Origin of the sequence: Hyphomonas sp. UBA4494 (assembly GCF_002388935.1) — a bacterium.
In the GTDB taxonomy this organism is placed as follows: Bacteria; Pseudomonadota; Alphaproteobacteria; order Caulobacterales; family Hyphomonadaceae; genus Hyphomonas.
This window is the reverse complement of the sequence record NZ_DGNK01000037.1, coordinates 1-56,630: the sequence shown is the minus strand read 5'-3', so window position 1 is coordinate 56,630 and position 56,630 is coordinate 1. Positions and strand designations below refer to the sequence as shown.

Annotated in this window: 55 protein-coding genes and 1 other RNA gene (1 of these 56 running past the window's edge); 17 read left to right on the top strand and 39 right to left on the bottom strand. The window is 58.4% G+C overall.

All coding sequences use genetic code 11. The annotated features are described in order from the left end of the window. The 4 genes from B2P82_RS14605 to B2P82_RS14590 form a co-directional block, all read left to right on the top strand. Positions 1–55, top strand: partial view of a hypothetical protein gene (locus tag B2P82_RS14605; protein WP_290497703.1) — the final stretch only. Its footprint begins 314 nt before the window's first position; the window shows 55 of its 369 coding nt (coding positions 315–369); its start codon lies off the left edge, out of view; the stop codon is at positions 53–55. A gap of 92 nt (positions 56–147) precedes the next feature. Continuing rightward, positions 148–2,058, top strand: coding sequence for a DUF3604 domain-containing protein (locus B2P82_RS14600; protein ID WP_290497701.1), 1,911 nt, complete (start codon positions 148–150; stop codon positions 2,056–2,058). A 12-nt stretch (positions 2,059–2,070) separates the two neighbouring features. Further along, on the top strand, positions 2,071–2,904 hold the full coding sequence (locus B2P82_RS14595; protein WP_290497699.1) for a peptidylprolyl isomerase: 834 nt from the start codon (positions 2,071–2,073) through the stop codon (positions 2,902–2,904). Next, positions 2,904–3,872: a HupE/UreJ family protein gene (locus B2P82_RS14590; RefSeq protein ID WP_290497697.1), complete on the top strand. Its 969-nt coding sequence runs from the start codon at positions 2,904–2,906 to the stop codon at positions 3,870–3,872. Before B2P82_RS14595 ends, B2P82_RS14590 begins: the two co-directional genes overlap by 1 nt. Here the strand turns inward: B2P82_RS14590 and B2P82_RS14585 are convergent. Further along, the gene (locus B2P82_RS14585) at positions 3,869–4,690 is read right to left on the bottom strand and encodes a sulfite exporter TauE/SafE family protein (protein ID WP_290497695.1); all 822 of its coding nucleotides are present in this window, start codon (positions 4,688–4,690) and stop codon (positions 3,869–3,871) included. The genes B2P82_RS14590 and B2P82_RS14585 overlap by 4 nt on opposite strands. Beyond that, positions 4,690–5,931, bottom strand: coding sequence for a kynureninase/PvdN C-terminal domain-containing protein (locus B2P82_RS14580; RefSeq protein WP_290497694.1), 1,242 nt, complete (start codon positions 5,929–5,931; stop codon positions 4,690–4,692). The genes B2P82_RS14585 and B2P82_RS14580 overlap by 1 nt, the downstream gene beginning before the upstream one ends. Before the next feature lie 34 nt (positions 5,932–5,965). Between B2P82_RS14580 and B2P82_RS14575 the strand changes: the two genes are divergently transcribed. Continuing rightward, complete coding sequence (locus B2P82_RS14575) at positions 5,966–6,904, top strand: alpha/beta hydrolase (protein ID WP_290497693.1); 939 nt, start codon at positions 5,966–5,968, stop codon at positions 6,902–6,904. Positions 6,905–6,907: 3 nt separating this feature from the next. Here B2P82_RS14575 and B2P82_RS14570 read toward each other — a convergent pair whose 3' ends face one another. The 14 genes from B2P82_RS14570 to B2P82_RS14505 all read right to left on the bottom strand — a co-directional run bounded on the left by B2P82_RS14570 (position 6,908) and on the right by B2P82_RS14505 (position 20,045). Continuing rightward, positions 6,908–7,321 (bottom strand): DUF1489 family protein, encoded by a 414-nt coding sequence (locus B2P82_RS14570; RefSeq protein ID WP_206992373.1) that lies wholly within the window; start codon positions 7,319–7,321, stop codon positions 6,908–6,910. 18 nt (positions 7,322–7,339) lie between these two features. Continuing rightward, a complete protein-coding gene (locus tag B2P82_RS14565) occupies positions 7,340–8,065 on the bottom strand; it encodes a hypothetical protein (RefSeq protein ID WP_290497692.1) in 726 nt (241 codons plus the stop codon). A gap of 162 nt (positions 8,066–8,227) precedes the next feature. Further along, the gene (locus B2P82_RS14560) at positions 8,228–8,650 is read right to left on the bottom strand and encodes a Fur family transcriptional regulator (protein ID WP_206993166.1); all 423 of its coding nucleotides are present in this window, start codon (positions 8,648–8,650) and stop codon (positions 8,228–8,230) included. A gap of 85 nt (positions 8,651–8,735) precedes the next feature. Then, positions 8,736–9,623 (bottom strand): dienelactone hydrolase family protein, encoded by an 888-nt coding sequence (locus B2P82_RS14555; RefSeq protein ID WP_290497691.1) that lies wholly within the window; start codon positions 9,621–9,623, stop codon positions 8,736–8,738. 77 nt (positions 9,624–9,700) lie between these two features. Continuing rightward, positions 9,701–10,159 carry a ribosomal protein S18-alanine N-acetyltransferase gene (gene rimI, locus B2P82_RS14550; RefSeq protein WP_290497690.1) on the bottom strand — a complete coding sequence of 153 codons (459 nt, stop codon included), beginning with the start codon at positions 10,157–10,159 and terminating at the stop codon, positions 9,701–9,703. Further along, the gene (gene tsaB, locus B2P82_RS14545; RefSeq protein WP_290497689.1) at positions 10,159–10,803 is read right to left on the bottom strand and encodes a tRNA (adenosine(37)-N6)-threonylcarbamoyltransferase complex dimerization subunit type 1 TsaB; all 645 of its coding nucleotides are present in this window, start codon (positions 10,801–10,803) and stop codon (positions 10,159–10,161) included. The genes rimI and tsaB overlap by 1 nt, the downstream gene beginning before the upstream one ends. Positions 10,804–10,809: 6 nt before the next feature. Next, positions 10,810–11,409, bottom strand: coding sequence for a malonic semialdehyde reductase (locus tag B2P82_RS14540; protein WP_290481168.1), 600 nt, complete (start codon positions 11,407–11,409; stop codon positions 10,810–10,812). Positions 11,410–11,506: 97 nt separating this feature from the next. Continuing rightward, positions 11,507–12,085: a NifU family protein gene (locus B2P82_RS14535; RefSeq protein ID WP_290497688.1), complete on the bottom strand. Its 579-nt coding sequence runs from the start codon at positions 12,083–12,085 to the stop codon at positions 11,507–11,509. 82 nt (positions 12,086–12,167) lie between these two features. Further along, complete coding sequence (locus tag B2P82_RS14530) at positions 12,168–13,169, bottom strand: hypothetical protein (protein ID WP_206992366.1); 1,002 nt, start codon at positions 13,167–13,169, stop codon at positions 12,168–12,170. A gap of 251 nt (positions 13,170–13,420) precedes the next feature. Beyond that, a complete protein-coding gene (locus tag B2P82_RS14525) occupies positions 13,421–13,876 on the bottom strand; it encodes a copper chaperone PCu(A)C (RefSeq protein ID WP_206992365.1) in 456 nt (151 codons plus the stop codon). Between the two features lie 98 nt (positions 13,877–13,974). Further along, positions 13,975–15,012 (bottom strand): tryptophan--tRNA ligase, encoded by a 1,038-nt coding sequence (gene trpS, locus B2P82_RS14520; RefSeq protein ID WP_290497687.1) that lies wholly within the window; start codon positions 15,010–15,012, stop codon positions 13,975–13,977. A 24-nt stretch (positions 15,013–15,036) separates the two neighbouring features. Continuing rightward, complete coding sequence (gene murJ / locus B2P82_RS14515; RefSeq protein ID WP_290497686.1) at positions 15,037–16,593, bottom strand: murein biosynthesis integral membrane protein MurJ; 1,557 nt, start codon at positions 16,591–16,593, stop codon at positions 15,037–15,039. A 22-nt stretch (positions 16,594–16,615) separates the two neighbouring features. Continuing rightward, complete coding sequence (locus tag B2P82_RS14510) at positions 16,616–19,468, bottom strand: [protein-PII] uridylyltransferase (protein WP_290497685.1); 2,853 nt, start codon at positions 19,466–19,468, stop codon at positions 16,616–16,618. A gap of 112 nt (positions 19,469–19,580) precedes the next feature. After that, a complete protein-coding gene (locus B2P82_RS14505) occupies positions 19,581–20,045 on the bottom strand; it encodes an Lrp/AsnC family transcriptional regulator (protein ID WP_206992361.1) in 465 nt (154 codons plus the stop codon). Between the two features lie 112 nt (positions 20,046–20,157). On the opposite strand from B2P82_RS14505, the gene B2P82_RS14500 reads away from it, so the two are divergent. Further along, on the top strand, positions 20,158–21,360 hold the full coding sequence (locus tag B2P82_RS14500; protein WP_206992360.1) for a methionine gamma-lyase: 1,203 nt from the start codon (positions 20,158–20,160) through the stop codon (positions 21,358–21,360). Positions 21,361–21,388: 28 nt separating this feature from the next. Here the strand turns inward: B2P82_RS14500 and B2P82_RS14495 are convergent, their stop codons facing one another. The 8 genes from B2P82_RS14495 to B2P82_RS14460 all read right to left on the bottom strand — a co-directional run bounded on the left by B2P82_RS14495 (position 21,389) and on the right by B2P82_RS14460 (position 28,904). Next, the gene (locus B2P82_RS14495; protein WP_290497683.1) at positions 21,389–22,687 is read right to left on the bottom strand and encodes a mechanosensitive ion channel domain-containing protein; all 1,299 of its coding nucleotides are present in this window, start codon (positions 22,685–22,687) and stop codon (positions 21,389–21,391) included. Between the two features lie 242 nt (positions 22,688–22,929). Beyond that, a complete protein-coding gene (locus B2P82_RS14490) occupies positions 22,930–23,295 on the bottom strand; it encodes an EthD domain-containing protein (RefSeq protein ID WP_290497682.1) in 366 nt (121 codons plus the stop codon). Continuing rightward, a complete protein-coding gene (locus tag B2P82_RS14485; protein WP_290497680.1) occupies positions 23,292–24,527 on the bottom strand; it encodes an acyl-CoA dehydrogenase family protein in 1,236 nt (411 codons plus the stop codon). Before B2P82_RS14485 ends, B2P82_RS14490 begins: the two co-directional genes overlap by 4 nt. A 79-nt stretch (positions 24,528–24,606) precedes the next feature. Continuing rightward, the gene (truA, locus tag B2P82_RS14480) at positions 24,607–25,344 is read right to left on the bottom strand and encodes a tRNA pseudouridine(38-40) synthase TruA (RefSeq protein WP_290497679.1); all 738 of its coding nucleotides are present in this window, start codon (positions 25,342–25,344) and stop codon (positions 24,607–24,609) included. Positions 25,345–25,353: 9 nt separating this feature from the next. Further along, positions 25,354–25,839: a GNAT family N-acetyltransferase gene (locus B2P82_RS14475; protein WP_034816053.1), complete on the bottom strand. Its 486-nt coding sequence runs from the start codon at positions 25,837–25,839 to the stop codon at positions 25,354–25,356. Beyond that, positions 25,839–26,792, bottom strand: coding sequence for a methionyl-tRNA formyltransferase (fmt, locus tag B2P82_RS14470; RefSeq protein ID WP_349679753.1), 954 nt, complete (start codon positions 26,790–26,792; stop codon positions 25,839–25,841). Before fmt ends, B2P82_RS14475 begins: the two co-directional genes overlap by 1 nt. 195 nt (positions 26,793–26,987) lie before the next feature. Then, positions 26,988–27,515: a peptide deformylase gene (gene def / locus B2P82_RS14465; protein ID WP_290497677.1), complete on the bottom strand. Its 528-nt coding sequence runs from the start codon at positions 27,513–27,515 to the stop codon at positions 26,988–26,990. 45 nt (positions 27,516–27,560) lie between these two features. After that, entirely contained in the window at positions 27,561–28,904 is a 1,344-nt protein-coding gene (locus tag B2P82_RS14460; RefSeq protein WP_290497675.1) for a DNA recombination protein RmuC, read from the bottom strand. A gap of 154 nt (positions 28,905–29,058) precedes the next feature. Here B2P82_RS14460 and B2P82_RS14455 point away from each other — a divergent pair, with 154 nt between their 5' ends. Beyond that, positions 29,059–29,649 carry a hypothetical protein gene (locus tag B2P82_RS14455; RefSeq protein ID WP_290497673.1) on the top strand — a complete coding sequence of 197 codons (591 nt, stop codon included), beginning with the start codon at positions 29,059–29,061 and terminating at the stop codon, positions 29,647–29,649. Between the two features lie 27 nt (positions 29,650–29,676). Next, positions 29,677–30,642, top strand: a complete 966-nt coding sequence (locus tag B2P82_RS14450) for a glycosyltransferase family 2 protein (protein WP_290497672.1) — start codon at positions 29,677–29,679, stop codon at positions 30,640–30,642. Positions 30,643–30,649: 7 nt separating this feature from the next. Here the strand turns inward: B2P82_RS14450 and B2P82_RS14445 are convergent, their stop codons facing one another. The 5 genes from B2P82_RS14445 to B2P82_RS14425 all read right to left on the bottom strand — a co-directional run bounded on the left by B2P82_RS14445 (position 30,650) and on the right by B2P82_RS14425 (position 35,079). After that, a complete protein-coding gene (locus B2P82_RS14445; protein ID WP_290497670.1) occupies positions 30,650–30,976 on the bottom strand; it encodes a YbaB/EbfC family nucleoid-associated protein in 327 nt (108 codons plus the stop codon). Positions 30,977–30,992: 16 nt separating this feature from the next. Continuing rightward, entirely contained in the window at positions 30,993–32,672 is a 1,680-nt protein-coding gene (locus tag B2P82_RS14440; RefSeq protein WP_290497668.1) for a DNA polymerase III subunit gamma/tau, read from the bottom strand. 174 nt (positions 32,673–32,846) lie between these two features. Beyond that, positions 32,847–33,230 carry a hypothetical protein gene (locus B2P82_RS14435; RefSeq protein ID WP_290497667.1) on the bottom strand — a complete coding sequence of 128 codons (384 nt, stop codon included), beginning with the start codon at positions 33,228–33,230 and terminating at the stop codon, positions 32,847–32,849. 165 nt (positions 33,231–33,395) lie between these two features. After that, complete coding sequence (locus B2P82_RS14430; protein ID WP_290497666.1) at positions 33,396–34,172, bottom strand: tyrosine-protein phosphatase; 777 nt, start codon at positions 34,170–34,172, stop codon at positions 33,396–33,398. 76 nt (positions 34,173–34,248) lie between these two features. Beyond that, complete coding sequence (locus tag B2P82_RS14425) at positions 34,249–35,079, bottom strand: mechanosensitive ion channel family protein (protein WP_206992348.1); 831 nt, start codon at positions 35,077–35,079, stop codon at positions 34,249–34,251. A gap of 200 nt (positions 35,080–35,279) precedes the next feature. Here B2P82_RS14425 and B2P82_RS14420 point away from each other — a divergent pair, with 200 nt between their 5' ends. After that, positions 35,280–36,185 (top strand): SDR family oxidoreductase, encoded by a 906-nt coding sequence (locus tag B2P82_RS14420; protein ID WP_290497665.1) that lies wholly within the window; start codon positions 35,280–35,282, stop codon positions 36,183–36,185. Between the two features lie 103 nt (positions 36,186–36,288). After that, positions 36,289–36,849, top strand: coding sequence for a lipid-binding SYLF domain-containing protein (locus B2P82_RS14415; protein WP_206992347.1), 561 nt, complete (start codon positions 36,289–36,291; stop codon positions 36,847–36,849). A 90-nt stretch (positions 36,850–36,939) separates the two neighbouring features. On the opposite strand, the gene B2P82_RS14410 is transcribed toward B2P82_RS14415, so the two are convergent. Continuing rightward, on the bottom strand, positions 36,940–38,391 hold the full coding sequence (locus tag B2P82_RS14410) for an AMP nucleosidase (RefSeq protein WP_206992346.1): 1,452 nt from the start codon (positions 38,389–38,391) through the stop codon (positions 36,940–36,942). A gap of 323 nt (positions 38,392–38,714) precedes the next feature. Between B2P82_RS14410 and B2P82_RS14405 the strand changes: the two genes are divergently transcribed. Beyond that, positions 38,715–39,065 (top strand): UrcA family protein, encoded by a 351-nt coding sequence (locus B2P82_RS14405; RefSeq protein WP_206992345.1) that lies wholly within the window; start codon positions 38,715–38,717, stop codon positions 39,063–39,065. A gap of 171 nt (positions 39,066–39,236) precedes the next feature. Here the strand turns inward: B2P82_RS14405 and B2P82_RS14400 are convergent, their stop codons facing one another. After that, positions 39,237–40,265, bottom strand: coding sequence for a ribonucleotide-diphosphate reductase subunit beta (locus tag B2P82_RS14400; RefSeq protein ID WP_206992344.1), 1,029 nt, complete (start codon positions 40,263–40,265; stop codon positions 39,237–39,239). A gap of 469 nt (positions 40,266–40,734) precedes the next feature. On the opposite strand from B2P82_RS14400, the gene B2P82_RS14395 reads away from it, so the two are divergent. Beyond that, the gene (locus B2P82_RS14395; RefSeq protein WP_290497664.1) at positions 40,735–41,364 is read left to right on the top strand and encodes an alpha/beta hydrolase; all 630 of its coding nucleotides are present in this window, start codon (positions 40,735–40,737) and stop codon (positions 41,362–41,364) included. Between the two features lie 6 nt (positions 41,365–41,370). Here the strand turns inward: B2P82_RS14395 and B2P82_RS14390 are convergent, their stop codons facing one another. The 4 genes from B2P82_RS14390 to B2P82_RS14375 all read right to left on the bottom strand — a co-directional run bounded on the left by B2P82_RS14390 (position 41,371) and on the right by B2P82_RS14375 (position 47,581). Next, positions 41,371–43,356: an alkyl/aryl-sulfatase gene (locus B2P82_RS14390; protein ID WP_290497663.1), complete on the bottom strand. Its 1,986-nt coding sequence runs from the start codon at positions 43,354–43,356 to the stop codon at positions 41,371–41,373. Between the two features lie 95 nt (positions 43,357–43,451). Then, positions 43,452–44,483 (bottom strand): lipid A deacylase LpxR family protein, encoded by a 1,032-nt coding sequence (locus B2P82_RS14385; protein ID WP_290497662.1) that lies wholly within the window; start codon positions 44,481–44,483, stop codon positions 43,452–43,454. A 16-nt stretch (positions 44,484–44,499) separates the two neighbouring features. After that, the gene (locus B2P82_RS14380) at positions 44,500–45,360 is read right to left on the bottom strand and encodes a lipid A-modifier LpxR family protein (protein ID WP_290480830.1); all 861 of its coding nucleotides are present in this window, start codon (positions 45,358–45,360) and stop codon (positions 44,500–44,502) included. Positions 45,361–45,712: 352 nt separating this feature from the next. Next, positions 45,713–47,581 carry a ribonucleoside-diphosphate reductase subunit alpha gene (locus B2P82_RS14375; protein WP_051607928.1) on the bottom strand — a complete coding sequence of 623 codons (1,869 nt, stop codon included), beginning with the start codon at positions 47,579–47,581 and terminating at the stop codon, positions 45,713–45,715. A gap of 410 nt (positions 47,582–47,991) precedes the next feature. Between B2P82_RS14375 and B2P82_RS14370 the strand changes: the two genes are divergently transcribed. Then, positions 47,992–48,507, top strand: a complete 516-nt coding sequence (locus B2P82_RS14370) for a hypothetical protein (RefSeq protein WP_290497661.1) — start codon at positions 47,992–47,994, stop codon at positions 48,505–48,507. 16 nt (positions 48,508–48,523) lie between these two features. On the opposite strand, the gene ffs is transcribed toward B2P82_RS14370, so the two are convergent. Continuing rightward, an RNA gene (ffs, locus tag B2P82_RS14365) (signal recognition particle sRNA small type) lies at positions 48,524–48,624 on the bottom strand. 119 nt (positions 48,625–48,743) lie between these two features. Here ffs and B2P82_RS14360 point away from each other — a divergent pair. Further along, entirely contained in the window at positions 48,744–50,831 is a 2,088-nt protein-coding gene (locus B2P82_RS14360; protein WP_290497660.1) for an alpha/beta hydrolase family protein, read from the top strand. A gap of 179 nt (positions 50,832–51,010) precedes the next feature. Next, entirely contained in the window at positions 51,011–52,087 is a 1,077-nt protein-coding gene (locus tag B2P82_RS14355) for an acyltransferase family protein (protein WP_290497658.1), read from the top strand. A 9-nt stretch (positions 52,088–52,096) separates the two neighbouring features. Here the strand turns inward: B2P82_RS14355 and B2P82_RS14350 are convergent, their stop codons facing one another. Beyond that, a complete protein-coding gene (locus tag B2P82_RS14350) occupies positions 52,097–52,282 on the bottom strand; it encodes a hypothetical protein (protein WP_034816291.1) in 186 nt (61 codons plus the stop codon). A gap of 84 nt (positions 52,283–52,366) precedes the next feature. After that, positions 52,367–54,178 (bottom strand): translational GTPase TypA, encoded by a 1,812-nt coding sequence (typA, locus tag B2P82_RS14345; RefSeq protein ID WP_290497657.1) that lies wholly within the window; start codon positions 54,176–54,178, stop codon positions 52,367–52,369. A 241-nt stretch (positions 54,179–54,419) separates the two neighbouring features. Here typA and B2P82_RS14340 point away from each other — a divergent pair, with 241 nt between their 5' ends. Next, positions 54,420–54,671: a hypothetical protein gene (locus B2P82_RS14340; RefSeq protein ID WP_290497656.1), complete on the top strand. Its 252-nt coding sequence runs from the start codon at positions 54,420–54,422 to the stop codon at positions 54,669–54,671. A gap of 153 nt (positions 54,672–54,824) precedes the next feature. On the opposite strand, the gene B2P82_RS14335 is transcribed toward B2P82_RS14340, so the two are convergent. Beyond that, positions 54,825–55,910 carry a site-2 protease family protein gene (locus B2P82_RS14335; protein ID WP_290497655.1) on the bottom strand — a complete coding sequence of 362 codons (1,086 nt, stop codon included), beginning with the start codon at positions 55,908–55,910 and terminating at the stop codon, positions 54,825–54,827. Between the two features lie 185 nt (positions 55,911–56,095). Between B2P82_RS14335 and B2P82_RS14330 the strand changes: the two genes are divergently transcribed. Next, positions 56,096–56,630 (top strand): VOC family protein (locus B2P82_RS14330; protein ID WP_290497654.1); only part of this gene is annotated, 535 nt, incomplete at its 3' end.

The following is a 56,630-nucleotide window of genomic DNA, read 5'->3' as shown; positions in this document are numbered from 1 at the left end:
CGGCCATGGTGAAACGCCCCTGACGTACAAGATCACCGATATCAGCCCGGTCTGATCCTTCCCGGGCGTCAAGCTGGACAGCACGTTCTGTTCGTCGCAGAATTCCAACCAATGAGGGCAGGCTAAAATGCCCCTTGGGAGGAAGACATGAAAAGACTATTGGGCCTCGCCGTTTCGGCGATCGCTTTGGCTGCCTGCGACAGCACTGCGCCAGGCACTGCCATGCAGGAGACCGACACCGCCCACATGGAGCCCGCCTCTTCCGCGACGGAGCGGACGGCAGGATACAGTGAAGACCGCAATGCCTATTTCGGCGATCTTCATATCCACACGCGATCAAGCTTCGATGCCTATATCTTCAATGTTCGTCGCACAGCCGACGACGCGTATCGCTTTGCGCGTGGTGAAACGATCACCCACCCTTCCGGATTCGACATGACGATTGCGGGCGGCCCTCTCGATTTCTACACAGTTACCGACCATGCCGAATATCTTGGCATCCTTCCTGTCATGAATACACCCGGCACAGAGCTCTCAAAATTACCTCGTGCCCAAGACATGTTTTCGACCGATCCGGAAAAAATCACCGCAGCATTTCAGAGCGTCGGCGCATCTGTTCGCTCTGGCGAAGTGATCGAGGAAATGTACGATGAATCTATTATTGGGTCTGTTTGGGAACAGAATATTGATGCCGCCAATCGTCACTATGTGCCTGGAGAGTTCACGACCTTCGCCGCCTATGAATTCACCTCAGTCACCGTCAATGAAGAGGAAGACTCCTTTGCAGGAGGCAACCTTCACCGAAACGTTTTCTTCAAGGGGGACGCGCCTGATCGCGCCTTCTCGACGCTGGATTCGCCCAACCCTGAACACCTCTGGGACTGGATGGATGAACAGCGCTCAGAAGGTTATGAGGCCATTGCCATTCCACATAACTCGAATGTCTCTGATGGGCAAATGTTCCGTCTAGAGACATATAATGGAGATCCGCTCGATGTGGCCTATGCTGAACAGCGCATGAGGAATGAGCCCCTGGTCGAGGTAACTCAAGTCAAAGGCACCAGCGAAACCCACCCCTCCCTTTCGCCCAATGACGAGTGGGCAAATTTCGAAATCTATGACAGGCTATTGGCATCTTATCAGGTCTCGAAAACCGAAGGCGGCTATGTTCGTGAGGCCTATCGCAATGGCTTGAAACTACAGGAAGAGGAAGGTTTCGACCCATTCCGCTTCGGGCTCGTCGCAGCCTCAGACAGCCACGTCGTCGGAGGAGCCTATGACGAGAGCGACTATTGGTCAAAGGTCGGAGTCGTTGACGGCACACCGATGGCGCGAGGTTCCGTCCCTTTCTTCGGAAAAAAGAATTGGGATGAGCAACCAGACAATCAGATGGTCAACAATGCCCGGGAATGGTTTTCCAGGTGGGCAGCATCTGGCCTGACTGGCGTGTGGGCGGAAGAGAACACACGTGAGTCTATCTTTGATGCGTTCCGGCGCAAGGAGACGTTTGCCACAACAGGGCCACGCATGAAGGTTCGCTTCTTCGCGGGTTATCGGTATTCTGACGATATGTTGGACGATGCCGACCTTACCCGGCAGGCCTATGATGGCGGCGTTCCGATGGGCGGTGATCTGGTCGGGACTGGCGAAGCGCCAACCTTCCTTGCCTGGGCCCAGCGCGATCCCAACATGGGTGCGCTGCAGCGTGTGCAAGTCGTCAAGGTCACCTCTGTCGGAGAAGCTGTCTATGACGTCGCTTGCCATACAGGCACGCCGGATCCGGCGACACATCGCTGTTCAGACAATGGCGCTGCCGTTGACATGGAGACCTGCGCCCCCACGGGAGCTGGCGCAAACGAGTTGAAAGCTGTTTGGCAAGACCCGGACTTCGATGTTGCCCAGCGCGCGACATACTATGTCCGCGTTTTGGAAAATCCGAGCTGCCGCTGGTCGACTTGGGAAGCAACGCGTGGAAATGTGCCACCTCGCCCCGACGTGCCCCAGACGATTCAGGAGCGCGCCTACACGTCGCCCATCTGGTACATACCAGCCGATTAAGGGACGCTCCCATTGAAGTTCCTGAGAGACCCGCTCGTCCATTTCATCACTGCGGCCGCCTTGGTCTTTGCCGCGTTTGCCATCTGGCAAACGCGGTCGAACCAGGCAGACTCCACCATTCTGATATCCGCAAGCGAGATTGAGCGCATGGCCGCACTGTACACGTCCGAGGCGGGCACTCTGCCCGGCGAGGCGGACATGGCGGCCATGCTGTCCGACCATATACGCGACGTGGCTCTTGCACGGGAGGCGCGACGATTGGGCCTCGACCAGAATGACACAATCATCACGCGGCGACTGGCGCAGAAGATGAGTTTCGTCGTGTCGGATTTGCACGAAGATACCATGCCGACCGAGCAACAGCTAGAAGACTGGCATGCCGCGCATGCAGATCGCTTCACGCGGCCTGCTACCTTGACCTTCAGCCATGTCTATTTCAGCCCTGATGTTCGCGGCGCAGAGACAGCTGCTGCCGCAGAAGAGACGCTCAAGCGCTTAAACGCCTCCAATCCTCCAGCAGCGGCGTCGCTGGGTGACCCCTTCATGCTGCAGCGCCAGTATGGCGACATGCCACTTCGGGAGTTGGCGCGGCAGTTTGGTGGCGCATTTGCCGAGACCCTTTCAACAATGCCTGTCTCTGAAGACTGGCAAGGTCCCGTCTCCTCTGCTTACGGGCTCCATCTCGTTCAGGTTACACACTCGACAGCAGCTGTGCTTTCGCCGCTTGATGAGGTTAGAGCAGAAGTTCGCAAGGACTGGCTCGAGCAAACACGTCGCGAAAAGAATGAGCAAGCCATTCAGGAGATCATTGCGCGGTACAAGGTCGAGATAGAGGGCGGAAACTGATGCGTGGCGCACTGTGCGTGTTGGCATCGATCCTGATGGCGCTCTGCGCTGCTGCACATGAGGTGCGACCAGCCTACCTGGAAATTACCGAGACCGCTCACGGCGAATATGATGTGATCTGGAAACAGCCAGTTCTGGATGGCCGGCGACTGAAGCTCGACCCGGTCTTTCCTGGAAACTGCGCCCGAAAAAATGAGCGGATGTCTGCCCCTGCAGCCACGCTCGTCACCCGGTGGTCAATGGCGTGCAACCTCAATGATGGCGAACTCTCAATATCGGGCCTCGACCGGACCCTTACCGATGTGTTCGTGCGCGTCGAGCGGCTGGAAGAGGACGATGTTTCGGCGCTTCTGCGACCTGGTGCGAATACCATCCAGCTGAGCGGCCCACAGGGCGCGCCGACACTTGCCTATTTCAAGATCGGCGTAGAGCACATCATTCTTGGTTTCGACCATTTGCTGTTTGTGCTGGGTCTTGTCCTGTTGGTCAGACCTCGCCAGTTGCTTGGCACGGTGACGGCCTTCACCGTGGCGCATTCGATCACCCTTGCCGCCTCGGCGTTGGGCGGCGTGACACTGCCCGGTCCTCCCGTGGAGATTGTCATTGCCATGAGCATCGCGCTATTGGGAGCTGAAGCAATATACAGAATGCGCGGGCAAGACACGCTCGCACAGAGCCAACCCTGGATCATCGCCTTTGGATTTGGTCTGATCCACGGGTTTGGATTTGCGGGCGCTCTGTCTGATATTGGCTTGCCCAAAGGCGCGGAAATCTTCGCGCTGCTCCTGTTCAATTTGGGTGTCGAAGTGGGGCAAGTTGCGTTTGTGATATTCGTATTGGCCCTCGCCTGGGTCGGGCAGCGCCTCTATCGCCAGGGTGCACCATTCGTACGCACGGCCGCAGCGTACATGATCGGCATCACTGGCAGCTTCTGGGCCATAGAACGGATCGCCGCGACGTTTTTCTAAATGCCGAGGGCCTTCCACAACATGCGAGCCGCCACGATTGCGAGCAGAATGGCAAACCAGCGTTTCAACTTCGCCGCATCCAGCTTGTGCGCCAGTTTTGCGCCGATCGGCGCCATGGTCACAGTGAAGGCGGAAATCAGCGCGAACGCCGCAAGGTTCACATTTCCAAGCGAGAATGGCGGCCGCCCGTCTGTGCCCCACCCCACATAGATTGCAGCCAACGCGCCAGGCAAGCCAATCGCTACGCCCCAGCCCGCCGCCGTCGCAACAGCCCGATGGATCGGCCGACCACACAGAGTCATCAGGCTGACGCCAAACGTCCCGCCCCCAATTCCCATCAGGGCAGAAAGTGCTCCGACAGATGCGCCGAGCCCCGCGCGCAATATGCCGCCGGGCATTTCATCTGCCAATCGCCACGTCGGACGCCCGAAATAGAGCTGTGCCGCAAGCAGGAAGGCCAATGAACCAAAAATCGCCAGCAAGCCACGATTGGACAAGTATCCGCTCAGCGCCATGCCAACCTGCGCCCCGATGACAATCCAGGGCGCCCAGCTCCGGATGATCTGCCAGTCGACGGCACCGTGAGCATTGTGGGCCATCACGCTACGGATCGAGGTGAGGATGATTGTCGCCAGAGACGTCGATACGGCGACGTGCATGGCTGTCTCGCCAAAGCCCATCCCTTCGAACAGGAAGTAGAGCACCGGCACAATGATCGCGCCGCCTCCGATGCCGAACAGGCCCGCGGCAAGGCCGGCCGCGATACCTGCTGCGGCGAGCGCCAGCAACAGGGGTGCATACTGGACAAGCAACTCCATCAGGTCACGATGGCCTTTTCCCGGTAGGCCTCAGTATCCCAACTGCGCGTTTCAATGATCTCGGCCAATTCCGACATCGCGTCCCAGATTTCAGAATAGCCTAGGAATAGCGGGGACAGACCAAAGCGGATCGTGTGCGGCGTGCGGAAATCGGCCTCAATGCCCCAATCGGCCAAGGCGCGGACAAGCGGGTAGCCATCTGGATGACACACGCTGACATGCCCACCGCGCGAGGCCGGATCGAGCGGGGACGCAATGTCGAGCCCCATACCTTCGGCCATCATCAGACACATCTGGCCCAGGGCTCGCGCCTTTGACTGAACCTCGACCATCGAAACACCGTCAAAGACATCCAGCGCGCCATTCAGCGCGGCAAGTGAAAGAATGGGTGGCGTGCCAGAGGCGAAGCGCGCTGTCCCCGTTTTGGGCGCGTAGGCCGAAGTGAATTCAAACGGTGCAGAATGTCCCATCCAGCCCGGCAATGGCGTTTCCAATTGGTCAGCGACATCTGCCCTAGCATAGACAAAGGCAGGCGCGCCGGGACCTCCATTCAGATATTTGTAGGTGCACCCCGTTGCAAACCGTGCGCTGGCAGCGCTCAATTGAACATCAAGCACGCCAGTCGCGTGGCTGAGGTCCCAGATGATCACACCACCACCAGACTGAGCTGAAGCCTCGTCCGCGGCCATATCGGCGAGCTGAGAAGAGCGGTAATTCACGAGGCTCTTCACCAACACACCACCCTCAAGCTGGGAGATCCCCTTCCCCGGCGCAGCGCGGACTAGGTCCACGCCAGTCAAACCAGACAGGCCATCAAGAATGTATTGATCGGTCGGAAACTCATCCTCTTCGACAACAAGGCGACGCGTGCGCGCCAAAGGCAACGCCGAGGCAGCAAGCTTGAACAGATTTATGGATACGCTGTCGCAAACAACTACTTCGCCAGCCTTGGCGCCCACCAGCCGTGCGAGACGATTGCCGACATGTTCGGATAAATGAATCCACTCTGCCGAGTTCCATGCGCCGACGCGGTCGTTCACCCATGCACCCTCTGATGCTGCACGCAGATTTCGCAGGGCACCGATGGTGGCTGGCCCAAGCGAGTGTCCGACCAGATAGGTCACACCTTCCGGCAGGGCAAAGGCATCCCGGCAAAGGGCGAGCGGGTCGGTCGCATCCAGCGCCTCCGCTTCGGCGCGTGATTCCGGGAGTGATATCAAGGTCATTGCCTGTTTGTGCATGACAGAATGCGCCGACGCTAGTAGCAATCCCCGTATGCGCACACCTTCCCTCGCTACCCTCGCCTTACTCTGTCTCGTCGGCTGCGACGCGCCAAATCCGGAATTGTCGCAAACTCCTCCGCATGCTCGAAACGAGACAATACTGCTCCTGCAGTGGCCAGACCTGCTCTCGCGGGAACGACCAACCACGCCGCACACGATTCGCACTGGCCCATCAGAAACCGACATTGTTGATCTCTGGCTGCCTGATGGCGCCGGGCCGCACCCTGTCGTGATCATGGTGCATGGTGGATGCTGGCAAAAATCGATTGCGGACCGGAGATTGATGGATTTCGCAGCGGAGGACCTCCGCCAAAGAGGGCTCGCGGTCTGGAACATCGAGTATCGTGGCGTAGATGAAGCCGGTGGCGGCTATCCGGGGACGTTTGAAGATGTCTCCCGCGCGGCAGACGCGCTTCGCGATCATGCGAGCCAGTACAACCTTGAGCTCGACCGGGTCGGTGCGATTGGTCACTCCGCTGGCGGCCATCTGGCGCTGTGGTTGGCAGCCCGGCCCAAGCTGCCGAAGTCGAGTACGCTCTGGCGCTCAAACCCACTCCACATAGATTTCGTGGTCAATTCCGGTGGTCTTGCGGATCTCGATGCTTCCGCGCCCGTGACACAAGCTGCCTGCCTAAGCTCAATCATGGAAGCGCTGACAGGCACACCGTCAGGCGCACGACAGGATGTGCTTTCCGATACATCTCCCGTGGAATTGCTGCCATTTGCGGCGCATCAGGTCAGCGTGAATGGCGAGCAAGACCAGATCGCACCGCCGATACTCGGCGAGAGCTATACCGACAAAGCTATAGCAACTGGCAGCGATGCGCGGTTCGTGCTTGTCCCAAATACAGGCCATGTTGAGCTTGTCGCCCCTGGCAGCGAGGCGTTTGAACTACAGGCTGCCATCCTTCTTGAAGCGCTTGCCGACTAGGGTTTACCAGACGCCTGCCTGTTTCAACGCAGCATCCAATGAGGGAGGAATATCGACCGCGGCTTCCTTGCTGCCCAGATCACGGGGTGCATCAGCAGGCTTGAGGTATCGCCAGCCCTGAAACGGGCGCTTCTGTTTGGCGTAGGTTCGGACAAGATTGGGATCGAACACCAACTCGCACATTGTATGACCGTCGCCCATCACTTCGCGTACCTCCACAATACGCTGACGTACTCGGATGGCCCCCTTGATGACCCAATAGATCGAACCACCCTCGAGCAGCTGGTCTTTCTGTTTAGGCATCATGCGGGTCTGATGAAACGGCTCACGCCCCTGTTTCATCAAGCGCTTTTGCCAGTTCACCAAATCGTCAATGTCTTCCGCGCCAACGCAGAGCTTCACCATGTGAATCGTCATGCGCCCAATCTAGCCGCCTTAGCGCGGCAATCCAGACATGAGCTGCGGCCGTTTTCGTCTCACCTCGAAATCTGCCTCTGCTTCTGCGCTCGCAAAGAAGAATTCTGTTTTGACGATATTGGCGGAATAGCGCCGTGAAATGGTTCGGAATGCTGCGCGGGCTTCCAGATCGATCGAGAAGCTGGAAACATAGCTCATCCCCCAGCGCGGCTCGGTTCGGATGAAATAGCTCTGTTCGTAGCGGGTCAGCTTGCCACCTTCTGGCCCGGCGACCGGATGCGGGAGTCGGTAGTCAATGCGCAAAAATCGCTCTCCCACCGGATCGAGCCACGCCGAAGCTTGCAAGCGCTCGGCGGCCCAGACATCGAACTCGCCATCATTGGTCGAGGGATGATGCCTGAACGCGACCCGCCAAGCATGCCCCATATCCTGAACCTGCACCTGCTGCCCCATGCTCGCTCGGAGGTCATCGGGGAACAGTCGCCCATCTGGCGCAGCTTCGTTGGCCCAGTTTGCGGCGACCTCTTCCAGTTCATCGTCTTCGCCTTGCCATGACACGATTTGCCAACGGGCATCCCTCTCTTTGCGGGGATCATACGAATAAACGCGGCTGGCATGCTGGCTTTGCAGTTCGACGGTGAAGGCGGCGCGAAGCGTGCGCGGTGCCTCAGTTGCGCTCAGCGCCGCACTCAGCGGCGGCGCCTGCGTCATCATGATGAAGCTCGCGAGGAAAGCCAGAAACATGTCGAATTACCGTCCCGTAATCTGATTAGGTCCGGAATGCGGCTGATCTTGGGCAGCCAGCAAGGATTCACGCACCGGTCCAGACCAGTCAAAACTGAACAGCCAGTGTGGACGCTGAATACTTTACGGGACTTGAACGGGCTGCGTCGGGCAACCAAACTTCTATGAAGCCTGGTCGTCGTCCTGCAGTGGAATGCCATAGAGTTCGAGACGGTGATCAACCAGTTTAAAGCCAAGCTTCTTGGCAATCTCTACCTGAAGACGTTCGATTTCCTCGGAATGGAACTCGACCACTTCGCCACTCTTCACATTGATAAGATGGTCGTGATGTTCGTCAGGCACCTCTTCATAGCGTGCGCGACCATCGCGGAAATCATGTGCCTGAATAATGCCAGCATCTTCGAACAGCTTCACGGTCCGGTAGACGGTGGCCAGAGAGATCGACGCATCCATGGAGTTCGCACGCCGGTGCAGCTCCTCGGCGTCCGGGTGGTCCTCAGACGAGGATAGCACCCGCGCAATAATGCGCCGGGGCTCAGTCATCCGGAGACCTTTGTCTGCACAGAGTTTTTCGAGTCGATCCATAGCCATGTTTTGCCCTCACATTTCAGGGAAGTCCAGTCAGATAAGGTGTCAAACACACCAACAGGTGGTGCGATATCCGTCCCGATCAGCCCAGATGCAGGTTGAAAAACTCCACGGTGCGGGCCCATGCCAGCTGTGCAGCTTCCTCATCATAGCGGGAGGTCGTGTCGTTGTGAAAACCATGATTCACACCCGGATAGATATAAGCCTCGTACTCGGCACGGTCTTCATCCAGAGCCGACTTGTAAACCGGCCAACCGCTATTCACACGCTCATCCAAGCCCGCCAGGTGGATCTGCAATGGCACTTTCACGTCTGCAGCCTCCTCAACCGTTGGCCAACCACCGTAAAACGGCACGGCTGCTGAGAGCCAAGGCTGACGCACTGCCATGAGGTTTGATACGGCCCCGCCGAAACAGAAACCCACACATCCGACCTTGCCGTTCACGGCAACATGGCCCCGCAGGAACTCAGCCGCTGCGATGAAATCCTGCAACATGGACTCGCGATCTCGCTTTGCCTGCATCGCGCGGCCATCATCGTCGTTTCCGGGGTAACCGCCGAGCGGGTAGAGCGCGTCAGGCGCGAAGGCGACATAACCCGCCTGCGCGGCACGGCGCGTCACGTCCTTGATGTGAGGATTCAGTCCGCGGTTTTCGTGGATCACAACAATGCCGGGCAATGCTTGCTCAGCCCCCGCCGGCCGCACGAAATAGCCTTCCATCTTGCCTGCTCCGTTGGGGGAGTCGTAGAGCAGCATTTCCTCATACAGGCCGTCGTCACCTGGTTGGGTTTGCTGTTTCGCGTAGTCCGGCATCACACAGGCGGCGAGCGTCGAAACCGTCAGGCCGCCGACCGCATATTTGCTGAGGCCGGAAAAGAAGGCGCGCCGCGACATGTCGCCATGACAATAGGCGTCGTAGAGCTCGTATACTTCCTGTGGAATCTCTGCCGGGTCGGAATTTGTGGTCATTTGGATATCCTCAATGGCGGGGTCATCAGGAACATAACGCATTTTCGAGCGCCGCCCAAAGAAACTGAAAACAACACCTACAGGCTCAGGGATCGGGACATCAGGATAGCATCCACAGGCACGTTTCGCGCGGCGCGGTAATAGCGTGGACGGCGACCATCTTCAGCGAATCCATGCGTCCGATAGAGTTCACGAGCGGGCAGGTTGTCTTCGGCTACATCCAGCATGATACGCGTGACGCCCCGTTCTCCCACACGCTTTACCAGCGCGCTGATCAAGCGACCGGCCAGACCCTTCCGGCGCTGGTCCGGATCGGTCGCAATGGTCAGGATATCGGTTTCACCCGCCACCGTCTGGCCCATGACAAAAGCGGCCAATTGTCCATCGGAGAGAATGCCCAAGGTCAGCACGTTCGGGTCCTTGAGCAGATCGCGCATCGAAGCAGCGCTCCAGGCCTCGCTCTCACTAAAGGATTTCGCATGCAACAGGGCCACCTGCCCCGCATCGTCCGGTCGTAGCACCAGTAGGCCCGACATCAGGTTCTTGTTTCCGGCAGCTTCGCATCTGGCTCGCGCGCATAGACCGGCGCGGGCAGGTGCTGCGCGGGGTCGAACAGGGGCGCTTTCAAGGCCGCCGTCACGGCCGAAGGAATTAGGGGGCGGATGTCCAGCGCCTCTGCCATCTCCTCCAACGCCTTTCTCCCCTGCATGAAGATGGGAGCGTGAAACCCGGTCAGCATGGCCTTCAATTCGTCTAAACCCACTTCCATCGTGCCGGCGAGGCCCTGATTGCCGGACACGCCCTGCACCCACCATGTCTGCTCCGGCGGGCGCTTCTGCGCGGCTATGCAGCCAAGCACAGTGTCTTCCATTCCCGCGGGAATGGCGGCCTCGATGCTGGTCACGCCAATACAGGGAACTTCAGTCACAAGCGCCAGCCCGCGCGCATAGGCAACGCCAATGCGAATGCCCGTGAAACTGCCCGGCCCGGTCACCACAGCGATTCGGTCAAGCTCGGCTAGCGAGACGCCGGCCTCATCCAGCAAGCGCTCTACGAAGCCTGGCAACGCCTTGTCTTGTCCACGCGCCATGGTTTCGCGCGCATCGGCGAGAATTTCACCATCGCGTATAATGGCCGCTTCCATAGCCGAAAAGGCAGTATTCAGTCCAAGGACGAGCATGGCTTGCTAAACGATCCGACAGGCCTCATCGAAATGCAGACGCGGACTACGCGCAAAAATGGTCGATTTGTCGCCATATCCAAGATTGCAGATCCAGTTGGCGCGCCAGCTCTTTTCTTCACCATCCTGGTTCTCGAAGAATTCTTTGTTCACGGCGTCCATGTCGAAGCCGGACATCGGTCCTGTATCGAGGCCGAGTGAGCGCGCCGCCATAAGGAAATAGGCGCTTTGCAGCGACCCGTTCCGGAACGCTGTCTCTTCACGGTTGCTATCAAACCAGTGCTTGGCGCTAGGATTGTGCGGGAACAGTTTCGGGATTTTCTCCTGGAACTCCATGTCATATGCGATGATCACGGACCATTTGGCTTCCTTCACCTTTTGCTGGTTGCCCTGCGAGACGAGCGGTAGAAGTCGCTCCTTGCCTTCCGCAGAAGATACAAAGACGAAACGCGCCGGAGAACAGTTGGCGCTGGTCGGCCCCATTTTGGCAAGGTCATAGACAGCTCTAACCAGTACTTCCGGCACATCCTTGTCCTGGAACCCGTTATAGCTGCGTCCATCGCGAAATATCACGTCGAGCGCATGGTCGTTGACCGGATGAGACATGACCTGTTTCCTTCTGTTCCTGAAATATGCTTCTGAGTCTTGCCGGGAAACGCCTGAACAATCAATGCGGTCGGCAGCAATCCAAATGTCGCGAAACCTACAGCACAGCCTCAACGGCGGTGACTTCCGGCACATAGGTCTTCAGCATGTTTTCAATCCCCTGCTTGAGGGTCATGGTCGACGATGGACAGCCCGCACAAGCGCCCCGCATCGACAAATGCACAATACCGGTATCCGGCTCAAATTTGTGAAAAATGATGTCTCCGCCATCTTGGGCAACAGCGGGGCGAACACGCGTCTCGATAAGTTCGCGAATTTCTTCGACGATCTCGGCAGCTGAGCCCTCATAACTGACATTGGCTTCAGCATCGGCCGACGGCGCTGCGCCCTCTTCCACCACCGGCAAGCCGGCCATGTAATGATCCATGATGGCGGCGAGCACCATCGGCTTCACATGTTTCCAGTCCTTGGCGGTTTCCTTGTTGATCGACACAAAATCGCTGCCAAGGAAAACCCGTTCCACGCCGTCGACTTGAAAGAGCGCACGCGCCAGTAAGCTCATTCGAGCGCTGGCCACATCGGGAAAATCAAACGGACCAGCATCGCCCGCCACAGGATGGCCGGGAAGGAATTTTACGGTGTCGGGATTCGGCGTTGGTTCTGTTTGAATGAACATGGCCTTGGGGGCCCTTTCTGGCTTGCGATCTTACCAATCCAGATGGCTCAGGCGAGGTGCAGGTTCAAGGGATAGCGTGAGATTACGGCGCAGAGGCAAGTTGCGTTTCCAATGCAGCAACATTCTCGAGTGCGCCCTCAGGGACCTGACCCAATGCTTCAGCCAGGTTTCGGGACGCATCCTGAGCTTCGCTGAGATAAAAGCCGATGCTTGCCAGATGATTGGCCATGAATGGGCCGTCACCGCTCTGGTTCGAAACGACCAATGGCTTCATCTGTGCCGCCCTGCTCCAAGCCAGTTCGGCGCGATCGAAGGCCGTACTGACCGAAGGCAGGCGCGCGAGGCGGGGCTCCGCAGTGCGTGCTGCGGCCAACATTTGCTGTGCGAGATGTGCACGGGCTTTCGCGCCATAAAATGTCTCGATATCGACCCTGCTGGCTGGCCACTCAACAACATCCTGATTGACCTGAACGGACAGATCGATCCGATCTGCTCCGGCCCAGTTCGCAAACAGAGTCGCTTCAGCTGCCAATTTGACTACCTTGTCTGGCGTTGCTGCCAGGCCACGGCCTGCGCGAGAGTCGTAACGGTTCAACGCCTCGGCTGCCGCAGTCAGACGCGGGCGCATGTCTTCGCCTTCCACCCCTTTCAAGAGGCGTGCAGCAGCCTTCAAATCTGAATCGACGTCGCCATCCTTGACCGTTAGATCCGCCAGAAGCGCAGTGTGTTGTGAAAGAGCATCTGCGGTTGCACGTTGCCAAGCGGGCATGGCGGTAAGCCGCGCTTGAGGGTGCCAATTTGCACGATCCCCTGCCCAGCCAGCACCTTCCAGCTCACGGGCGATTTTCACAATCGAGACACCAACTTCCGGCAAGGTCCAGTTCTGGCCCGCAACTTCGATACTGCTGTCATCGATCCGATTGGAGGCGACTGTCATGATGGGATACGCCGCCACTGCGCATACAACCGTGCCGACTTTCAGAAGCGTCACAGTCCGGCGCCACCAGCGCTGGGCAAACAACATAATGGGGCTAGGCTCAGCATAGTCGAATGTCACGAGATGATCAGAACCCAGCACAGTCACGACAGGACCTTCCTCCTGGTATGCCGCGGGGAGGCGACTATCAAATGCCATTCACTCTACCCTGTTTTCAATCACACTCACGCGGAACCTGTTGCGTTCAGGACACTATGCCGAGGTTCCGCGAATTTTAACAGTCTATTTACTGTTAAATATATGCAAGCATCATGCCTGCCCGCCAATTGGCCGGACGGCATGGTTTTGGAGGATAAATTTCAGGCAACTTGGGCGCAAAAAACTGCGCCTTGGTGAGCTTAATCGCCAAGTCCGCGGATTTCGGCTTCTGTGGTGAGGGTCGATTCGGAGCCGTCCGAACCCGTCAGAGTGAGGACCAAGTCAACCGTCTCGCCAATTTCGATGTCAGGGCTGACGCCGAACAGCATCAAATGGGCACCCCCGCTTTCCAGCACCAGTGGCGCATCCTCGGACACGTCCAGCTGCTCGACCTTGCGCATTCTCATGACACCATCTTCCATGCTCATCGTGTGCAGTTCGACCGTATCGGCGATGTCAGTATCTGCGCCCACCAGCGCCATTGCATCACCGGTCACCGTAAGGGTCAGACCGCCTCCGGCAACATCGCGACCGGGCGTCGGCTTCACGATGTATGCCTCGCTCACGCTGACCGAGTTTTCACCCCCTTGAGAGGCTGGCGAACACGCTGCCAGGGTCGCAAGACCGAGGGATGCGACAAGTGCCATGATACGCATAGAAGAACTCCAACCGACTGAACGTTGCCCGAGAAGTAGCCCGACCGTCATCGGGGTCAATGGAGCGCGGCGCCGCAGGGGTACGCCGCACTCAGAGACTATGCCCCCCAGAACCCAACTCGCGTTCGAACATGTTCAATAATCGGCGCCGAGATCGCATCCGCGCGCTCAGCACCATTTTTCAAGACGGAGTCGATAAACGCATGGTCATCCAGAATCTCACGATAGCGCTGTGTGATCGGCGCCAAATGGGCGACCGTCACCTCGGCCAGGGCCGGTTTGAAAACGCCAAATCCCTGCCCGCCATACTGCTTGAGCACACCCTCGACGGTCTCGCCTGCGAGTGCCGCATATATGCCGACAAGGTTCTCGACTTCCGGACGCCCTTTCAGGCCCTCCACGTCGCTTGGCATATCTCCTTCAAGGTCCGTCTTGGCCTTCTTGATCTTCTTCGCAATCGTGTCAGCGTCATCCACCAGCGCAATCCGAGAGAGCTCAGACGGATCAGACTTGGACATTTTCTTCGTGCCGTCCTTCAGGCTCATGACACGCGCGCCCGGCCCCTTGATTAGCGGCTCCGGCAGCGGGAAAAAGCCCGGCGCGTCGTATTCCCGGTTAAAACGGTCGGCGATATCGCGGCTGAGTTCCAGATGCTGCTTCTGATCCTCGCCTACCGGCACATGCGTTGCCTTGTAGGCCAGGATGTCGGCTGCCTGCAGGACAGGATATGTGAACAAGCCAACCGACGCCCGTTCGGCATCCTTGCCTGCCTTGTCCTTGAACTGCGTCATCCGCTCGACCCATCCCATGCGCGCCACGCAATTGAAGATCCAGGCAAGCTCGACATGCGCCTTCACCGACGATTGCGCATAAATGATGGATTTCTTTGGGTCCACGCCACAGGCAAGGAACGCCGCTGCGATCTGGCGAGTCTGGCTCACAAGAGCCCCCTTCTCCACCGGCATCGTGATGGCGTGCAGATCCACCACGGCGTACACTGCGTCCCAACCATCTTCCTGCAAATCCACGAACTTCTTCAGGGCACCCAGATAGTTGCCCAGATGGAGATTGCCAGTTGGCTGGATGCCCGAGAAAATGCGCTGCGGGCCGCTATAGGATTCAGGTGTATCAGTCATGGGCAGGCGCTTTAGCGCGTTTGTCTAGCGTCGCAAAGCCTGACGAATGTCAGAAATGCGGATTGCACCAGTCAGCAGGGCGGCAATTCCGTAAATCAGGCCGCCAGCCAGCACGATGGCGGCGGCCGAAACAATGCGCGAATTCCAGAGCTCGGACCGGATCAAAGCGAGGTTATCAAGCATAAACCAAACCGCGCCCGACATGATCGCCGTAGCGACCGAAGCGCGGACGACACCAGAGACGAGCCGCGCGCCGGGGACATACCAGCCGCGCCGCATCAGCGTCAGGGCCAGCAGCGCCGTGTTCACCCAGGCCGCAATCGAGGTGGCGATGGCAAGACCGATGAAGCCCGCCTGACCATTGGACTTCATCCAGAAGAACAGTCCCGCACCGAGCGCTGTGTTGATTACGACCGATATCAGCGCAAAGCGCATCGGTGTTCTGGTATCTTCCCGCGCGAAGAAGGCAGGCGCGAGCACCTTGATCAGCACGAAGGCAGGCACGCCCCATGCAAAATGAAACAGCGCATTTCCGGACATCGTGGCATCGGACGGCAGAAACTCGCCGCGCGTGAAGAAGGCATCGATCAGGAAGACCGGCGCAATCATCAGCGCCGCGGCCGCCGGCAGGGTCAGCGCCAGGGCGAGGCCAATGCCCTCATCCATCGTCTGGCGGCTGGAGCCATCATCGCTCGCCCGAGCGGCCCGGCTGAGACGCGGAAGGATGGCGACACCGACGGCCACCCCCACAAGCCCCAGCGGCAGCTGGTAAAGCCGGTCAGCAGCATAAAGCCAGGACTTTGCGCCGACTTCGAAACTCGCCAACGACTGGCTGACGATGATATTGATTTGCGTACCGGACGCTGCAATCGTGCCGGGAATGGCGAGCTTCAGCACTTTCTTCACGGCAGGTGTCATGCGGGGCCAGCCAATCAGGCTGAGACGTACTTTCTGCCGGTTGACGCCCCACCAGAGTGCTCCTGCCTGCAGCACGCCCGCAACAAAATAGGCCAGCGCCGCCGCCAGCGCGGTGCCTTTGGCATCCGGCGCCACGAAGGCAGCCGGGATCAGGGAGAGGTTCAGCAAGGTCGGCGCGCCCGCCGACAGGATGAATCGCTCAGCCGAATTCAGGACACCCGACAGGAGCGCCGCGATGGCCATGAAGGTCAGATACGGCATCGTGATCCGCGTCAGCAGCACCGCGAGGCCATAGCTTTCCGGATCGTCCGCCTGCCCGCCATGGATCAGCAACAGGACCCACGGCATGAAAATCTGCGCAAGGATAGTCAGCGCCGCCGTCGCGGCGAACAGCACGCGGAGCGCCTCCTGTGCCACATCGCGCGCGGCTTCGGCCCCCTCGGCTTCCAGGGTGCGGGCATAGGTTGGCACGAAGGCCGAGGCAAAGGCGCCTTCAGCGAAGATACGGCGGAACAGGTTCGGGAATTGCTGCGCGGTCGCCCAGGCATCGCCGATCGGCCCGGCACCAATCTTCGCGATGAGCAGAATGTCGCGAACCATGCCGAGGATACGGCTGCCCAAAGTCAGGGACGATTGCACCAAGGTATTGCGGGCGACGCTCATGCAGGAATTCCTGATCGCATTCTCAGAAACTGTCCACGGCGCGCGAACGCCTCAGCTTCCGGGCCGGTGTTTCCGGCGCATCCGGTTCATGCTGGCCCAATGCGTCAAGAAGACGATCCTTCAATGTCTCAATCTGGGCAGAGCCGGTCAGCTTTTTCCCGTCACTCGTCTGAACATAAAAGGCGTCAAACATGCGCTCGCCATAAGACCCCACATGAGCCGAGTGAATGGACAGGCCACTGTCAGCCAGTACGCTGGCAACATCATAGAGCAAGCCTGGTCGGTCTCGCCCGGCAATATCGACCACCGTGTACTCGGTCGATACATCGTTCCGGATTTGCGCAGAAGGCTGCACAAGGAAGGCTGCCTGGCGGCGCCCAGTGCGGGAGGTTGCCAGATCCTTGACGCTGGCCCCATCCAACGTTTCCGCCAACGCCGTCTCGAGACGCCTCAGTCGCGTCTCGTCCTTTTGACCGAACGGCTTTTGCGCGGCGTCTTGCACCATGAAAATATCGACAATCCGCCCACTGCGGTTTGTGAAGACTTGCGCCGAAACGACGTTTGCACCGAGATTGGCCAATGTGCCGGCAAGGTCCGCAAACAGCCCAGCCCGGTCTTGTCCTGATACGAGTAGGGTGAGCGCACCGCCTTCGGGTGGAAAGCGGTAGCATACGACGTTGCCCGATCCTTTCAGGGCGGTTGCATGCCAAGTCAGCTCAGGCACATCAAAGCCCGTCCAATACGCTGTTTCCATTTCCAGTAAGACCGACGGGATATTACCCAGATCCTCAACCAACGCTTCGCGGCGGGACTCGGCGCGTCCCTCAAGATGCGCCTGCACACCCGCTTCATCAGCTCGACCCCCGCGCAGAGCAGCGGCTGTATTGTGATAGAGATCGGCCATCAACTGGCCTTTCCATGCGTTCCATACGCCGGGACCAACGGCTCGAATATCGGCTGCAGTAAGGATGTAGAGCAATCGCAATCGCTCCAATGAGCCCACAAGATTGGCAAATTGCGTCACCGTGCGCGGGTCCGAAATGTCGCGCTTCTGCGCCGTTTCGCTGAGTTCAAGATGGTTGCCCACGAGCCAGGCAACAAGTTCAGTCTCGTCCGCAGGTATGCCAAGGCGTTGACAGGCGCGGGTCGACGTTTTCATGCCTTCAATCTGCTGGTCGCCCCGTCCCTTGCCCGTGTCGTGCAACAACATGGCGAGGTAAAGCGCGCGGCGGTTTTCGATCAGCGGGAATATCTCGGTTGCAAGCGGCACGCGCTCAGCGTTCACCTGCTCCATCTCGGCAATCGCCTCAACTGCGCGGATCGTATGCTCATCCACCGTGTAGTGATGATACATGTTGAACTGTGTTTGCGCGACAATCCCGCCAAACTCCGGAATGGCCTTTCCCAACACACCCGCTTCATTCATGCGGCGGAGAATCAAGGCAGGGTCCTTGCTGCCAATGACGGCGTCGAGGATCAGTGCGCGAGCTTCATCCGTGCTCCGAACTTGTTCGTTGATGCCCCTCAGATTGCGTGTAATTGCCGATAGGGCATCGGGATGAATATCCTTGTTCTCCCGTCGAGCGATGATGAACAGACGCAGCATGTTCAGCGGGTCACGCTTCATCACATCCTCTGATGTGATGCCGACCCGCCCAGAATCAATCACAAAACCAGGGTCGTCCAGCGCCTGTGGTGTTTTTTGCGGCAGCAGGCGACGAAACCCTTCAGGCTTTTTCTTCTGTTCCGCTTCCAGCTTGGCGGCAATAATTCGCGTCAATGCGCCAACATCTTTTGCAACCAGAAAATAGCGCTTCATGAACCGTTCAACACCCAGCTGACCCGTTCTGTCCCGATAACCCATACGCGCCGCAATTTCCGGCTGCAGGTCAAAACTCAGGCGTTCTTCGGCGCGGCCAGTGACGAAGTGCAGATGACACCTAACCGTCCAGAGGAACTTGGCGGATCGTATGAATGAGCCATATTCACTCCGCGTAAAGGGGCCGCCTTTCATCACGTCTTCCAACGTTTGACCGCCGTAAATGTGCTTCACAATCCAGTAGAGTGTCTGCAGATCGCGAAGGCCACCTTTGCCTTCCTTGATGTTCGGCTCAACGACATAGCGCGCATCACCCTGGCGCGCATGCCGCGCATCGCGCTCAGCCAGTTTGTCGGCGATAAACTCAGCATCCTTGCCTTCGACGGCGTCCTTTTTGAACTTGGCGTGCATCTCGTCGAACAGTGCCTGGTCGCCACACATGAATCGTGCGTCCAGCAGGGATGTCTTTATGGTAACATCCTCTGCCGCCAATTTCACGCATTCGGCGGGCGTACGGAACGCATTGCCAACTTTGAGCCCCATATCCCACAGGGCATAGAGCATATATTCGATGACACTCTCCGTGTGCGGAGAGGCCTTATATGCGCGCAGAAACAAGAGATCGGTGTCGGAGGACGGCGCCATCACCCCGCGACCGTATCCACCCGTAGCAACAATCGCCAGGCGTTCGGCCTCTGTCGGGTTGCGAGCGCGGTGAACGTGCGTCGTGGTAAAATCATAGAGTGCATGGATCACCTCATCCTGCACCGCAGATAGAAGGCGCGCGGTGTCCAGCCCTTCGGCCCCCTGTTGCAAGCGCTCCTGTGCAATCATTCGACCGCGAAACATGGCCCCGTGCAAATGGTCCAGTGCGGCCTTACGCATCGCCTGAGCATCGCCGAGGTTGTCGAGCGCCGCAGCGGTCAACTTCACACGAAGCGCGCGGCCATCAATGATGTTCGAAATACGCCATTTGCCCGGTCGGCGGCTCGTCCGATTGCGGGATTCAACAAGAGTGGGCTCTTGCGGTGACTGGTCGAGGGAATCTGTGCTCATCACTTGCCTATATAGCAGGTCCCTCCCCCGCGCCTATGCGGGATCACGGCCCAAGTACAGGAAGAGCCGGAATTTCATCAAATTTCAGTCGCTACCCGCCACAAACGGGTATTCAGGCCTGGATCTTGACGGGCAGCACTCGGGACTTCTTCACGACGCCATAGGCAAAACTGGTTTCAACCGACGAGATGCCCGGTAGCTTTTGAAACGTATGGCGTACTAGCTCCTCATATTCATCGAGTCCGCCGGTCACCACTCGCAACTGATAGTCCGATCCGCCCGCCATCAAATGGCAATCCAGCACTTCGGGCGTATCATGCACGATCCGCTCGAATTTCTGGATGGTGTCTTCGGTGTGGATCGACAAGCGAATGCGCACGAAACACGTAATGGGATACCCGCACGCCTTCTGATCAATCGTGGCGCAATAGCCCTTGATGATCCCCGCTTTCTCCAGGTTCCTGACCCTGCGCAGGCAGGGCGAAGGCGACAATCCGACCTTTTCGGCCAGATCCTGATTGGTCAGGCGGCCGTCCTCTTGTAAGGCGCGCACAATTTTAGCATCAATCTTGTCCATATAACCCCCAGTTGGTTATTTCTGCCAATCTCTGCTTCTTTATTGGCATAAATTGACAGCACATGTCCCAAGTGTGCTGCTAGATTGTGCGAACAGTTCAGGAGGTTTCCCGTTGCCACACGATACCGCTCGCTCTCACGGACCCGCAACGCGCGCCATCCACCATGGCTACGCACCTGCAAATCATTCGCACTCCCTTACTCCGCCCGTGCATATGACGTCTACCTTCGTTTTCCCTGATACTGCAACAGGTTCAGCACTTTTTGCAGGCGAAATCGAAGGGCACATATATTCCCGCATCTCAAATCCAACGGTCGCCTTGCTCGAATCGAGAGTGGCAAATCTCGAAGGTGCAGAGGCGGGGCTTGCAACCGCCAGTGGTATGGGCGCCATCTCCGCTACCTTGTGGACATTGGTAAAGCCAGGCGACGAAATCATCACCGACAAGACGCTGTATGGTTGCACATTTGCGTTCATGCGCGACGGCCTTTCGCGCTTCGGCGTGAAGGTCACTCATGTCGACCTGCGCGATCCAGACAATTTGCGCGAAGCGATCAGCGAGCAGACCCGGATCGTCTATTTTGAAACCCCGGCCAATCCGAACATGCGGCTGGTCGACATTGTCGCCGTTTCAGCCGTCGCGAAACAGGCCGGAGCGTTGACGGTGGTCGACAACACCTATGCGTCGCCCCTCCTGACCCGGCCAATCGAACTGGGCGCCGATTTCGTGATTCACTCAGCAACAAAGTACCTTGGCGGGCATGGTGATCTCGTCGCGGGCGTGGTCTGTGGCCGCGCAGACCTTATCCATGACATTCGAATGATTGGCGTGAAGGACATGACCGGCTCGGTGATGGCCCCACTGACGGCGATGCTGGTTATGCGGGGCCTGAAGACACTGCAACTGCGGATGGCGCGCCATTGCGAGAGCGGGCAGACCGTAGCGGAGTGGCTGGAGCGCCACCCTGCAGTTTCCGAAGTCTACTATCCCGGCCTCCCAAGTCATCCGCAACATGAGCTTGCGTGCTGCCAGATGAGTGCCTTTGGCGGCATGATCGCTTTTGAGCTGAAGGGGGGCTTCGAAGCCGGAACGGCCATGATGGACCAGCTCCGCCTGATTCAGCGCGCCGTCAGCCTCGGCGACGCGGAATCCCTGATTCAGCATCCTGCCAGCATGACCCACTCGACATACTCACAGGAAGAACGGCTGGAGCATGGTATCTCTGACGGCCTGGTCCGTTTGTCTGTCGGGCTGGAGGATTTGGTCGATATTCTCGCGGACCTTGAAAACGCTCTACCGACCAACGCACTTTAGCCGTCGTCACGATGCACATTCACCTCGTTCACTCCACGGGGCTTTGTTCATCCAGCAGGTCATCTTCGGTGTTGTTGGCGCGTTCAGCCGCCACCTTTTCATCAAGGGTGTTGTCGGCAGCGACATCCGTCGCTTCGCGCGTATCAACATGGGGCTTGGGACGTCTAACATCTGCAGATTGCTGCGTGCCAATCTCCGGTTTACCGCTTTTTAGCGCATCTTCCACGCCGCTGTCGAAACGCAGCCGATAAATCGGCTCCGGCAGAGTAAAGCCCGACTCTTCCAGAACATCCTTGGTCGCGGCTATCGCGAGGCCGCGTCCCTTCGCAAAGTTTGTTTGTGCCTGATCCACCCATCCCATGAAATGAAGGATGATGTTTGAGTCTCCCACCGTCTGGATGAAAGCTTCCGGCTCTGGATGGTCCAACACGAAACGTAGCGATTTTAATTTATCGAGGCCAAGCTGCATTGCCGCGACAGGGTCATCGGCCGCATCGACGCCAAGGTCGAACTCAAATCGGCGCTCAGGGTTGCGCGTGTAGTTCAGGATAACGGCCTTGAAAACAGTCGAGTTGGGGATGCGGAGATGATTGCCATCCATCGTCATCAGCACGGTGGCACGAGAGGTCAAGCGCATCACCTTTCCCTCATATTCATCAATCAGAACATGCTCATTCGCCCTGAATGGCTGGCGCACACTCAGCATTATGGAAGAAATGTAGTTTTCCAGTGTGTCTCGGACAGAAATGCCGATCGCCAGGCCGATGACGCCGGCTCCGCCGAGAATAGTTCCCATTACCGTTGTAGCACCCAAAATGCTCATCGCGACCACGAGAGCGACCAGCAGCAAGACAATACGGAACGCACCCGAAACCAGTTCTACGAGAAACGGATTTGGCAGAATCCAACGCCAAAAACTCCGCCAAGAGGCAACCAAGTGTCCAATCAGCGCAATCGTGAGAAATACTCCCAATGCGATACCGTAAAGTGGAAGAGCGCGGACAACACTTCCCCACGTACCAGACGGGTCCCCAAAAAACGGCGTCGCGCTATCTTCAACTGACAAGCTTCGGTCGATTTCGTTCTCAACCGTGACAACGCCATTTACACGCAAGGCCAGATCTTCGGCGCGGGCAACAGCGCTGGAGCTGGGGACTTCCCCGGCCAGCCGTACGACACCGTGATTAACTTCGACCGTCACACGATTCAGCGATTCGATCTCATCGAAGATGGCGGAAATACGAGATTTGATGGACCCATCGCTGACCGCCGGAGGAGTCTGGATGATCGGATTGAGATCTTCGCTCGTATCCGAAGTCTGTGCCACGGAGATTGGGACGAGCCATACCAAGCACAGCACAACCAGCACTGCGTATTTGACATTCGACGCCGCAGAGCGAGCACCAGTCGGAAGTTGTAGCGAATTCACATTTCCAAAAACACGCTACAGGAGGCAAAGTTCCCTATGCGTGGCAATCCGGGCTGCTCGCGCGCACAACCGTCCGCGCGAAAAACTGAGTTGTGTCGTTCACGGCGAACTTCAGGCGAAGCGAACGTCGAGCGCTGCGACTAACCTACGATCTCATACTCCCTTCCAAACCAGAGCGGCGAGTTGGCAAGGTCGATGAACTTCTTCTCGTCCTCCAGCAGCTCGGCACCGGCGTTCGCGGCCGCCTTGCTGGTATTCGCGGCCATGGCTTCCTCGCTCTCGAACCACAGTTCGGCAACGCCGTCATACGCTTCCGGTCCGCCACGCGACCCTTGCATGGCGCCGTTCAATGCGTCGTGCCCCGTGTGACATTGCACATAGCGGAGGATGCCTAGCGTTTCGACATGTTTCGCCACCAGCGGGGCATGCTGCTCCCGCCAGTAGCGTTGGAATTCCTCACGGCTCAGATGGGGCAAGCGGCGCAGGCAAAAGGTCAGCTTGATCAAAGCAGATCCCCGCCCGCTGCGGCTGCGGTCGTGCCGTCCTTCCGGAACGCGCGAATAACATTCTTACCGGTAATCCATTTGTGCACTTCGTCCGGCCCATCTACGAGGCGTTGGGACCGGATGTGCGTGTACCAAGCCGCCAGGGGTGTATCGAGCGAATAGCCAAGGGCGCCATGCAGCTGGATCGCGGTGTCGACCACCTTGTGAACCATGTTCGCAAGGAACACTTTCGCGATGCCGTTCTCTTGTCTCAGATCCATGCCATTTTCGGCCTTGTAGGCAATATGCATCAGCATCAGCCGGGCAATGTAAAGTTGGCTCGCACATTCCGCCAGCATGAACTGGACACCCTGGCGATCTTCCAGTGGTTGGCCGAAGGTCTCACGGCTCGTGACGTGTTCCGTGGCCAGATCAAGTGCGCGCTGAGCCATCGCCACATTGTGCATGCCGTGACGCAGGCGACCATAGGCCAGGCGATGCTGGCCCATGGAAAATCCGCCCCCTTCCCCGCCGAGCAGATTTTCTTCCGGCACGACGAGGTTCTCGATCTTCACTTCAGCATGGCCGCCGCCCATCTCTTGATAGTGGGGCCCATGCACTGCCATGGTGGGAATATCACGGATGATCTTGTAACCCGGATTGGGCAGCTCCACGATGAAGGTGGAGAATTGTTGATGGCGAGGCGCGTCCGGATTGGTCTTGGCCATGACGACCGCGATGTCAGCAGCGGTGGCGGCGCTGGAAAACCATTTCTCACCATTCAGGACGTAATTGCCCTTGCCGTCCTTTTCCGCACGCGTCTGCATGCCAGTGGCATCCGCGCCGGCCGCCTTCTCCGTCATGGAATAGCAAATGCGCTTTTCGCCATTCAGCAGCGGTTTCAGGTATTTTTCTTTCTGAAAGTCGGTGCCGTGGGCCAACAGTGTGAGCATGGTCGCATCATCCGGACCTTGCGAATTCATCGACAGCGCACCGAGATGGCTCTGGCCAAGTTCCATCTGGACCAGCGCATTGGCCAGCGGCCCAAGGCCCATTCCGCCATGCTCGACTGGGATGAAGGGCAACCAAAGGCCTTGCGCGCGCGCCTTCTTGCGCAGTTCTGGCAACACGTCCTTGAACGCGCGACCGTTGGACATTTCCTGTTCAGCAGGAATGCATTCTTCCTGCACCCATTTGCGCACGCGCTCGCGGACTTCTTTTGCCTCTTCCGGTATCGTAAAATCGATGGCCATCTTTTCGCTCCCTATTGTTTTTCAGGAAGGCTAAAGCGGAAGCGGAAATATGCACAGACTGACTTCGCGTCAGGCGGGACTATTCATAGTCTACTTTTTCAAGATAGAGCCCGTCCGGAGGGGATATGGGCCCGCACGCCGTCCGCTCGGCAGCCGCCAGGATCTCCGCGATCCATTCGACAGGTTGCTTGCCACGCCCGACATCCACCAGGCTACCCATGATCGAACGAACCTGCCTGTGCAGGAAACTCTTCGACCGACAGGTCATCTCGACCCGATCTCCATAACGTGAAACAGAGATCGCATTGAGCGTCTTAACCGGCGATTTGGCTTGGCAATCCGTATCGCGGAATGTCGTGAAGTCATGCGTCCCGACAAGTATCTGCGCGGCTTCATGCATCTTGTCAGCGTCCAACTGTGACGATATCCGCCAGGCCCGACCGTCATCCAGCGTGAGGTGAGCGCGTCGATTGATAATGATGAAGCGATAATGCCGCTCGGTTGCGCTGAAGCGGGCGTGGAAGTCATCATCCACTTTATCTGCCTTCAAGACGGCAATCGGATGTGGGCGCAGATGAAAATTCATCGCATCTGGCACTTTGGTTCCGCGGTCAGTTCGCAGATCCATGTGCGCGACCTGCCCTGTCGCATGAACGCCGCTATCGGTGCGCCCAGCGCCATGCACCTCAACGGGTGCACCATCGAGCTTTGCGGCTGCTTCTTCAAGGGTGCCCTGAACGGTCGGAATTCCGGGCAGGCGCTGCCAACCCTGATACGGGCCACCATTGTATTCGAGGAGGAGTCTGTAACGTGGCATTCAGCGGCCCTAGCCAAAGGCCGCCGGATAGGTCAACCGGCCGGATGTTGGTGCCGCCGGATCAAGACGCAGCGCCATGAAAGCCTCGCCGGACCATTTGCATTCGAATGGCTGGGCAAGGTCAGCGGAAAACCCAAACCGGGGATAGTATTCGGGGTGCCCCAGCACGAAGACAATCTGCTCCCCCGCTCCTTCCAGCGCCATCAGGCCCATCTGGATCAGGCCGCTGCCGATACCGGTCTTCTGAAAATCAGGATGAACCGACATTGGCCCAAGACCGACGGCCACCGGTTCGCCATCGAGCTGCATGCGGAAAAACTGAATATGGCCGGCAATGGCCTTATCGTCGCTCGCCACAAGTGAGAGCACGCTCTCACCGCTCTTGGCGAGATCCCGAACCATGCGGCCCTCAGCCTTGCCGCCAAAGGCAAGATCATTCAGCGCAACGATCTCATCAAGGTCTTCTTCACGGGCGGGACGAATCCAGAAGCTCATCAGCCAAGCACCGTATCCGGAGCAATCGCCTGCCCCTGCAGGAATTGGTCTGCATTCATTGGCTTTCCCCCTGGCTTTTGCAGGCGGAGGATACGCACAGCGCCGCCATCGCCGCAAGCGACCAGCAGGCGGTCATCCAGAACCATGCCGGCCGGCGCAGTGGTTTCCCGACCGGAGCGACGGCACATCAGCAGTTTCAGGCGCACCGGATCGTCCTTGCCCGGCGGCGTCCAGTAGCACCACGCCCCCGGGAACGGCGACAGGCCCCTGATATGGCAGTCGACCTCTCGCGCAGGCCGCGACCAATCGACCTTCTGGTCATCCGGGCCAAGCTTGGCGGCATAAGTCATCCCCTCTTCCGTCTGCGGAACGGGGGTCAGGCTGCCATCGGCGAGGCCTTCAAGCGCACGCGGCGCGAGTTCTGCGGCGAGCGCGGCCAGCCGATCATGCACGCTGCCGGCCGTATCTTCTTCGGTGGTCTGCGTGCGCGCCGAGGCAAGCACCGGCCCCGTATCAAGCCCGGCTTCCATCATCATCGCATCGACGCCGGTTTCCGTATCCCCTGCCATGATGGCGCGCTGGATTGGCGCAGCGCCCCGCCAACGCGGCAGGATCGACGCATGCATGTTGAGACAGCCAAGGCGTGGTGCATCGAGAACGGCCTGCGGCAGGATCAACCCATAGGCCACGACCACAGCCGCATCGAGATCCAGCGCCGCAAACGCCTCCTGCTCCGGCAATTTCTTCAGGGATTTGGGCGTACGCACTTCGATCCCCCTGGCCTCAGCGAAGGCATGCACGGGCGTGGGAGTCAGTTTCTTGCCCCGGCCAGCGGGACGTGGCGGCTGCGAATAGACACAGACGATCTCATGTCCGGCTGTGATCAACGCATCCAGCACATGTGCGGCGATATCCGGGCTACCCATGAAAGCAAGGCGAAGGGGTTTGGTCATCATGCCGGGAATAGTTTGTTCGGAGTCATTTTGAAAGCAACGTTTCGCAAGTGGCTCAGCGCACTGCGCCCGACATACTGAATGGGATGAGCCCATTGCCGCCCACAATGATCACGATCAGGGCAGCCAGGAGAAAAGCGGCGGTCCAACGAACCCAAGGACGCGCGAAGAAGTTGCCGCGCTTCTTCATGACGATCAGGCCGATTCGCGTGCGTGCAGGCGTTTGGCCTTCTTGACCTTGTCGATCGCGCGCTGGCGTTTCAAACGCGAAAGGTGGTCAATGAACAGCATTCCCTCCAGATGATCCATCTCATGCTGGATGCAAACCGCATACATGCCGGTTGCAACTTCATCGACTTTGAAGCCGTCATAGTCGAGGTAGCGGACGCGGCACTCGGTCGGACGTTCGACTTCATCGAAAATGTCCGGCACCGACAGGCAGCCCTCTTCATAAGGCGCCATGTCCTCAGTCAGAGGCAGGATTTCCGGGTTCACGAAATAGCGCGGCTGGGGCTCTTCGCCCTCTTTTGCGAGATCCATCACAATCACGCGCAACGGCACGCCGACCTGAATCGCCGCGAGGCCAATACCCGGCGCGTCATACATGGTTTCCAGCATGTCATCCATGAGCGCGCGAATCTCGTCGGTGACGCCGCCCTGGACGGGCTTCGATACTTCCTTCAGACGCGGGTCAGGGACGGTGAGGATTTCTCTGATAGCCATGCTTTTCAGATATGCACGCAGGGACCTCTGGTCAACACTTGGCCGTCATTCCGCCGCCAGCGGCTTCTTGGCGCCGCCAAAGTCCAGCTCCCCTGTATTCTCCGATACATTCGCCCTGTTCTCGATCTGCTTGGGCTCAGCCAGCGTCTTGGCGGGCGGGGCGATCTCCATGTCCTCGAACTTGCGCAGGGTCGGGAGGACTCGTTTGTCGAACGATCCCATCGCAGAGTTGAAATGGTCCACCGAGCCGTTCAGCGATTTTCCGAGTCTCTCGATATGGCCGAGCATTACACCCATCCGACTGTAAAGCTCCGCACCCAGTTCCGCCGCGGCCATCGCATTTTCATTCTGGTGATGCTGGCGCCAGAGATGGGCCACCGTCCGGGCCAGCGCGATCAGCGTGGTCGGCGTCGTCACAATCACTTGCCGGCTCATGGCCTTTTCAATCAGGTCCGGAGAATGCTCAAGCGCCGCCGCGAAGAAATTCTCTCCGGGGATGAACATCGCAATATAGTCAAAGCGATTGCCCAGATTCGACTGGTAGTCCTTTGAGGCCAGCGTGCTCACATGCCGCTGGACGCTGGTCGCATGAGCCTTCAGATGAACGACCTTCTGGGCCGGATCCTCGGCTTCTACCGCCGCCATATAGGAGGCGAGCGAGACTTTGGAGTCGATCACGATCTGTCGCTCGCCCGGAAGACGGATGATCGCATCCGGTCGCTGGCGTCCCTCCTCCGTCTGGTCATGCACCTGTTCGGAGAAGTCGCAATGCGCAGACAGGCCGGCCTGCTCCATGACGTTTCTCAAGGTCATCTCGCCCCAGCGCCCGCCGCCTTTTGGAGCCGTCAACGCGTTGACCAGCTTGCCGGTCTCCTGCGTGTTGCGGTGCAGACTTTCCCCGATCGCCTTGACCTGTTCCGACAAGAGAGACTTGTCTTGGGTGCGGACTTTTTCGATTTCGTCGACCCGTTTCTTAAAGGCATCGAAATTCTCGCCGATCGGCTTCATCAGCTCCTTGAGATGCCCTTCAGCGCCTTCCTTGTGTCGCTGGAATCTCTCATCCGCAAGCTGCAGAAACTGCTTGTTCGCGCGCTCGAGGACACCCTGCGCCATTTCGCCAAACTTGCGTTCATCCTCGGCGCTGCGGGCTTTCGCTTCGGCCAGCTCCAGCTCTGCCTTGCGCGAGACCTCTTCCAGCGTGCGGATGCGCTGTTTCGCTTCGACCAGCTCATCGGTCGCGCGCTCAAGGTCCAGTGTCAGCCGCTCCGCCTTCGCGCCGGACTTGCTGGCAAGCCACCAGGCCGTGCCCGCCAAGGCGAGAGCCAGGAGGAACAGAACAAGGTGCACGACGTCAAAGCCGGCCCCGCCGATAATGATGATTGGGTCCATACGGGCATCCTCGCACGATTCTGCTCAGAACATATAAGGAACATGCTGCATTGTCTATTGAACGCTGTGGTTTGCCCACCGCTTGACTTCCCGCTCAGGCTGATCCTCTTTTCCACCGGGATGGCACAAGGGCAGCGAGATGCGACTGATATGGATGAGTCTGTTTTTGACGCTGGGGGCCTGTGCATCAGCATCTGGCCCAGTACCTCAAGCAGAGCTGCCACCAACCGGCGCAATAACATACCTGCCACCACTGGCCGAAGTCACTTTGGTTACTGCTTCTGGCCAGCGAGAACCGCAATCGGACTCCTCAGAAACGGCTCGCATTAACCTTGCCAACGCCTTGTCGAACGCGGTTCCAGCCGATGCGTTCGATCAATCTGACGAAGGACAAGAACGAGCAAAATTCCTTGCGATCAAGCTGGAGGAGGCTTCGGTCAATTCTGGTCCGGTTCAGACCTCCGAAGTCGACACACCAGAGCATCTGGTCGCTCTTATCCAGGTTAGATTCGATGTGGAAAGCTCCGCCAGTCAGCTGTTGCAAGGCGGTCTCAACCTCATGTTCGGCGGCGTTCCAGGTCCGGATGGTATAGACCAGACGGCTCAAATCGCCCTGTTCGCCCAAGGGACTGATGATCTGGTGTGGTCGCGCACCTTTGTTGCTCAGGATCCACGCACCCCCGATGATGCGGAACGCCTTATAAACGAGCTGATAGCCGCATCCAACCAGGATACAGAGTTCTGACACTGTTCCCATCTGGAGGAATCACGCATGCGTGGCATGGGACTTGCTGGCAAGTATCCCGACATGTTTGACGCGTATGAAGCCCCCTATGAGGTCGCCGAATTGACTATCGATATTTGCGTCTGCACCTATCGCAGGCCTTCAATTGAGGACACGCTGCGATCGCTCGACCGGCAAACCCTGCCGGACGGCGTATCGGCGCGCGCAATTGTTATCGACAATGACGAAACTCCATCGGCCCGCGACCGGGTCGAGGCCATCGCGGCAAACTTGTCCATGCCCGTCAAATACATTCATGCCCCCGCAAACAACATTTCGATCGCGAGAAACGCCGGTTTGGATGCCGCCACCGCCCAATGGATTGCTTTCATCGATGACGATGAAGTGGCCGAACCGGATTGGCTGGCCTCCCTGCTCCAGATGGCACGCGTGAATTCTCTGGACGCTGTCTTCGGCCCAGCCATCGCCGTTTATCCTGAGACGGCGCCCAACTGGATGCGCCAGCAGGATTACCATTCGAATGTCCCTGTACGCCGAGGCGGCGTGGTGCAGACCGGACATACCTGCAACGCTCTGATGCGCGCCAGCTCCCCTATCGTAAAAGGCCAGCGCTTTCTGATCGAAAAAGGCAAGACTGGTGGCGAAGACACCGAGTTCTTTTTCAGGCTCTGGTATGCAGGCGCCAAGTTTGGCATCAGCGAAGCGGCCATCGTGCATGAAGCGGTAGACCCGAAGCGCCTGGATTCCGAATGGATTCGCCAGCGCAAATTCCGTTCAGGGATGAGTTTCGGCTACCACTCCCTGACCACACGCAACACGGTTACACTGACCATTACTGTGCTCGCTTCGCTGGCGAAGATTGTTTTTTGTTACGCGATGGCTAGCATCTTCTTCTGGTCCACACAAAAGCGGAATTTCTGGGCGATGCGCGGCATCTTCCATCGTGGCTGGCTGGCCTCGGCCTTCAGCACGAAGGAACCGGAACTCTACTGAGTCGCCCCTAAAACGGTAGCTTGAAGCCGGGCAACATGCCCCCGCCAAGACCTTGCGTCGCATCCTTCATAGCCTTTTCCATGGCTTCATCCAGACGCTTGCGCGCATCCGAATGCGCAGCCTTGATAAGGTCTTCAACGATTTCGGCATCATCATTCATCAATGAGGGGTCAATCCTGACACTGACCATATCGCCCTTGCCCTTGAGGCGCACCGACACAAGACCCGCCCCGGCGACCCCTTCGGCCTCGGTCGTTTCGATCTTTTCCTGCGCTTCCTGCATCTTGGCCTGCATCTGCTGGGCCTGTTGCATGATCTTGCCAAGGTCTTTCATGGAAAGCGGGCCTCCTTCAGGCCGATCGTCTGGAGTTCAGGTCAATAACGTTGCCGTCGCTTGCGGCAGGCTCGGTCACGTCCACAATGGTAATGCCGGGAATACTCTTCAAGGCGTCTGCCACAGCCGGGTGCGCCGCCGCTGAGGCAAACAATTCCTCGCGCGTCCGAATTACCGTCTGGCGCATTGTTTCGGCATTGGTACGGATCTGCTCGACGACCCAGTCATCGCCTGTGTCGCGTTCGAGGAACGCTTTGAGCCGGGCGAGCAAATCGTTTGGTGCATTGTCTTCAAGTTCGCATGAGAAATAGCCGTAGCGCACAGGACCTGGCCGAATGTATCGCTCCAACTCGACCTGCAGGTTCACTTCCCGGTGCTCACCCAGATAGGTGACAATTTGGGCAAAGCTCTCCAGCCCGCCGGCGGGAGACGGGGCCATGCCATGTTGTTCAAGCTTTCCCGGCGCACCGCCTGACTCAGCGATCATGCGCGCAGCCTCCTCCGGTGACGGAAGGTTTGCCGCCGCCGCAAGGCGCAGGATGATCATGTTCAGCGCGGTCGCCGTGTCAGGCGCCGTCTGGAGGTCGTTAAACCCGGAGAGCAGGATCTGCCAGTAGCGCGCGGCCTGCGCAGCGGTCAGTTTCTGCGCCATGGCCAATGTGCGTTGGGTCCATTCGGCGGGCCCGGCAGATTGGAACTCACCGCCCGTAGCCTGTGCCACGGAGACATCGGCACAGACATCCATCAGGTCTTTCAGGATAACCGCCGGATCAGCACCTGCATGAATCTGGTCTTTCACCTCGGCCAGCGCCTCTGCAGCACTGCCGGAGATCGCTTTCTCGAACGCATCCAGCAGGCGCGCCCGGTCGCCGAGGCCCAGCATGTCACGCACCGCCGCGCCAGTGACTTCTTCGCCATCCATGGTCTGCACGATGGCCTGATCGAGAATCGAGAGGCCGTCGCGAACGGAACCTTCGGCAGCTCTGGCGATCAAAGCGAGTCCCTCTTCCGAAACTTTCGCCCCTTCATGCGTGGCGACCCGACCGAGATGTTCAGACAAATTCACGGCATCGAGCCGTTTCAGGTCAAACCGCTGGCAGCGCGACAGGACCGTGATCGGCACTTTGCGGATCTCAGTAGTTGCGAAGATGAACTTCACATGCGGCGGCGGCTCTTCCAGCGTCTTCAACAGCGCGTTGAACGCGGCCGTCGACAGCATGTGAACCTCATCGATGATGTAGACTTTGTGGCGGGCCGAGACCGGTGCATAGCGCGCGCTATCCAACAGGTCACGCATATCGGCAACGCCGGTGCGGCTGGCGGCATCAAGCTCCAGCACGTCCGGATGGCGGCTCGACATGATCGCATCACAATGCTCGCCCTTGGGGTCGAGCCGGATCGACGGACCGTCATGATCGTCTGACTGATAGTTCAGGGCCCTCGCCAGCAGGCGGGCGGTCGTGGTCTTTCCCACGCCGCGCACGCCGGTCAGCATGAAGGCGTGCGCCACTCGGCCCGTCTCGAATGCATTCGAAAGCGTGCGGACCATGGCTTCCTGGCCGATCAGGTCCTCGAACCGGCGGGGCCGGTATTTGCGCGCGAGCACCTGATATTCGGCCGATTTCGGCGCCTCATCCTCCCCGAACATCGAGAAGGTCTGGTCATCACGTTCTTCGGGGAGTTCGGAATCGCTCATCAGCCGGGACTTTAACGACTCATGGGGCTCGGCGGCAATGGGTGGAGTGATGAACTTATCTGCTACACTCTGACAAATGCAGCCTCACCGGATACTCAACTCCGCTTTCATTAGGGCTCGGGAATATCGCTAGATTTACAATGCGATAATTACGACCGCCAGAAAGACATTACTCTAATAGAAGATACCACATTCGTCGCGAATGCATTCGTTGAATGTGTCCACTGCCGCATTCAGACAGCTGGTTCGCAAGCCTCCCGACTGCGTTGGCGTATCAGGTATGGAAAGGCAGGCTTGTTCAGATGATGCGAAATTCTGGTGGCAGCTAAGAATACAGGCCTTTTTCTCTTCCGCAGGTTCTTCTTCATCATCGAAGCTGTCGAACCGGTCGTCAAATACGCTGCTGTGAAGGTTAGCCAAATAAGACGTAACGGAATCCTCATCGCCAATATCGAAAGGACAGGCATTGTCATAGTAGCTTAAACAAATCGCTGAAGCAGGTAGACCAAACAGACAGAACGACAACGCGAATACAATACCGAACTTACTGCCTCTCATGGCAGCGCCCCTTCAATCCTGCAAACCTATGGATGAAATTACCCCCATCTTGATAAGAGGTCAAGTTCACTCAAGAAGCCTGCTCAAACACGACGCCCGCACGAAACAAGATTCGCCACAAACACCTGCGCGCTTTGGCCGTACAACTCGGTCCCCCGTCGTGTTTTATTCAATCAGCCGAGCCCGCAGGCGTTCCTGCGCGGCGGCGTCCACGCCCAGCACCTCCGCCAAGTAGGCATCGACGGTGCCATGTTTGTCATGGATCACGTTGAAGGCGGTATCGAGATAGCGCAGCCGCACACCGAGAAACGGCCGGAACACTTCAGGTTCATATACCTTGCCGACCTGCTCATTGAAGAAGGCGGCCGCTTGCGGAAGGAATTCATCGACCTTCACGGCTGTATTCGTCAGCTCATAATCGGCGCGGAGGTCTGCTTCCTCGACGCCCAGCACATGATGTGTCAGCGCGCAGAGAATGCCCGTCCGGTCCTTGCCGGCAGCGCAGTTCACGAGCCCGGCGGCGTCGCCTTCCAGTCCGGCCAGATGCTGGAACCAGCCCGAGAACAATTCGGCATGGTGCGCTTTGAACGGCGCCAGCGCATAATAATCATTCATCCAGTCGTCAGCCTTCTGGGCGTCGGCCTCGACCTTCTTCAGGAATTGCGCGTGCGGGGCTTCATGCTCGCGGCCGCCATCATGAGTTAGCGTGTTGGGCGCCGACCAGCGCGCCACATTGCGTTCGCGCTCGTCCGGACGCCGCAGGTCTGCCTGCAACTGGATGCCGAGCGCGCCCAGCGCGGCCAGATCCTCCTCTGTCGCCTCGGCATAATGGCCGGACCGGAACAACCGGCCGCGCTTTACCTGTCCACCGTGGCGGGAAGCATAGCCGCCAAAGTCACGAAAGTTGCGGACGCCTTGAAGCGTGTAGATTCTCTCTGTCATGTGATGCGAGGTACCGCGCCGCGCCGCTATCGTCCAGATGGGCGTCGGGGAAGGTTTTGTGACCCTCCCCTTCCGCTCAGCTGTTTTCGTTGACCACAATCACCTTGCGATGGGGAAATGGAATCTCGATGCCAGCTGCATCCAGCGCCTTCTTCACCTGCTCGGGAAGCGAATAGCGCACATCGAAGTAATGCGCGCCCTCACAGAATGGCCGCACGATGAAGTCTACCGAGCTGTCATTGAGGGTCTCGACCTCAACGAAGGGTGCAGGATCCTTCAGGATGTGAGGATGATCGGCCAGCACCTTGTCGATGGTCGCGCGGGCCTTGTCGATGTCTTCGCCATAGGCCACGCCGAAATGCATATCCACACCGCGTACCGGGTGGTGGCTGTGATTGATGATCTGGTCGCCCCAGATCTGGCCGTTGGGAATAATGATCTGCTGATTGTCGAATGTCTGAAGCACTGTGGTGAACAGGGTGATCTCGTCCACCTTCCCAAACTTCCCAGCCGCGTCAATGAAATCGCCCACCTTGTAGGGGCGGAACACCATCAGCATGACCCCCGCCGCGAGATTCGACATCGCTCCCTGCAGAGCCAGGCCGACCGCGAGGCTGGCCGCGCCGAGCAGCGCCACGATGGAGGTCGTCTCAACGCCAAAACGGTTCAAGACCGCAATGATGACAAAAGCGAGGATAACGTACTTCGCGACGCTCCCCATGAAGCGAAACAGCGTGTCGTCCAACCGCTCATTGCGTTCACCCGCATTTCGGATACTCTTGCCGACCCGTCCGGCGATCCAGAACCCTATAATCAGGATGAGCAGGGCGAGCAGGATATTGGTCGCCCACGAGAGCGCCGACGGAAGATACTGATTTATGTCAATCTGATCGAACCAGTCTTGCATGGTTTATTCCCCTTCTTTTCAGCCACATGACTGGCAAAAGCCGGACCCAGCCTGAATATTGGCCGGGTCGGTCATTCAGGTTGCGTTCACGACGCGGCAATCCGAGAGTCCAAGGGGAAACCACCAGAGACTGAAATATGAGCGGAACCGGTTGGCCTGGGCGCTGTTGAATTGAGACACACCAATTCAAAGAGGCCCCCATGACCGAGACCGTCAAAACCCAATATGACATGCGTGACCCAAGAACGCAGTACCCACAACCGCCCTTCCCCAAGCAACCGCAGGACAAGCCAGGCTTCGATCACAAGATGGAGCCAAAAGCAGATCATGGCGAGAACAGCTATCAGGGCTTCGGCCGCCTGAAGGACCGCAAGGCACTGATCACCGGTGGTGATTCGGGGATCGGTCGCGCAGTTGCCATCGCCTATGCCCGCGAAGGGGCAGAGATCTGCATCAACTACCTTCCCGAAGAGAAAGAAGACGCCGACTGGGTCTGCGACCTGCTGGAAGGCGAAGGCCACACCGTACACCGCATGCCCGGCAATCTGACCGACAAGGAATTCTGCAATACTCTGATCAAGGAAGCCCATGAGAGAATGGGCGGACTCGACATTCTGGTGAACAATGCGGGCAAGCAGGTGCGCCAACCGGGCATCGAAGACATTTCCGATGAACAGTTCGATGAAACCATGAAGACCAATGTCTATGCCATGTTCTGGCTGACCAAGGCTGCGCTCCCCCTCATGCCGCCCGGCGCGGCCATCATCAATGTTACGTCCAATCAGGGCTTCAGCCCAGCTCCCTATCTGCTCGACTACGCCACCAGCAAGTTTGCCATTCGCGGTTTCACCGAGGCCATTGCTCAGGGTGCGATCGAGCGCGGCGTCCGCGTTAACGGCGTTGCCCCGGGCCCGTTCTGGACGCCGCTCCAGCCCTCCGGCGGACAAACACAGGAAAAAGTGCAGGAATTCGGAAAGGGCACGCCCATGGGTCGGCCGGGCCAGCCAGCGGAGCTAGCACCCACCTTTGTCTTCCTCGCCTCGCAGGAGTCGAGCTATATCAGCGGCGAAATCATTGGCGTAACCGGTGGAAAGCCGATCAGCTGATTGATACAAGTCAACGAAAGTGCGGTATCTTGTGTCTCGCTTCCGGGAACCTTGCCCGGAATCCGGAGTTCAAGCGTACTGATGTCATGAAGGAGCAAAGTCCATGATGAAGTTTCGTTCTGCCCTGCTTGCAGGTTGCCTCGCCGCCAGTACTTCCCTCGGCCTCAGCGCCTGCTCATCCCTCCCAGACGAAGTGGACCGCGCGCAGATTGACGCTGGGAGCCGCGCCGCTCTCAACAAGCTGGTCAGCGAGAACGCCGCTGCCCGCGCCATAAACAGCCAGTCTCGCGCGGTTCTGGTCTTCCCATCCATGGTCAAGGCCGGACTGGGGGTCGGCGGAGCGTATGGCGAAGGCGAGCTGATCCGTGGTGGATCGACTGTTGATTACTACAGCTCATTCACCGGGTCCTGGGGGCTGCAGGCTGGCGCACAGTCATATGGTTATGCTGTCTTCCTGATGAATGATGATGCGGTGGACTACCTCAAGAAATCCGAAGGCTGGGAAATCGGCGTCGGACCAACTGTGGTTCTTGTGAATGCGGGCGTTGCAGAAAACCTCTCCACGTCTACACTGAAGGAAGACGCGTACGCATTTGTTTTCGACCAGAAAGGCCTGATGGCTGGCATCAGCATTGAAGGCACAAAGATTACCAAACTGCAGTAGACAGGCTTGGGCTCAGGTGAGCCAGGGCGAAGGCGCAAGGTTTTCGGTTTTCCGGGCCTTGCGCCTTTTTTTGTTGCCAGACGGCTCTGCCTATCTGAACGGTGGCTCGTCAAAGGCGCGCAGTTTGCGGCTGTGCAGCTTCGCACCTTTGTCCGCCGACAAACGTTCCAGTGTTTCTATTCCGATACGAATATGCTCGCCAATGGCCCGCTCATAAAAGCGGTTGGCCGCACCCGGCAGCTTGATCTCACCGTGGAGAGGTTTGTCCGATACGCAGAGCAGCACACCATATGGAACGCGCAGGCGGAAGCCATTCGCAGCAATTGTCGCGCTTTCCATATCGATCGCAATTGCTCGGGATTTGTTGAACCGGCGCGCGGACGCAGAGAAGCGCAATTCCCAGTTCCGATCATCCGTGGTCACAACCGTTCCGGTCCGCAACCGCCGTTTCAACTGTTTCTCGTCCTCACCCGTCACAGACGCAGCCGCCTGTTGCAGCGCGACTTGCACTTCGGCAATTGGCGGCACGGGAATTTCCGGCGGTAGAACAGCGTCGAGCACATGGTCTTCTCGCAAATAGGCATGCGCCAACACATAGTCTCCGATTGCCTGACTATGGCGCAGCCCGCCACAATGGCCAACCATCAGCCAGACTTCAGGCCGCAACACGGCGAGATGGTCTGTGATGGTCTTGGCATTGGACGGACCGACACCGATATTCACCAATGTGATGCCGCCGCCATTCGGCGCGCGCAAATGATAGGCTGGCATCTGGAATCGGCGCCAAGGTGAAGCATCGATTTCTGTTCGGGACGTGTCGGTGGGCTCAGAGACCTCCAACCCGCCCGGAACAGATAGAGACGTGTAGTGATTGTCTTCTGTCAGCTTGTCCAACGCCCAGTCACAAAACGCATCGACGTAACGGTGATAGTTCGTGAACAGCACATAATGCTGGAAATGCTCAACGGGCGTACCGCAATAATGTTGCAGCCGCTTCAGAGAGAAATCGACTCGCTGCGCGTCGAACAATGCCAGTGGATGGGTTTCATAGGGCTCGTATAGCTCCCCATCGGCCACTTCATCACCAATATCGGCAAGGTTTGGACTGGGGAAGTGACGCGCCAGTTCAGCTGGCGAGATCTCGTCAAGTCCACTGGCCTGCCCCTGCTCCCACACATAGGCATACGGAATTTCGGAATCCGACTGCTCGACATATACATCAATGTCATAGTCCCGCATCAACAGGGAGAGCTGTTCTGTCAGATAGTCGCGGAAAAAGTCCGGCCTCGTGATGGTGGAAACATATGTGCCAGCTTCTGACATCTTGCCGAAGGCGCGCGAAATCGGCGGGGGTGGTCCGTCGGGATTGTAGACGATCCTGATTTGCGGATAGCAGAACGCGCCGGATTCGCGCAGCGCGGGCGCCGGTGGCTTTCCGGAATGAAGGAACATGTCCAGGGCCGAGGACAGGGCGGAAACGGCGTCGGAATACAGGTTTTCCAGCGCATCTATAACGTGTTCGGGTGTGTTCAATTTCGACATGGCGTCAAATGGCGGGATTGCGACGTTCTGTCAATCTACGAGCCTGAGCCGGTCGCATATGACAAACAAATGAGCACGACCCGCACAGCCTTCGTGCAAACATGAGGCGCAACCCAGCTATGACTTTCTGCCGTGCACCTTTCACTTGAGCCATGCGGAAACATGCGCTTTTGTTGCAGTGCAACATGAAACGTCAATCCCGCACGGAAAGGCCATGACGCTTCGGTGTCACTGTGGGGAGAACAGAACAATGACGTCGCATGGGGCGGGAGGAGTTCCCTGTCGGCAATCACGCCGTCGCTAACTCTGAAGGTAGTTTTGACATGAAAAAGTTCATCATCCCGGTCCTGATGGCCGCCGCGATCATCGTTCCTGCTGCTGCAAATGCAGAAGGCAAACCCATCACTGTAGAAATTGCCTATGACAAGGCCCTGCTGGCATCCGACGCTGGCGCAGCTGTCGTTCTCGAATCCATCGAGGCGCAAGCCAAGGAAGCCTGCTCAACACGCTCCCCGGTCACCAGCCAACCGGTTGTAGACCGTACATGTACCAAGAATATCAAGAAGGCTGCTTTGAAGAAGATCCTGGACAAGCAGGAAATCTCCAGCCTCCCGACCGCGCCTGTCTTTGCGCGCCAAGCTGTAACCCTCGTCGCTGACGCGGGACAACGCTAGACCTTTTCCTCCCGGAATAGCGTTGGAGGGGCTGCCCAGGGCCACGGGCAGCCCCTCATTGCATTCGGCGGGGCATTTGCTTCAGAAGCAACCTTGGCCACAATGTAAAAGGCGCACGATCCATTCAGACCGCGCGCCTTTTTAATCTCGCTTGAAAGCGGCGGCCAAATGCTAACCGACGGTCGCGTCCGCAGGCTTGCGCGTGTCGAACTTTGACCACACGCCATCATCGCCGTGCCAGTCACCGCTGGTCGCACCTTTGGAATATTCGGTTGCACGCTGCTCAAAGAAGTTTGCGTGCTCTACCCCGTTCAGGATTTCCGTCAGCCATGGGATCGGGTGCTTGGTCACACCGAACACCGGCTCAAGCTTCAGCTGGCCGAGACGCCAGTCCGCGATGTAGCGAATGTACTGCTTGATATCGTCGGCGGTCATGCCTTCGACCGGACCCATTTCGAATGCGAGTTCGATAAATTTGTCTTCCAGCGTCACGACGGTGCGACAGCACTCGCGAATCCGCTCGCGCAGCGCGTCATTCATGACGCCGGTCTCAGCACAGAACGTGTGGAACAGCTTGATCATGCCTTCACAGTGCAGCGACTCATCCCGTACAGACCAGGACACGATCTGGCCCATGCCCTTCATCTTGTTGAAGCGCGGGAAGTTCATCAGCATCGCGAAACTGGCGAACAGCTGAAGGCCTTCCGTGAAGCCGCCAAAGACCGCCATGGAAACAGCAATGTCTTCATTCGTTTCTGTGCCAAACTGGCCGAGATAGTCGTGCTTGGCGGCCATCTCCTCATATTCCATGAAGGCCGAGAATTCCGAGTCGGGCATGCCGATGGTTTCGAGCAGCAAAGCATACGCCGCGATATGGATCGTCTCCATATTGGAGAACGAGGCCAGCATCATCGACACTTCGGTCGGTTTGAACAGGGGCATGTAATGCTCCATATAGTTCGCACCGACTTCGACGTCAGACTGGGTGAAGAAGCGGAAGATCTGGGTCAGCAGATTGCGCTCGGAATCATTGAGCTTCACCGCCCAATCCTTGCAATCCTCGCCCAGGGGCACTTCTTCCGGCATCCAGTGCACCTGCTGCTGGACCTTCCAGAAGTCATACGCCCACGGGTAACGGAAGGGCTTGTACGCCCGGCTCGGGGTCAGCAGTCCGGGCACATTGGAATTTCCGTCAGCCATCAGGGCCTCCTACGTCATTTACTGCGTTTTCTGGGACAATCTACACCATATATAGTGCCTCATTGAGGCCATTGCCGCAAGATGTTTGACTGCGGCAAACCGCACTTGTTCACAGGCTTGCCCACAGTTTTGGCATATTTCCCTCGTAGGGGTGGCGCCTTGCGGTTTAGTGCAGAATGATCGGCACCAAACCTATACCCATGCGTTCCATTCCCGCCTTACGAGACAAGATATTCATGCGTTTCTTCAGTGCCATTCTTCTTGCCCTGATTTCGGCTTTCGCGTTTGCCCCATCAGCAAAAGCTAAAGTGGTGAGGGATGTCATATATGCAGATGCGCCCGGCCTTGATCCCGGCGACGTACGGGCTGATGTCTACATCCCTGATGATGCGGACAATGCGCCGGTGATTCTCATGATGCATGGCGGCGCTTGGACCTTTGNNTTGGCAACAAGCTGAGCGCATTGGGCATGTTCCAGGCGCGTTATTTCACCGATCAGGGGTTTGTCTTCATTGCCGTAAATTACCGCCTGTCGCCCGCACATCCCTTCCCTGCCCAACAGCAGGATACGGCCGCCGCGATCGCATACTTCCATGAGCACGCAACAGAGTTCGGGGGCGACCCGAACAGTATCTTCCTGATGGGTCACTCTGCCGGGGCTCATATGGCAGCGCTCACTGCAATCGATCCGGACTATCTGGACGCATTTGATCTGACGCCAGGCGTGATCAAAGGCGTCGTCGCCATGGATAGCGCCGCCTACAATATGGCTCGCACCGGCAGTGATGGCGATATCCCCGAATTCTACCACTCCACCTTTACCAGCGATGACCCAGACGTCTGGACGGCTGCCTCCCCGACCCTACTGGTAGAAGAAACAACCGACATCCCACCTTTCCTCCTGCTCTATGTGAACCGAGCTGTCGCGCCGAGCCGCGCCAAGGAATTGGCGGAAGCGCTGAACAGCGCCGGACACAAGGCCGAAGCGCGCCTCGTCAAGAATCGCGATCACAAGAGCCTGAATGATCGTCTGGGCGCCAAAGGTGACAAGGTCGCGCCGATGATCGCAGACTTTTTCCGTGACCAGTTGGAAGACTGACGCCGCCTAAGGCTCCACGACGTTGAACCAGAAGTCCGGAGTCTCGAGCGCCGAGAACCAGGCGAGCAGTGCGGTGGGGTCACCCTCGATTGACGCCTCCCCGGCAGCGGCGATCTCGCGAAAGCTGCGGGTTTGCAGAATCAGGTCATTGAAGGCGTCGCGCGAGAGGGTAAGCGTTGCCACGGCGTCATCGGACTGGACACCGGGGCGTGGGAAGGCCGTGGCGTTCCCTACATCAATGACGAACTCCTCCTCGATGTCCGTAAACTGGAAGTTCAGTTCGAACGGCTCCCTGCTGAGCTTTTCGGGCGCATAGCGAACGGCTAGCGCATTGAATAGTTCAATCGTAGGCACCCCTTCGACGAACTCGCGGCTTCGGGTGCGTACCGCTCCGGCATCGGCAAGGCCGTTACGAAGCTCCTGCGCTCCCGTTAGATAGAAATCGCGCCACGCGCCGCTTTCTGCCTGAAAGCCCATCTGCTCATAGCTCGCAGCCAGCCAGTCTCGCGCAACCTGATTCTGAGGATTGGCAAAGACCGCATAGTTCAAAACTTCGGCAGCCCAACGATAGTCGCCTTCCTCGAAGGCTTCCTGCCCAATGACGATGGCCGCCTCTTCGCCGCCAACGGCCTTGATGAACCGACTGGACTTCGCTTCCAGTGGATGTGCATTGAACGTCGCCGGCACACCATCCCACCACCCGAAATACCCTTGATAGACGGCTTTCGCATTGTGGTTCAGCGTGCCGTAGTAACCACGCGTATCGAAATTCTCTGATTGCACCGCAGGTTCAGCGAGTTCTTCGGCAATTTCGAACTGGGTTTCACCGCGATTTGCCCGGCGAACAGTCTGGTCATGCGTATACCGATAAATATCGCGCTGCCCCCGCAGGAAGGTCTCGACATTCTCCTGCCCGAATGTCGGCCAATGGTGCGATGCGAAAACGACGTCCGACCGTCCTCCATATTCAGTCAAAACATAGTCGATTACTCGGCTCCATTCGAGCAGGTCGCGAACCTTTGCGCCTCGCAAGGTGAGTGCATTGTGGAACGTTGCTGTCGCGACTTCGGCCGTGCAGAGCGCGTTGAAGTCCGGCAGATAGAACATGAATTCCGCAGGCGCTTCGGTACCCGCCGCATCGACGAACTCAATCGTAACTCCGTCTACCACGCGAACGGTTCCACGGCCTGGTACTTCCTCTGTCGGCGCGATCAGTCCGATCGTGCCTTGGGAAAGCGCTGGCCCCAGCCCCACGCCTACTTGCCCGGTCGGGCCGCTGGGTAGCGTGTTGCCAAACATCAGCACAGCTCGTCGGCTCATATAGTTCCCGGCCAGCAAATTCTCGGCGACGGCGGATTCCGTAAAGCCAACTGGTGCGAGCACGGGTACACCGCGCGCTTCAATGTCGGCTTCGTCGATCACACCGCGCACACCGCCGAAATGGTCACCATGGGAATGGGTATAGATCACGCCCGTGACGGGGCGATTCCCCAGCGTGTCATTGACCAGTCCCAAAGCAGCCGCAGCCGTCTCCTGACTGAGCAGCGGGTCTACAATGATCCAGCCAGTATCGCCCCGGATGACCGACATGACCGCGAGGTCATACCCGCGAACCTGATAGATCCCATCCATGACTTCAAACAGGCCATGTTCGGAGTTCAGACGCTCCTGCCTCCAAAGCGATGGATTCACTGTGTCGGGGCTGTCCCCGTCAATGAAGTCCCGACGGCTGACCTGCCAAACGACATTACCATCGGCGTCGGTGATCGTGTCCTGTTTCAGCTGCGCCAGCAGACCGCGCGTTGCGTCAACAAAATCGGAAGTGTCTTCCAGAGGCAGGCGGTCAGCCACAGCTGCATTTGCTGCGCGGGTCGTATCCGTCGCCTCGCCCTTCGGCGGAGCCTTGGCCATGGATTCAGGAATATTCGTCTGTGTGCCCGGAGAACAGGCCACCAGCAGAATGGCTGCAGCCACACCAAATAGAACTCGCATATTTTCCTCCCATAGCGACGCGTTCACGCACCGTTTTCTCGCACTGTGCGACGAGGCCAAAAGGCACGCAAGTCAGCCGCGAGGGAAACAGGAATTTAGCGGGAGATACTGATCGACAAGGCGCCAAACCGTTGCGGGCCGTCTTGGCGGACAAACTCTTCAGTCCGGTTCACGAAAGTGAAGGCAACTTGTACGCTGCGGTAATGGACCGCCACGCCCGCCTGAATATCCCCCACTACCGTCCGACGATCTTCAACGCGCGGCCCATCCCGCCACAGATTTCCATCCAGAAACATGTCACGGGCCACGGCCCGCCCGTCCACGCCCACGAAGAAATAGCCACCAAGCGGATCTTCCGGCGTTCCGGGCACGAACTCCCCTGCCCCTGAGAGGGCTGGACGGATGCGCGGGGGGCCGAAGCTCGAATTCAGGTCCCATCCGATTCGCGCCGTCAGGCCTGCAGATCCATATGTGCGCACATTGCCGAGTGCGACTCCTAAGTGCGCTCCAAAATCAGTCTCCAGCCCGAGTGGCAAGTTTGGCCCGTCAAACATCTGCATCCGCTGCGCAATGACTTCGATTCCCGGCTCATCCTTCAGCTGGTGATCCCACCCTTTCGCAGTCGCAACTCCAATAATCTCGTGCCACGTGTTTTGCACAAATTCGCCGGCCGCCGATGGTCCGACGACACCAAGATTGACCTGCAGAGTGTCCTGAGTGTTTTCGCTGCTGGCAGCCACGGTCGATGACAGGGCGAGCCACGCTGCATACGGCCGGTCGGTCGGGTCGGGTGTAAACGTCTGAATGTCTTCGGGAGTGAATATGGCATGTGAAATGGCAAAGCCTTGCCGGAGTTCGGTACGATCCAGATCAATCCACGGCAGACGATCGGCGACCCATTCGAGACCAGGATGAACATTGTCGGCGCCGGACACGCGCTCTATGCGAAGTCCGTTCGAATAATTGCGATCCGTGCCACCGCCGAAGAAATCATTTTCCGTCGAGAAAGACACTACCGCAGGTTTGCGCGGAACAGTCGGCTCACCCTCCTGCGCGTGCGTCGACGGAGCATACAGAAAAGCTGCGACCAGGGCCGCAGCTTGGATGAGAGGGAATCGAGCCTGCATGGGCGTCGATTAGCAGCTAACGACGCATCGTGAAACTAACACCTGCGAAATCTTCAGTCTCGCTGATGCTGACATTCCGGTCTGAATACTTCACTTCACGGCGAATATAACTGAGCGACAGTTCGCCTCCGCCGCGCTGCACGGATACGCCTGCTTGAAGATCACCGACGGTGACCTGGTCCGTGAGCGACATGTCGCCGAGGCTTGGGCGGAACCCGTTGGCATCGGCATCCCATACAAGCGCCTCCCCGTCAGCACCCGCGAAGACGTACCAGCCCTGAGGCTGTCCGTTGCGGTCAAGCAGGTCAAAATCCTGACCAATTCGAACTTCACCGCCAACCCGGCGCGTAAGGACTTCGCCCTCTTCCCGGACCGCAATACGTGGCGCAAGGCCGACATCAAAACTGAGGCCAGTCACCTCCTTCGGCGCGGAAATAGCGATCTCGGCGGCGATATTCTTTTCCAGCTGGCCCGGACGCGAGAGTGCAGCCCGGCTGCGCTCGGCGGCCACAGCGACGAGCGTCTCACTGGTCCCCCAGTCGACGCGCGTATTGTTTGGCACTCCAAACTCGGCATTGGGGTGAGAGCGGTAGTCAATGGGCTGGTCGGCAATCATCTGCGCCGCGACTGTATTCGTCGCTTCAAGCGGTACGCCACTAAACCGGGCCGAGGGTGCGCTAAATACGTGGACGGAAGCTGCATTGGGGACGGAGTTGGGCGCATAATTGGCTGGCGCGGCCATCTGCATGCCGAGTGTTGGAGGCGCAACAGGTTCGGAGCGTACTTGCTCATGTGGAGACGTCGATACGCATCCCTGGCACGCCATCGTGATGACTGCGGAAGAAATTGCAAATGCCATCTGCCTTATACCTCTCATGCCTTCATCCCTGAGAACTCGTCTATTCAAGGATTAGACCGTTTGACGATTAACTTAGCATAAAGAACTCGTCCGTCTCAAACGCCAATGGGCCGAATTCCATTAATTCTTCTCGTCATAACTCGCCTGTGTAGTGTTTGTTCCAGAACCCGGTAAAATTGTGTTTTTTCGGTGTCATTTGACTGATTTCCGGGTCATCGGCGCCGTTAACCAGCTGTAAAATTTCATGAAATTGTTCGGCTTATTCGATCACAAATGCCTTAATCTCTGCCTTCAGCCAGTTCCATGCAAAAAAGGCCGGGGCCCCACGAGGCACCGGCCTTTTGTTATATGCCTATTTCGAGTCGCAGCCTTATTGGCAGGCAAGACACTCGTCATAATCGGTATTCGGGGTGTCCATTTTCTGAACTTCAGACTTCTCAGACCCGGCAAATGCCGCGCGCTGTACCGATTTGGAGCGGCAATAATAAAGCGATTTGAGCCCGCGCTCCCACGCCGTCCAGTGCAGCATGTGAAGGTCCCATTTGGCGATGTCGCCCGGAAGGAACAGGTTCAGGGACTGCGACTGGCAGATATAAGGCGTGCGGTCGGCCGCCAGTTCGATGATCCAGCGCTGGTCGATTTCGAACGCCGTCTTGAACACAGATTTCTCATGTTCGTCCAGGCATTCGAGATGCTGGATGGAGCCTTCATGCTCGAGAATTGAGGTCCAGACCTCGTCCGTGTCCATATCCTTGCTGGCCAGAAGACGCTGGAGCTGTTGGTTCTTCACGGTGAAGGAACCTGACAGCGTTTTGTGGGTGTAGACGTTTGCCGGGATTGGCTCAATGCCAGCCGACGTTCCACCACAGATGATCGAGATCGATGCTGTTGGGGCCACGGCCATCTTGTGGCTGAAACGGGCCATCATGCCGACGTCACGGGCATCCTCACAGGGCCCCCGTTCTTTGGCGAGCTTGACAGAAGCCGCATCGGCACCCTGCCGGATGTGCTTGAACATCTTCTCGTTCCAGACTTTCGACATGGCGCTTTCCAGCGGCACATTCATTGTCTGCAGGAAGGAGTGGAAACCCATCAGGCCGAGACCGACCGAACGCTCACGCTTCGCGGAGTAGACAGCTCGGGCCATTTCCGGCGGCGCGCGCTCGATGAAGTCTTCAAGCACATTGTCGAGGAAGCGGAAGATGTCTTCGATGAAGGTCTCATCCTTGGACCATTCGAGATACTTCTCGGCATTGACCGAAGACAGGCAGCACACAGCGGTGCGATCCTGGCCGGCATGGTCGACACCGGTTGGCAAGGTAATCTCGGAGCAGAGATTGGACTGCGTGACCTTCAGGCCAAGCTTGCGCTGGTGAGCAGGCATGGCGTTGTTCACGGTGTCGGTGAATAACAGGTATGGCTCACCAGTCTGCATGCGCAGCTCAAGAATTTTCTGCCACAATTTGCGAGCATTGATCGTCCGGATAACTTCCTTCGACTTCGGACTGATCAGGCCGTAGTCCTCGTCATTTTTCACCGCTTCCATGAAGTCGTCGGTGATGTTGATACCATGATGCAGATTCAGGGACTTCCGGTTGAAGTCACCGGACGCCTTGCGGATTTCGAGAAACTCTTCGATTTCCGGGTGGTGGACATCAATGTAACAAGCGGCCGAGCCACGGCGCAGCGAGCCTTGGCTGATCGCCAGCGTCAAGGAATCCATGACACGAATGAATGGGATGATTCCGGAGGTCTGACCGTTCTGACCAACCTTCTCGCCAATCGAGCGGACATTGCCCCAATAGGTTCCGATGCCGCCGCCATTTGATGCGAGCCAGACATTCTCGGTCCAGGTCTCAACGATATCGTCCAGCGAGTCGCCAACCTGGTTCAGGAAGCAGGAAATGGGGAGGCCGCGTGCCGCGCCACCGTTCGAAAGAACAGGCGTCGCAGGCATGAACCAGAGCTTGGACATATAATCGTACAGGCGCTGAGCGTGCTCGGTGTCGTCGGCGAAGGCCAGCGAAACGCGGGCGAACATGTCCTGATAGGATTCGCCGGGCAGCAAATAGCGATCCTGGAGCGTCTTCTTGCCGAATTCGGTCAGAAGGGAATCACGCGACGGATCCATCACGATGGGGCTGCCTTCAACAACGCGCAGCAGGCCTTCCACTCCAGCCTTGGGCTTACCCTTGCGGAGCGCAGATTTAGACACAGTTTTTGCCTCGGTCGCAGACATAAGAGCAGCCCTTCAGAATCGATAGATACATATAGGTCCGGAAGCCCCTGAAAGCCAGATATTGCTCTCAACCCCGTTCCTGACACAAGATATAGTGTCTGAAGGTTAATATCGGGTCAACGGGCCGTGTCTCTAAAACGTCAAATTTGCCGTGGAATTCTGGTTAATCAATGATTAACACACCCACCGATGGCCCGCCAGTATTGGCCTTTCAGGGACTGCACAAATCTGCACCACAAACCTCTTTTCAGATTGGTCCAATTTTACCTCTTGGAAGATCAATCGACAGAGATTCAGTTAACGCGGAGTGACGATTCCTCAACCGATTGGTTCGACCTGTTGAGACAATCACTAACTACCACCGTGCATTATGGTCTCATTGGTCCAATTCTGACCTGCGAGAGGATACCATGCTGAACTGGCTAAAGAATCAGACCCTGGAGAACTGGGCCAACGCGCCCATCGTGAATGACGGGGAAACGGTAATCGACGCCCCCGCCGCAGAGATCTTTGAGCGACTGGACCTCGCCTCACCAAGCAATGCCCTGCGCCAGCGCGGCTTTGTCTTCGGTGCCGGCAACCCTGCCTACGACATTTTCGAGGCCAGCGACCCAGACCAGCCCGATGTCACGCTCGTCTTCGAAGTTACCGAATCCCGCCCGCGCAAACGCTATTGCTATCGCACGACCGCGCGGTCGTCGGACGAGCACTGTGCGGTGCTTGAATCATCTTGCGAGTTCACAATCGTCCCGCAAAAGGATGGTCGGCATCTGTTGCACCTTCAGGAGACCAGCACACTGACCCCGGGGCTCGACCGCAATCAATACATTCTGGAGCGCGCGAAGCTGAACTTCTCTGTGTTCCGGACATTGGCGCGCCTGAGGCTGCACCTCGAGCTGGGCACAGACCTGCGCAACATCAATTGATTGAATTTCATGGGTAAGGCGGAGACAGACGAGCGACCCGGGCGAAAAAACTCGTTGGGGCTGCTTCGTTCCCGACCTGACCCGATTGGCGAGCGACCCGTCCGCCGCCTGCCTCCTGCCGGTTATATGCGCCGAGCGGCCGCTCGGTGCAAGGGCCAGCGTCCACCCCGAAACACTTAACCCCTCCTCCAATATCGTGTTAGCCTTTCGGCACAGGGTTCTTGGAGGGATACTCAATGAAACTTCACCAAATTTGCGCCGCTGCAGGCCTGACGGCGGCTTTGGCCGTCACTTCGGCAATTGCTCAGGAAGAAACGGCTGAAGACAGCAAGCGCTTCACCGCAGAGCGCGTCTTCGACATCGAGTATGCGACCAACCCGCAGATCTCGCCAGACGGCAAGACCATTATCTATGTCCGCCACAGCATGGACCGGATGACAGACCGCGACACGGGTCATCTATGGATTATTGATATTGAGAGTGGTGCCCAGCGTCCCCTGCTCGGTGCGGGCGGCAGTGCAGGGGCGCCAAGCTGGTCGCCCGATGGCTCCCGCGTCCTCTACACGAGCACAGCGAACGGAAAGCCCGAGTTGAAACTCGTTTATATGGACACCGGCTTGTCCTATTCGCTTGCACAGTTCACGGAGAGCCCATCAGGCGCCACTTGGTCTCCCGACGGCCGCAACATCGCCTTCTCCATGTTCGTACCAGGCGACAAGCCGGGCTTCGCGACGCCGCCGAAACAGCCCGAGGGCGCGAAATGGGCTGATCCGGTAAAGGTGATTGACGATCTGACCTTCCGGTTTGACGGTGCCGGCTATCTTGAAGATGGCGCGGACCAGGTCTTCGTACTGCCTGCAGAAGGCGGAACACCGCGACAAGTGACGACAGGCGAAGCCGACATGGGCGGTCAAGCCTGGCTCGACAATGATACGCTGCTCGTCACGGGCAATCTGGCTGACGACCGCGACATGGACCCCATTGAGAGCGAGATATATTCGGTCGAACTGTCCAACCTCCAGATCACGCCCCTCACCTCACGCGACGGGCCGGATTTTGCCGCCACGCCCTCACCGGACGGACGCGCCATTGCCTTTCTCGGCTACGATGACGAGCTGAAATCCTACCAGCAGAACCACCTTTATGTGATGGGCCCGGATGGCTCGGGCGTTCGTGAACTCCTGTCAGGCTTTCCCGGATCGCCTGGCCAGATCGAATGGGCACCGGATGGCAAAAGCCTCTTCATGCTGTTTGAGGACCATGGCGTCCTTACGCTGAACGAGCTGGATCTTCAGGGTCGCCTTACCCAGGTGGTCACGGGGATCGGCGGCACATCCATCGGCCGCCCCTATGCAGGTGGCAGTTTTTCGGTGGCAAAATCGGGTCGGCGCGAACAGATTGCTTATACAGCAGGATTTACAGATCGGCCCGCTGAAGTCGCCACGATCCGGTCGGATGGAAAGAATGGACGCATCCTGACGGAATTGAATTCCGATGTGCTGCCTTATCTCGACATGGCACCCATTGAAGAACTGAAAGTTGCGTCCAGCCATGACGGCCTCGAGATCGAGGCCTGGGTTGCCCTGCCCCCGAATTTCACGGCGGATGGCAGCTTCCCGCTCATCCTCGAAATCCATGGCGGACCGTTCTCCATGTACGGCCCCTTCTTCGCCAGCGAGATTCAGCGCTATGCTGCCGAGGGATATGTCACCGTCTATGTGAACCCACGCGGGTCGACCGGATACGGAGAAGAATTCGCCCAGGCCATCGACCAAGCCTATCCGGGTTATGACTATGATGACCTCATGAGCGTGGTCGACGAACTCGTCGCACGTAAATATGCGGATCCTGATCGTCTGTTTGTAACCGGTGGTTCTGGAGGCGGCATCCTGACGGCGTGGATCGTCACCAAGACGGACCGCTTTGCCGCGGCTGCCTCCATCAAACCGGTGATCAACTGGATGACGATGGCGCTTGCCGGTGACATTGCGCAATTTGTCCGGCGTCACTGGATACGTGAAGATCCGTGGTCCAATCCGGACGCCTTCCTGAAGCTTTCTCCAATCTCGTATGTCGATCAAGTCGTCACGCCGACTCTGGTCATGGTTGGCGAAGAAGACTGGCGAACCCCGACCTGGGAAGCAGAGCAGTTCTACACCGCCCTCAAGATGAATGACGTAGACACCGCGCTCATCCGCGTGCCCGGGTCCTCGCACTATATTGCAGGTCGACCGAGCCGCCTGATTGCAAAAACCGACAATATCATGGGGTGGTTCGCCAAATATGATCCGGCCAAAATCGATGCGGAATCGGAGGGAGAATAGTCCCGAACCAGAATACCGTTCACGTTAAATCGTGAACGGTATTCTGGTGCTATAACCCCTTCAAATTGAGAGAAATTTGCGACTTCCCGCCCCGACCGACCGTGCGGGAAGTCCGATGGCACCCCTTTTGCATTGCCTCGCGTGTCTAACGGGACGAAAGCAGGTCAGGGGGCCTGGACATGCTGCACAGTATCAATTTGCTCAGGACATTGTCCTGCTACGCTATTGCGATCTTCCATGTACGGGCGTTCGTGCATTCTCATTCGGACACTGTGCACCTGACCTTTTCTGCTGCGCCTGGATTTCACCTGTTCCTTGCGATCAGTGGCTTTATTCTGGTCTACATCACGCGCCCCGATGACACGCCCCTGAACTTCATGATGAAGCGCACCGTGCGAATTGTGCCCCTCTACTGGGCGGCAACGACATTGACCCTGCTCCTCGCCTTGGCACGCCCGTGGCTCTTCCACGAGGCTGATACGTCCCTGTCCTCTATCGTGAGCAGCTATCTGTTCCTTCCACACTATGATCTGGGCGGCGATATCCAGCCAATCCTGTTCGTGGGCTGGACGCTTGGCTATATCATGCTGTTCTACTTGCTTTTCTCACTGTCGCTATTCGTGCCGGAGCGCGTGCAAGTTCCCGCCGCCATCCTCATGACCATTGGCGTGATCGCTGGCGCACAACTATTGCCCGCAGGTCCCTATCGCGAATTCTACGGAAACCCGATCCTTCTGGAATTCGCCATGGGCTGCATCATGGGGCTCGCTTTGCGCCAGAAGGCCGTCCAGGAATTTGTGAAGCGAACGCCCATGTGGCCCATTGGCCTGATCGGAATCGTGGGCTTTGCCATCGCCATGAACACCACCTTGCCGTCTTGGGGGCGGATGGGTGTCTATGCTGTTTCCAGTGCGCTCGTCGTGTTTGCCTGCGCCGGACAAGATCTCTTCCGCAAGCCGCTGAATAATGACTTCCTGTCGATGGGCGGCAAGATCAGCTATGGGATCTTCCTGATCCACCCCTTGCTAATGACAGCATTTGGTGTCGCGTTGTTCCGCCTTACCAGCAATGACTGGGTCGCGACCATTCTCCTGTTCGCAACCGTGCTGCCCCTTACTTCCGTTCTGGCTTATCTCAGCTTCCGCTATTTCGAGACGCCGACAAATACATGGCTGCGCAAGGCGTTCCACCTGTCAAAGCTTCCGCCAAAATCAGCGCGGGGCGAGGCGGCGAATATGCGGCCGACGGTCGTGTAGGGTTTGCTCTTACTCGCTTGTCGCGGTCTCATCCCGACGACGTGTCTTGGCAACGCCGGTAATAATACCGAAGCCAATCAGCACAATGGCACCTGTGCCGATCCAGACCGGCGGGGCACCAAGCAGAAAGGCAGCATAAGCAAGCCCTGATACGAGGATCAGGAAACCGATCAGGTAAATTCCGAAAGACGACATTGCGCGCTCCAGTGCTTCTAAAACATCTGGAGACACAACGTAGCCAATGCAGACCGGTTCCCCGGCCCGCATCAGCAATCTGACTTAGTCGCCCTTCTTGGCCGCGCGCTTGCGCTCATGCGGGTCAAGATAGACCTTGCGCAGCCGGATGTTCTCCGGCGTCACCTCAACGAGTTCGTCATCGGCGATATAAGCCAGCGACTTTTCCAGCGTCATCTGCAGTGGCGGCGTCAAACGCACAGCCTCATCAGTACCGGACGCGCGGACGTTGGATAGCTTCTTGCCCTTCAGCACGTTCACTTCGAGATCATTGTCGCGATTGTGCTCGCCAACAATCATCCCGCCATACACCTTGTTGCCCGGATGGATCATCATTGGACCACGATCTTCCAGGTTCCAAAGCGCGAAGGCGACTGCTTCACCCTGCTCCATGGCGATCAGAACGCCCGTATGGCGCCCCTGGATCTTGCCCTTGTGCGGGGCGTATTCGTGGAAGACGCGGTTCATGATCGCGGTGCCGCGCGTGTCGGACAGCAACTCGCCCTGATAACCGATCAGGCCGCGTGTCGGCGCATGGAAAATCATGCGCGTACGACCGACACCCGACGGGCGCATGTCCAGCATGTCGGCCTTGCGCTCAGACAGTTTCTGCACGACCACGCCGGAATGCTCGTCATCCACATCGATGACGACTTCCTCGATCGGCTCAAGCTTCTCGCCGTTCGGGCCTTCCTGCATCACGACTTGCGGACGTGAGACGCCCAGTTCAAAGCCTTCGCGGCGCATCGTTTCGATCAAGACGGCCAGTTGGAGCTCGCCGCGCCCGGAGACGGTGAACGCCTCGGCGTCGGTCGCACGCTCGACCTTGAGGGCCACATTGCCTTCGGCCTCTTTCAGCAGGCGGTCCCAGATCATCCGGCTGGTGACTTTCGTACCTTCGGTACCGGCCAGCGGAGAATCATTGACGCGGAACGTCATGGAGATGGTTGGCGGATCGATAGGTTGCGCTTCGATCGGCTCGCTGACGGAAGGATCACAGAATGTGTCGGCCACGTTGGCCTTCGTCGTACCCGCAAGGGACACAATATCGCCAGCTTGCGCTTCGTCGACCGGCACACGGTCCAGGCCGCGGAACGCCAGCACTTTGGAGACGCGGGTCTGCTCGACCAGTTCGCCGTCACGGTTCAGCACCTTGATGGACTGGTTCGGCTTGATCGTGCCGGACGAGACGCGGCCCGTCAGGATGCGGCCGAGAAACGGATCGGAAGAAATCGTTGTGGCGAGGAAGCGGAACGGTCCCTCTTCCACTTTTGGTACGGGCACATGATCAACAACCATCTGGAACAGGGAATCCATGTTCTCGGTCTGGTTCTCATATTCGGTATTCATCCAGCCCTGCTTGGCCGAGCCGTAGAGGATCGGGAAGTCGAGCTGCTCGTCATTGGCGTCGAGCGCGGCGAACAGATCGAATACCTCGTTGATCACCTCGTCGGCGCGCGCGTCGGGTCGGTCGATTTTGTTGACGGCGACGATCGGGCGAAGACCGACCTTGAGCGCCTTGCCGACGACGAACTTGGTTTGCGGCATCGGCCCTTCGGCCGCATCGACCAGCACGATGGCGCCGTCGACCATCGACAGGATGCGTTCCACCTCGCCGCCGAAATCGGCATGGCCGGGCGTGTCAACGATGTTAATGCGCGTCTCCTTCCACTCGACCGAGGTGGCCTTGGCGAGGATGGTGATGCCGCGTTCCTTCTCCAGGTCGTTGGAGTCCATGGCGCGTTCGCTGACGCGCTGGTGTTCGCGCAAGGCGCCGGATTGTTTCAGCAGCGCGTCGACCAACGTGGTCTTGCCATGGTCGACGTGCGCGATGATCGCGATATTGCGGATGTTCATGTGTCTCTCGGGGGCTTCGGGGACGCTTCCTTTTGCCGCGCCCGTTTCGGTGCGGCGCTCTTACAGGCTTTTTCGCATCTGCGAAAGGGGCTTCCCGCTCCAGCCGTTCCGTCTGGCTGCCAAATATCGCTCTCGTCGGAGATATGAAGAAATTTACGGAACATTTACGAATTTCGCGCGTCATGCGTTCATGAATAATCAACCACCCGTGCAAACCCGCCACACAAGGCGGGGCGTGGCCATGATAACGGCGCTCGTCGTTGCGCTCGGCATACCGGGCATGCTGGCGGCCAGCCCGCCTTCGCCGCGCGACGGGGGCGATATCGCGTTGGATTACCCGGGCGGGATGCCCGAGGAGATGGAGGCGTCGGTCGCCTGGGTCGATCCGGTCGTAACCGGGCCGGTTTCCGACGATTTCAGGCGCCGCCGCGCGGCGTCGGGCTGCGACGACGCGGTGTGGCCCGATATTCCGAAAGCCTGTTTCCCCGATTAAGTCGATTCTGCTCCAGATCCGGGCTGCGTGCCAGCCAGAAGCCGACAAGGCCTGGTCTTCGAAACGCGCACGCTGCCGCCCGGCTCTTCTGCCGCCCTGAAAGGGGTGAGCCTGTCTCACGTGAAACAGGAGCCGGGCCTGCCGGTCCCATGATCATGCCGCGGCCGTCGCCGCGCGCAGCATCATCAGTTCGCCGATATTCTCCATCGTGACATAGCCGAGAAAACGCTCATCGCCGTCGACGATCGCGACCGCCGGCGCACCGCTTTTCTGCAGCGCCTCGAGCGCAGCGTCGAGCCCGCCATCGTCGCGCAGGGACGGGATGTCGCGCACCATCGCCTCGATCGCCGGTGCGTCGCCGCCGCCGTCGCGCATGCCTTCGACAAGCCCGGCGCGGGTAAGCACGCCGCGCAGCCTGCCGCCGCCGTCCAGCACCGGAAATTCGTGCTGGGTGGTGCGCAACAACAGTTCGGCGGCATGCGACAAGGTCGCGGTCGGGCCCAGCGCCTCGTAAGAGGTGATCATGGCGTCGCGGATCGCGACCGAACGCGCCGCGTCCTGCAGCCCGACGACCTGGGTTTCCGCGGTCGCGGCGAGATAAACGAAGATCGCGACAAAGATCAAAAGCGGATTGCCGCCGACAAGGCCGAGAAACCCGAACGCAAAGGCCGCGAACTGGCCGACCGTGCCGGCGATTTGGGTGGCGCGCACACGCGGATAGCGCGTGGCCAGCAACGCCCGCAGCACCCGGCCGCCATCCATCGGGAAGGCGGGAATCAGGTTGAACAGGACAAGCACGACGTTGACCGCCGCCAGCCGGGCCACAAACCCGCCGGCGGGGTCCTCCATCGCCGCCAACGTGCCCGTATCGACGCGGGCGCCGAGAATCAGGAACAACACCGCCGCGATCACGACATTGACCATCGGTCCGGCGAGTGCGACGACGATCTCTTCAGACGGTTTTTCGGGCATGCGCTCCAGTTCGGCGACGCCGCCGATCGGCAACAGCGTGATGCGCGGTGTGGCGATGCCATAGCGTCGGGCCGCGACCGCGTGGCCGAGCTCGTGCAGGACCACGCAGGCGAAGATCGCAACCACGAAGGTGATGCCTTCCAGGGCCGCTGCCGAGCCGCCATGCTGGAAATGCGCGATCCCGATCCACAAAAGCAGCAGGAAGAAGGTGAGGTGGATGCGAATCTCGCTGCCGGCCAGCCGGCCAATCGGGAAGGACCATTGCATGGGATGCTCCTGCGGTGGTTGTGGCCTGACGGGGCGCGTGCTCAATATAGACCGGTTTTCATATCCTGTGCGACAGTCCGGCACGGTTCGCCGGCTCTGTGTTAGGGATGCGGCGAGAAGCGGCCTGGGGCGGCGTCTGTGGCCGCAAGAACGCCGCAGGGCGATGACCGGAAAGGGAGGCGCGGATGCAGAAACTTCAGTCGCAGGGCGTGCACCACATCACGCTGGTGGGTGCGGACCGGCAAACCTCGATCGACTTTTGGGAGGGCGTGCTCGGCATGCCGTTCGTTTTCGAACAGCCGAATCTCGACAGGGCGAGCGAGAGCCATCTCTATTTCGATCCGGGCGACGGCCGGCTGATCACCATCTTCACCGACGAAAGCCGCAAACCCGACCCGGATCGCACGCCGACCGAGCCCGGCTGCGTGCACCACATCGCCTTTTCGGTGTCGCGCGCCACTTTTCTGCAAGCGGTGGACCGGCTCGACGACCGCAAGATCGACCATAGCGGGGTCAAGGATCGCGGCTTCATGGACTCGATCTATTTCAAGGACCCACTCGGGCTGTTGATCGAACTGGCCTGCTACCGGTTCGAGCCGCCGCAGGGTTTCTGCCATGCCGACGTGCTGATGGCCGCGCATGAAATCCGGGTCGCGCGCGGCGACTACAACATCGCCGCCGTGCATCTCGCCGACGCGATCGAGGCGCTGGTGGCGCGCG

What these genes read in the sequence shown, in the direction of transcription:
- B2P82_RS14600 (WP_290497701.1), top strand. Translation starts at nt 148, where the DNA reads ATGAAAAGACTATTGGGCCTCGCCGTTTCGGCGATCGCTTTGGCTGCC.
- B2P82_RS14590 (WP_290497697.1), top strand. Translation starts at nt 2,904, where the DNA reads ATGCGTGGCGCACTGTGCGTGTTGGCATCGATCCTGATGGCGCTCTGC.
- B2P82_RS14585 (WP_290497695.1), bottom strand. Translation starts at nt 4,690, where the DNA reads ATGGAGTTGCTTGTCCAGTATGCACCCCTGTTGCTGGCGCTCGCCGCA.
- B2P82_RS14580 (WP_290497694.1), bottom strand. Translation starts at nt 5,931, where the DNA reads ATGCACAAACAGGCAATGACCTTGATATCACTCCCGGAATCACGCGCC.
- B2P82_RS14575 (WP_290497693.1), top strand. Translation starts at nt 5,966, where the DNA reads ATGCGCACACCTTCCCTCGCTACCCTCGCCTTACTCTGTCTCGTCGGC.
- B2P82_RS14570 (WP_206992373.1), bottom strand. Translation starts at nt 7,321, where the DNA reads ATGACGATTCACATGGTGAAGCTCTGCGTTGGCGCGGAAGACATTGAC.
- B2P82_RS14565 (WP_290497692.1), bottom strand. Translation starts at nt 8,065, where the DNA reads ATGTTTCTGGCTTTCCTCGCGAGCTTCATCATGATGACGCAGGCGCCG.
- B2P82_RS14560 (WP_206993166.1), bottom strand. Translation starts at nt 8,650, where the DNA reads ATGGATCGACTCGAAAAACTCTGTGCAGACAAAGGTCTCCGGATGACT.
- B2P82_RS14555 (WP_290497691.1), bottom strand. Translation starts at nt 9,623, where the DNA reads ATGACCACAAATTCCGACCCGGCAGAGATTCCACAGGAAGTATACGAG.
- rimI (WP_290497690.1), bottom strand. Translation starts at nt 10,159, where the DNA reads ATGTCGGGCCTACTGGTGCTACGACCGGACGATGCGGGGCAGGTGGCC.
- tsaB (WP_290497689.1), bottom strand. Translation starts at nt 10,803, where the DNA reads ATGCTCGTCCTTGGACTGAATACTGCCTTTTCGGCTATGGAAGCGGCC.
- B2P82_RS14540 (WP_290481168.1), bottom strand. Translation starts at nt 11,409, where the DNA reads ATGTCTCATCCGGTCAACGACCATGCGCTCGACGTGATATTTCGCGAT.
- B2P82_RS14535 (WP_290497688.1), bottom strand. Translation starts at nt 12,085, where the DNA reads ATGTTCATTCAAACAGAACCAACGCCGAATCCCGACACCGTAAAATTC.
- B2P82_RS14525 (WP_206992365.1), bottom strand. Translation starts at nt 13,876, where the DNA reads ATGCGTATCATGGCACTTGTCGCATCCCTCGGTCTTGCGACCCTGGCA.
- trpS (WP_290497687.1), bottom strand. Translation starts at nt 15,012, where the DNA reads ATGACTGATACACCTGAATCCTATAGCGGCCCGCAGCGCATTTTCTCG.
- murJ (WP_290497686.1), bottom strand. Translation starts at nt 16,593, where the DNA reads ATGAGCGTCGCCCGCAATACCTTGGTGCAATCGTCCCTGACTTTGGGC.
- B2P82_RS14510 (WP_290497685.1), bottom strand. Translation starts at nt 19,468, where the DNA reads ATGAGCACAGATTCCCTCGACCAGTCACCGCAAGAGCCCACTCTTGTT.
- B2P82_RS14505 (WP_206992361.1), bottom strand. Translation starts at nt 20,045, where the DNA reads ATGGACAAGATTGATGCTAAAATTGTGCGCGCCTTACAAGAGGACGGC.
- B2P82_RS14485 (WP_290497680.1), bottom strand. Translation starts at nt 24,527, where the DNA reads ATGGCCATCGATTTTACGATACCGGAAGAGGCAAAAGAAGTCCGCGAG.
- truA (WP_290497679.1), bottom strand. Translation starts at nt 25,344, where the DNA reads ATGCCACGTTACAGACTCCTCCTCGAATACAATGGTGGCCCGTATCAG.
- B2P82_RS14475 (WP_034816053.1), bottom strand. Translation starts at nt 25,839, where the DNA reads ATGAGCTTCTGGATTCGTCCCGCCCGTGAAGAAGACCTTGATGAGATC.
- fmt (WP_349679753.1), bottom strand. Translation starts at nt 26,792, where the DNA reads ATGACCAAACCCCTTCGCCTTGCTTTCATGGGTAGCCCGGATATCGCC.
- def (WP_290497677.1), bottom strand. Translation starts at nt 27,515, where the DNA reads ATGGCTATCAGAGAAATCCTCACCGTCCCTGACCCGCGTCTGAAGGAA.
- B2P82_RS14460 (WP_290497675.1), bottom strand. Translation starts at nt 28,904, where the DNA reads ATGGACCCAATCATCATTATCGGCGGGGCCGGCTTTGACGTCGTGCAC.
- B2P82_RS14455 (WP_290497673.1), top strand. Translation starts at nt 29,059, where the DNA reads ATGAGTCTGTTTTTGACGCTGGGGGCCTGTGCATCAGCATCTGGCCCA.
- B2P82_RS14450 (WP_290497672.1), top strand. Translation starts at nt 29,677, where the DNA reads ATGCGTGGCATGGGACTTGCTGGCAAGTATCCCGACATGTTTGACGCG.
- B2P82_RS14445 (WP_290497670.1), bottom strand. Translation starts at nt 30,976, where the DNA reads ATGAAAGACCTTGGCAAGATCATGCAACAGGCCCAGCAGATGCAGGCC.
- B2P82_RS14440 (WP_290497668.1), bottom strand. Translation starts at nt 32,672, where the DNA reads ATGAGCGATTCCGAACTCCCCGAAGAACGTGATGACCAGACCTTCTCG.
- B2P82_RS14435 (WP_290497667.1), bottom strand. Translation starts at nt 33,230, where the DNA reads ATGAGAGGCAGTAAGTTCGGTATTGTATTCGCGTTGTCGTTCTGTCTG.
- B2P82_RS14430 (WP_290497666.1), bottom strand. Translation starts at nt 34,172, where the DNA reads ATGACAGAGAGAATCTACACGCTTCAAGGCGTCCGCAACTTTCGTGAC.
- B2P82_RS14425 (WP_206992348.1), bottom strand. Translation starts at nt 35,079, where the DNA reads ATGCAAGACTGGTTCGATCAGATTGACATAAATCAGTATCTTCCGTCG.
- B2P82_RS14420 (WP_290497665.1), top strand. Translation starts at nt 35,280, where the DNA reads ATGACCGAGACCGTCAAAACCCAATATGACATGCGTGACCCAAGAACG.
- B2P82_RS14415 (WP_206992347.1), top strand. Translation starts at nt 36,289, where the DNA reads ATGATGAAGTTTCGTTCTGCCCTGCTTGCAGGTTGCCTCGCCGCCAGT.
- B2P82_RS14410 (WP_206992346.1), bottom strand. Translation starts at nt 38,391, where the DNA reads ATGTCGAAATTGAACACACCCGAACACGTTATAGATGCGCTGGAAAAC.
- B2P82_RS14405 (WP_206992345.1), top strand. Translation starts at nt 38,715, where the DNA reads ATGAAAAAGTTCATCATCCCGGTCCTGATGGCCGCCGCGATCATCGTT.
- B2P82_RS14400 (WP_206992344.1), bottom strand. Translation starts at nt 40,265, where the DNA reads ATGGCTGACGGAAATTCCAATGTGCCCGGACTGCTGACCCCGAGCCGG.
- B2P82_RS14395 (WP_290497664.1), top strand. Translation starts at nt 40,735, where the DNA reads ATGTTCCAGGCGCGTTATTTCACCGATCAGGGGTTTGTCTTCATTGCC.
- B2P82_RS14390 (WP_290497663.1), bottom strand. Translation starts at nt 43,356, where the DNA reads ATGCGAGTTCTATTTGGTGTGGCTGCAGCCATTCTGCTGGTGGCCTGT.
- B2P82_RS14385 (WP_290497662.1), bottom strand. Translation starts at nt 44,483, where the DNA reads ATGCAGGCTCGATTCCCTCTCATCCAAGCTGCGGCCCTGGTCGCAGCT.
- B2P82_RS14380 (WP_290480830.1), bottom strand. Translation starts at nt 45,360, where the DNA reads ATGAGAGGTATAAGGCAGATGGCATTTGCAATTTCTTCCGCAGTCATC.
- B2P82_RS14375 (WP_051607928.1), bottom strand. Translation starts at nt 47,581, where the DNA reads ATGTCTGCGACCGAGGCAAAAACTGTGTCTAAATCTGCGCTCCGCAAG.
- B2P82_RS14370 (WP_290497661.1), top strand. Translation starts at nt 47,992, where the DNA reads ATGCTGAACTGGCTAAAGAATCAGACCCTGGAGAACTGGGCCAACGCG.
- B2P82_RS14360 (WP_290497660.1), top strand. Translation starts at nt 48,744, where the DNA reads ATGAAACTTCACCAAATTTGCGCCGCTGCAGGCCTGACGGCGGCTTTG.
- B2P82_RS14355 (WP_290497658.1), top strand. Translation starts at nt 51,011, where the DNA reads ATGCTGCACAGTATCAATTTGCTCAGGACATTGTCCTGCTACGCTATT.
- B2P82_RS14350 (WP_034816291.1), bottom strand. Translation starts at nt 52,282, where the DNA reads ATGTCGTCTTTCGGAATTTACCTGATCGGTTTCCTGATCCTCGTATCA.
- typA (WP_290497657.1), bottom strand. Translation starts at nt 54,178, where the DNA reads ATGAACATCCGCAATATCGCGATCATCGCGCACGTCGACCATGGCAAG.
- B2P82_RS14340 (WP_290497656.1), top strand. Translation starts at nt 54,420, where the DNA reads ATGATAACGGCGCTCGTCGTTGCGCTCGGCATACCGGGCATGCTGGCG.
- B2P82_RS14335 (WP_290497655.1), bottom strand. Translation starts at nt 55,910, where the DNA reads ATGCAATGGTCCTTCCCGATTGGCCGGCTGGCCGGCAGCGAGATTCGC.